This window comes from Rhizobium sp. SL86 (assembly GCF_026672545.1).
GTDB lineage: Bacteria > Pseudomonadota > Alphaproteobacteria > Rhizobiales > Rhizobiaceae > Neorhizobium.
In genome coordinates this window covers 1485001-1541658 of the sequence record NZ_JAPPRJ010000001.1, presented here as the reverse complement: position 1 = coordinate 1541658, position 56658 = coordinate 1485001, and the positions used below count along the sequence as shown (strand labels likewise).

The following is a 56658-nucleotide window of genomic DNA, read 5'->3' as shown; positions in this document are numbered from 1 at the left end:
CCGCTCGGCCCTGCCGATCGAACATGTGTATCCTTTGATCCGCAATCGTCGCCAGCTGATGCCGGTGCTGCAAGCAATCGACGAGAAGCCGGGCATCGTGCTCTATACGATCGTCGATCAGGATCTCGCCAATCATGTCGATGAACGCTGCAAGGAGTTGGGGGTTCCGAGCGTCAATCTGCTGGAACCGGTTTTGGCGACCTTTCAGGCCTATCTCGGTGATCGGTCTCGGCGCCGTGTCGGTGCACAGCACGCACTGAACGCAGACTATTTCCGGCGGATCGATGCGCTGAATTTCGCCATGGATCATGACGATGGGCAGATGGCGGAAAGCTATGATGAGGCCGATGTGGTGATCGTCGGTATCAGTCGGACCTCGAAAACCCCGACCTGCATCTATCTCGCCAATCGGGGTATCAAGGCAGCCAACATTCCGATCGTCCCCGACGTGCCCCTGCCACCGTCATTGTTGTCGGCGACCAAACCGCTGATCGTCGGGTTGATCGCGACCACCGACCGTATCTCGCAGGTCCGGGAGAACCGCGAACTGGGAACGGTCGCGGGTTTTGATCGCAGTCATTATACCGATCGCGCCAATATCAATGAGGAGCTGAAATATGCCCGCGCGCTCTGTGCGCGGCATCAGTGGCCGATCATCGATGTGACGCGGCGGTCGATCGAAGAAACGGCAGCGGCCATCGTTGCCCTGCGGCCTAAGCTGCGATAATGCCGAATCCATGCCGTAACCAGGGAGTGCTCCCCGTGACCCAGCCGCTCGTGCTTGCCTCCTCCAGCCCCTTCCGCCGGTTGCTGATGCAGAATGCCGGGCTGGATTTTGTTGCGCAGGCTGCTTCGATCGACGAACGGGCGATCGAAGCGAAGCTTACCGTACAGAATGCGACGCCGGAGACCGTTGCACTCGAACTGGCGAAAGCGAAGGCGCTGGATGTCAGTGCCCGTTTTCCCGGTGCCTTTGTCATCGGCTCCGACCAGACCATGTCACTTGGCGATCGGGTCTATCACAAGCCGGCTTCGCTTCAGGAGGCGCGTGAGAACCTGTTGTCACTCTCGGGCAAGACACATCATCTGAACAGCGGTGTCGCGATCGTCCGAAACGGCGAGCTTGTCTGGGAGACTGTCGCCAAGGCGGCGATGACGGTGCGGCCGCTCTCCGATGATTTCATCGACCGATATCTGGAACGTGTTGGCGATGCAGTGATGAGCAGCGTCGGCGCCTATCAGCTAGAGGGCGAGGGAATCCGGCTATTTGATTCCATCGACGGCGACTATTTCACCATTCTCGGCCTGCCGATGTTGCCGCTGCTGAAAGCGTTAAGAGAGTTCGGGGCTGTTAATGATTGATTCACGTGAAACACAAAAAAAAGCCTTCGTGATCGGCACGCCGATCCGCCATTCCCGGTCGCCGATGATCCATGGTCATTGGCTGAAGACATTTGGCATAGATGGCTCCTATACGGCGATTGAAGTGCAGGTGGCAGAGCTTGATGCGTTCCTGAGCGCTCTGAAAAGCGCGGGCGAATTTCAGGGCGGCAACGTCACCATCCCACACAAGGAACGTGCCTGCGCGCTTGCGGATGAGCCGGATGAGCTGGCAAAAGAACTGGGCGCTGCCAATACGCTCTGGATGGAAGAGGGTCGGCTGAAGGCCACCAACACAGACGGTTACGGTTTTACCGCCAACCTGGACGAACGCGCCTCCGGCTGGGATCTGACCTCCCGTGCAGTCATTCTGGGTGCAGGCGGGGCAAGCCGCGCCATCATCCAGGCGGTGCGCGATCGCGGTGTGCAGGAAATCCATGTGGTCAACCGTACGCAGGCCAGGGCGCAGGAATTGGCTGACCGGTTCGGCGCGAAGGTGCACGCCCATCCGATCGCGACGCTGAAGGAGGTCATGCAGGGGGCGGGGCTTTTTATCAACACCACCTCGCTCGGCATGGATGGTGAAGGTTCGTTGGATATCGATTTTACCGTGATGGACGCCAAGGCGGTTGTGACGGACATCGTTTACGTTCCCCTTGAGACCCCGACGCTGGCGCAGGCGAGAGCGCAAGGTTTTGCCACGGTCGATGGTCTCGGAATGTTGTTGCACCAGGCGGTCCCGGGTTTCGAAAAATGGTTCGGGAAACGTCCGGACGTCGACGAAGTCGTGCGCGCGCTGGTGATTGCCGATATGGATGCGCACCGATGATCAGGATCGGGCTGACCGGATCGATTGGCATGGGGAAGTCGACAACGGCTGGACTGTTTGCCGCCGAAGGGATTGCCGTGAACGATGCGGATGCTGTCGTCCATGCTCTTTACCAGGGTGAGGCTGTTGCTCCCGTCGAGGCAGCCTTTCCGGGCGTTGCCAAAGATGGAGTGATCGACCGTAGCGAACTCGGGCGCCGTCTGGCCGCAGATCCTGCCGGCTTCAAGCGTCTGGAGGCGATCGTGCACCCGCTGGTGCGGGCGCGCGAAGAGTCGTTTTTGCGTGAGCAGCAGACAGCGGGCGCGGACATGGTCGTTCTTGATATCCCGCTTCTGTTCGAGACCGGGGCTGCCGAACGGGCCGACGTCGTGGTGGTGGTGACCTGCGATGCCGAAATCCAGCGCAAGCGGGTTCTGGCCCGGCCCGGGATGACGGCGGAAAAATTCGAACTGATCCTTTCGCGGCAGGTGCCGGATGCGGAAAAGCGTGCACGCGCCGATTTCCTCATCGATACGGGCGAAGGATTGGACGCGGCCCGTGCTAGGGTGAAGGCCATCATCGCGGAACTGCGAAACGGACAATGGCAGGGAAAAACCGATGCGTGAGATCATCTTCGATACGGAAACAACGGGTCTCGACAACCGGTCCGATCGTGTCATCGAAATCGGTGGCATCGAACTGCTGAACCATTTCCCGACGGGCCGCACCTTTCACGTTTACATCAATCCCGGTGACCGCAAGGTGCATCCGGATGCCTTGGCCGTTCACGGCATCACCGACGAATTCCTCAAGGACAAACCGAGCTTTGCCGAGATCGCCGATGATCTGCAGGCATTCTTCGATGGCGCCAAGTGGATCGCGCACAACGCGACCTTCGACATGGGGTTCATCAATGCCGAGTTTGCCCGTCTGGGCCTGCCGCCGGTGCCGCAGGAACAGGTGGTCGACACGCTCTCGATGGCGCGGCGGAAACACCCGATGGGTCCCAACACGCTCGACGCGCTGTGCCGTCGGTATGGCATCGACAATTCGCACCGCACGAAACACGGCGCTCTGCTCGACTCCGAATTGCTGGCCGAGGTTTATATCGAGATGATCGGCGGCCGCCAGGCGGCGCTGGGTCTCGGCGGTACGGAACGCGTGACGACGGTGGTCGAGGTCGAAGAGGTGGAGATCGTCGCGTTGTCTCGACCGCGTCCGCTGGCGCCGCGCCTGACGCCGGAAGAGGTGGAAGCCCACCAGACCATGGTGAAGAGCATGGGGGACAAGGCCATCTGGAGCCGTTATCACTAGACACGAAAAAGCCCGGTCAAAGCCGGGCTTTTTGATAGTTTGACCTGACGGTGCAGCAATCAGCTGTTCAGTGTCTGGACCTGCGAGCGGGCCTGTTCTTCGGCAACCCGCTGGGCAAACATCTGGCCGAAATCGATCGGATCGATCATCAGCGGCGGGAAACCACCATTGCGCGTGACGTCCGAAATGATCTGGCGTGCGAACGGGAAGAGCAGGCGCGGGCACTCGATGAAGAGCACCGGAAGCATGTGTTCCTGCGGGAAACCGGTGATGCGGAAGACACCGCCATAGACGAGCTCGGTGACGAAGACGACCTTGTCGCCATCCTTGGCTTCTGCGCTCAGCGTCAGGATCACGTCGAAATCCGTCTCGGAGAGCGGATTGGCATTCACGTTGACATTGATGTTGATCGACGGAGCCTTGTCGCGAGCCTGCAGCGAGCGCGGAGCGCCCGGATTTTCGAAGGAGAGGTCCTTCGTGTACTGGGCAAGGATCGTGAGCGACGGAGATTGCGTTTCAGTTTCGTTGGCCATTGGCTGTTCCTCGGCTTCGGGCGTTTCGGCCCTCTAACACTTCGCCGGAAGCCTTACAACCCTCCAGCCCCGCCGCAAGCCCCCCCTAAAGGTGAGCCTCACGGCTCGTCAAGCCGGCGATCGGACCAGGGAGAGGAGGCATCCGGCTTGCGCTCGAAATCCCCTTCATCAAGATCGATCGTCCGGTTGTTGCCGCTGCTTTTCCCTCCGGGATAACCGCCGCCGGAATAATGGGTCCTGACCACGACATTGCGGCCGATCAGGTCCCAGAGCAACTGGCGCACCGGTGGCAGGAAGAGCAGAATGCCGACGATATCGCTGACGAAACCGGGAATGATCAGCAGGATCGCCGCAACCACGATCATCGCGCCGCTGACGATCGCCTTGCCCGGCACACGGCCCTGCCGGCCTTCCTCATTGATTTCACGCAGAAGCGAAAGCCCCTGCATGCGCAACAGCACGACACCAGCGAAACCGGAAAGCACGACGAGCCCAAGCGTCGGCCACAGGCCAAGCCAGTTGCCCACGATCACGAAACCGGCAATTTCGAGAAGCGGCAGGCCGAAAACAAGGAGCGGAAACAGGAAAAGGCGCATGATCTCACGGTAAAGCGTTGATGATGTTCGCGCGAACACTCGCCACGGTATTTGAATGATCGCCAGATATGACTATATGAGGATGAACCTTTCCAATTCCAACGACATCCCGGGTGAAAATGGGCGCGAACGACTTCATCACTCTTTTTTTCCTCGTGGCAGCCGTGTTGATCTTTCTGCAGTTGCGCAGTGTGCTCGGCCGGCGGACGGGGCACGAGAAGCCGCCCGTTGATCCATTCAGCGCTCGCGATGCCGCACGGGCCCCGGCGGCCGACGATGGCAAGGTCGTCACACTGCCGCGCCGGGATCAGGCGGATGATGAAACCCGCTGGAGCGAAGTCGATGCGCTGTCCAAGCCGGGAACGCCGCTGAATGACGGCCTTCGCGAGTTGATCAAGGCCGATCCGACCTTCCGTCCGAAGGAATTCTTGAACGGCGCCCGCATGGCCTACGAGATGATCGTGATGGCCTTTGCCGATGGCGACCGCAAGGCCCTGAAGAACCTCCTGTCGAAGGAGGTCTTCGATGGTTTTGAAGCCGCGATCGCCGATCGCGAATCCCGCGGCGAAGTGGTCAAGTCAAGCTTCGTCGGCATCGACAAGGCCGACATCACCCAGGTGGTGGTGAAGGGGCATGAGGAGCAGGTGACGGTGCGCATCGTCAGCCAGCTGATTTCGGCGACCTATGACAAGGCCGGTACGCTGGTGGATGGTGACGCGGAAACCGTGGCCGAGGTCATCGACATCTGGACCTTCGCCCGCGATATCCGCTCCCGCGACCCGAACTGGAAACTGGTCGCCACCGAATCCGAGCAGTGATCGTGACGGAGGTGTTTTCTCTCCGGCGGACAGAGTTCTCCGAATTGAGGGGGTGGGGGATCGATGATCCCCGCCCCCTCTTTTCCGTCATGCGCCGCTGTCTCGATCATATCCGCCACAACAAACCGTACCGGACCGGTTCGCTGGGGCTGTCGGCCGAAGATCTTCTGCCGCTACTCTCCGCAGCCAGCACCTACAGTCCGCAGGATGCCGCAGACGCGCGTTCCTTCTTCGAAACGGAAACCGTTCCTTTTCTGATCGAACGGTCGAATGCGCAAAAAGGCTTTGTGACGGCTTTCTACGAGCCGGAAGTCGAGGTGTCGGATGAGCCGGACTCCGGCTACCGATATCCCTTCTATCGCCGACCGGCGGATCTCGTTGATCTCGACGATAACAATCGTCCGGCGGAGATGGATGTCTCCTATGCCTTCGGCCGGAACCATGACGGTCAGATCTCGCCTTACTTCGATCGGCGGGCGATCGATGAAGGCTGTCTCGACGGGCAGGGACTTGAGATCGCCTGGGCGAAATCCAAGGTGGATGTCTTCTTTGCCCATGTTCAGGGCGCGGCACGGTTGCGTTATTCGGACGGGCGGCTAGGCCGCATTACCTATGCGGCCAAGGCTGGTCATCCCTTTTCGGCGATCGGCAAGCTGCTGATCGATCGCGGCGAGATCGATCCCGCCCGCATTTCGATGCAGTCGATCCGCGCCTGGCTGGCTGAGAATCCGGCTAAGGTGGATGAAGTGCTGTGGCATAACCGCTCGTACATTTTCTTCCGCGAAGCCGCCGTGGACGATGTTTCGCTGGGGCCGATTGCCGCCGCCAAGGTTCCGCTGGTAGCCGGACGGTCTCTCGCCGTTGATCGTCTCATCCATACCTTCGGATTTCCTTTCTTCATCCATTCGGAGACGCTGACGCATCTGGATGAAGGCCGCCCCTTCGCCCGTCTGATGATGGCGCTCGACACCGGCTCCGCCATTGTCGGGCCGGCACGCGGCGACATCTTTACCGGGTCGGGTGATGCGGCGGGGGAACGGGCCGGCACCGTTCGTAATGCGGCTGATTTCTACATCCTTATCCCCAAGGCCGCAGCGCCGAGGTTTGCCGGATGAAAAAGGAACGCAAGCTCAGTTCCGACGAGCGCATCCTGTGGGGCAAGGTCGCCAAGACGACGAAGCCGATGCCGGGGCGGCTGGAGGAACTGCTGGAGTTCGAGGAAGAGTTCCTGCAGGAACAGGAGGCGGCGCAGTCCGCCTCTTCTCCCGTCTCCAAGCCTATTCCTGTAACCGAAGCCGATCAGAACCCGGAGGCGGCAAAACGCGGCAAGGGCGTTCATCATCCGCTGGAACGGCCGGTCAAACGCAAGATCGCCCGAGGCCGGTTGGCGCTTGAAGCGAGGATTGACCTGCACGGCATGATCCAGAGCGAGGCCCATGGCATATTGCTCGATTTCCTGGTGCGGGCGCATGAACGGGGCCTGCGCCATGTGCTGGTCATTACCGGCAAAGGCAGTTCGCTGGGCAGCGAAGGCGCGTTGAAACGCGCGGTGCCATTGTGGTTCTCCAAACCGGAGTTTCGCTTTCTCATCTCCTCCTATGAACCGGCTGCGCGTCATCATGGCGGGGAGGGGGCCTTGTATGTCCGCCTTAGCCGCCGGGGAGGGGAAGCGTGACGCCCTTCGGTGAAGCACTGCGCGAGCTGCGCCGGCAGAAGGGCGTGAGCCAGCAGGAAATGGCGGTCGCCATCGGTGTGTCGGCGGCCTATCTGTCAGCGCTGGAACATGGACGGCGCGGGCGGCCGAGCTTCGATTTTCTGCAGCGCGTCTGCGGTTATTTCAACATCATTTGGGACGAGGCCGAGGAACTGTTCCGCCTGGCGGAAGGCTCCGACCCGAAGGTGACGGTCGATACGGCGGGTCTTCCGCCCGCCTATACGGCGCTTGCGAATCTTCTGGCACGCAAAATTCGCCATCTGGAACCGGACATGGTAGAGGAACTGACAAAGCTGCTGGAAAAAGCCTCAAACCGTGGCTAGTGGTCCTGTCATCCCCTATTTTCCGTCTCTCACGCTTTGGAATGAGGCACGGAACTCCCTATAGTCCGCAGGAAGGACAACGGTGATTCGCCACGCACCGTGGGCAGTCAAGAACTAGAAAGTCAAAAATGAGCGATACACCCGTCAGCGATAGCGCGAGTGCAGAATATGGCGCCGATTCCATCAAGGTTCTGAAGGGCCTCGATGCCGTACGCAAGCGGCCTGGCATGTATATCGGCGACACGGATGACGGCTCCGGCCTCCATCACATGGTCTACGAAGTGGTTGACAACGCGATCGATGAATCGCTTGCCGGGCATGCCGATCTGGTGACGGTATCGATCAATGCCGATGGTTCGATCACGGTAACGGACAATGGTCGCGGTATCCCGACCGACATCCACACCGGTGAAGGCGTGTCCGCAGCCGAAGTCATCATGACGCAGCTGCATGCCGGCGGAAAGTTCGACCAGAACTCCTACAAGGTCTCCGGCGGTCTGCATGGCGTCGGCGTCTCGGTTGTCAACGCACTCTCTGTCTGGCTGAAACTGAAGATCCGTCGCGCCGGCAAGATCCATGAGATGAGCTTCACCCATGGTGTCGCCGATGCGCCGTTGAAGGTCACGGGTGATTATGAAGGCCGCTCCGGCACGGAAGTCACCTTCCTGCCCAGCACGGAGACCTTCACCAAAACCGAGTTCGACTACGGCACGCTCGAGCACAGGCTGCGCGAACTGGCCTTCCTGAATTCCGGGGTCCGTATTCTCCTGACCGATCGGCGCAAGTCCGACATCCGCCAGGAAGAAATGCTCTATGACGGCGGTCTGGAAGCCTTCGTGCGTTATCTCGACCGCGCCAAGAAGCCGCTGGTCGACAAACCGGTGGCAATCCGTGGCGAAAAGGACGGGATTACCGTCGAAGTGGCGCTCTGGTGGAACGACAGCTACCACGAAAACGTCCTCTGCTTTACCAACAACATTCCCCAGCGCGACGGCGGCACGCATATGGCCGGTTTCCGCGCGGCGTTGACCCGTCAGGTCACCTCTTATGCGGATACGTCCGGTATCCTGAAAAAAGAGAAGGTGTCCCTGCAGGGCGAAGACTGCCGCGAAGGCCTGACCGCCGTTCTCTCCGTCAAGGTGCCGGATCCGAAGTTCTCCTCGCAGACGAAGGACAAGCTCGTGTCCTCCGAGGTGCGCCCGGTTGTCGAAAACCTCGTCAACGAGGCCCTCAGCACCTGGTTCGAGGAACATCCGTCGGAAGCCAAGGTTCTCGTCGGCAAGGTTGTCGAAGCCGCGATTGCCCGCGAAGCGGCCCGCAAGGCGCGTGAACTGACCCGCCGCAAGGGTGCGCTGGATATCGCATCGCTGCCGGGCAAACTTGCCGACTGTTCAGAACGCGATCCGACCAAGTCGGAATTGTTCCTCGTCGAGGGTGACTCCGCTGGTGGCTCGGCCAAGCAGGGTCGTTCGCGTGAAAATCAGGCGATCCTCCCGCTGCGCGGCAAGATCCTGAACGTGGAACGCGCCCGGTTCGACAAGATGCTGTCCAGCCAGGAAATCGGCACGCTGATCACCGCGCTCGGCACGTCGATCGGCAAGGACGAGTTCAACGCCGACAAGCTGCGTTACCACAAGATCATCATCATGACCGATGCTGACGTGGACGGCGCGCATATCCGCACCCTGCTGCTCACCTTCTTCTTCCGCCAGATGCCGGAACTGATCGAGCGCGGCCATCTCTACATCGCCCAGCCGCCGCTCTATAAGGTGACGCGCGGCAAGTCCGTTCAGTATCTGAAGGACGAGAAGGCGCTGGAAGACTATCTGATCGGCCAGGGTCTCGACGAAGCGACGCTGACGCTGGGATCCGGCGAAGTGCGCGCCGGCGCCGATCTGCGCGAAGTCATTGCGGATGCCCTGCGTCTGCGCGCGCTGCTCGATGGTCTTCATTCCCGTTACAGCCGCGCCATCGTCGAACAGGCAGCGATTGCCGGCGCACTCAATCCGGAACTGACCGACAATCCGGAACGGGCTCAGGAAACCGCGAACGAAGTGGCCCAGCGCCTCGACCTGATTGCCGAGGAAACCGAACGCGGCTGGAGCGGCCATGTGACGACGGAAGGCGGCCTGCGTTTCGAGCGCATGGTGCGCGGTGTCAAGGAAGTGGCCGTTCTGGACGTCGCCCTGATCGGTTCCGCAGATGCGCGTTATATCGACCAGATGACCCCCCGCCTGCGCGAAATCTATGCCGTTCCGCCCAAGCTGACCCGCAAGGAAGGCCAGACGGAGATTTCCGGACCGCGTGCGCTTCTCGACGCAATCTTCGCCGCCGGCCGCAAGGGGCTTTCGATGCAGCGCTATAAGGGTCTCGGCGAAATGAATGCCGAACAGCTGTGGGAAACGACGCTGGATCCGAACGTCCGGTCTCTGCTGCAGGTCAAGGTCAATGATGCGACCGATGCGGATGGGCTGTTTGCCCGCCTGATGGGCGACGAAGTCGAACCGCGCCGCGAGTTCATCCAGGACAACGCGTTGAGCGTTGCCAACCTCGATATCTAATCAAGATTTGTTTCACGTGAATCTTTTCTGTGGATTGATTCACGTGAAACATTGCGCCCTCTGTGGGCGCGCATCCCGCAACGCGGACGCGACATTCCAAATTCCCTTTAATCTTCAATGACCGGCGGCAGACAAAATCCTCTGTGGTCAGTGGAACGATTAAGCGCGGTAAGTCTTGTTCCAGCCAACTGTAGCATCATGCCCTTGGCCTGCAGTCCTGTCGCTCAATGTTGCACTGCACTCGTAACCTGTTAGTTTACACCTTCATGCTAGACATTTCGGCAGGTCCAGCCGGTTAGTCCGGAATGTGACGACCTATAGAACCAACAAGAAAGGTGGCCTTGCATGTTTTACCAGCTCTACGAGTTGAACCACGCGGCCATGGCTCCGTATCGCGCGGCGACGGAAGCTCTTCGATTTTTCTACACCAATCCCCTGAACCCGCTGGCGGAGACGACCTTTGGCCGGACGATTGCAGCCGGTCTGGAAGTCTTCGAACGCGCGACGCGCCGTTACGGCAAACCGGAATTCGGCCTGCCGACGACGATCGTCAGTGGCGAAACGGTGAACGTGACAGAGAAGGTGGTCTGGTCGAGACCCTTCTGCGATCTTCTTCATTTCGAGCGTGATCTTCCGAAGGGTGCAGAACTCGGCCCGAAAATCCTCATCGTTGCTCCGATGTCCGGCCATTATGCCACCCTGTTGCGGGGCACGGTCGAAGCGCTGATCCAGGGCGCGGATGTCTACATCACCGACTGGCAGGATGCCCGCACGGTGCCGGTCACCGAAGGTCTGTTCGACCTCGACGACTACATCGATTACGTCATTGCGATGATCCACCATCTCGGCCCCAACACCCATGTGGTCGCCGTCTGCCAGCCCTCGGTTCCGGTACTTGCTGCCGCTGCGGTGATGGAAGACGCCGGCGATCCGCTGGCACCGGCTTCCATGACGCTGATGGGCGGCCCGATCGATACCCGCATCAATCCGACGGCCGTGAACCAGTTGGCGCAGGACCGCCCGCTGAAGTGGTTCAAGGACAATGTCATCATGACGGTGCCGTGGCCGCATGCCGGTTTCATGCGTCCCGTCTATCCGGGGTTCCTGCAGTTGTCGGGCTTCATGTCGATGAACCTTGACCGCCACCTCATCGCCCACAAGGATTTCTTCCAGCATCTGGTCAAGAACGACGGTGAATCGGCCGAGAAACATCGTGATTTCTACGACGAGTACCTGGCGGTCATGGATCTGACGGCGGAATTTTATCTGCAGACGGTCGATACGGTGTTCATCAAGCATTCCCTTCCGAAGGGCGAGATGATGCATCGCGGCCGCCGCGTCGATACGACGAAGATCAAGAATGTCGCGCTGTTGACCATCGAGGGTGAGAACGACGATATTTCCGGCGTCGGCCAGACCAAGGCCGCACAGACGATCTGCACCAACATTCCGGAGGACATGCGCCTGCATTATGTTCAGCCGGATGTCGGCCACTACGGGGTGTTCAATGGCTCGCGTTTCCGCCGCGAAATTGCGCCGCGCATCCTGAAATTTGCCGCCGAACACACCAAGGGTGTTCGCAAGGCGGTCGCACCGCGGGTGATCAAGGGTGGGAAGAGCGCCTGAAAACCAGGCGTATATCACGTTTTCCTTGAATATATTCAGAGCCTTCGCCGATTTGAGCGACGGCTTTCTTGAAGGCATATGGACGGCTTACCACATCGATTGTGAGCGAGGGGCATTCGGGCCTCTCGCCCACAAACGAGGTAACGCTACCGATGAACCAGTCTGCATGGATCCGGCCGGATTGGACTCCGGCAACGATCGCCCTGATGGTCCTGGGTTTCGTGGTGTTCTGGCCGCTCGGCCTCGCCATGCTTGCCTATATTCTGTACGGCGACCGCCTGCGCGATTTCAAGCGCAGCGCCAATGAGCGCGCCGACGGCTTCTTAACCAATTGCCGCCGCTCCAGCCGCTCCTACCGTTCGGGTTTCTCGACCGGCAATGTAGCCTTCGACGATTGGCGCAAGGCTGAACTCGATCGCATCGAGGAACAGCGTCGCAAGCTCGACGAGATGCGCGAGGAATTCGACACCTATCTTCGCGAGCTTCGCCGCGCGAAGGACCAGGAAGAGTTTGACCGCTTCATGCGTGAACGCGGCAATCGCGCTCCGGACACCTCCTATCCCGCCGTCTGATGGCGCGAAGGAGTACCACACAGATGGCCGGCACCTTCGGGTGCCGGTTTTTTGTTGCGCTGCCGTTGCTCGAATCGGATAGAAGAAACCCATGTTTTCCCTGCTCGCAAAGCCGAAACGCCAGCCGAAACCGCTCAAGAAGGAAGAGCGGCTCCTGTCTGTTGGCGACAAGGCTTTGCCGCTGACGATCCGCGAACATGCCAAGGCAACCCGGATCACGCTTCGGATCGAGCCCGGCGGACGGGCACTGCGCCTGACGGTGCCGACGGGCCTGCGGCCGCGAGAGGTCGATGCCTTCCTCGCGCGTCATGACGGCTGGCTGCGCACCAAGCTTTCCAAATTTTCGGCTGAAAACACGCTTCGCCCCGGCGGCATGATTGCGTTGCGCGGCGTGCCGCACCGCATCGTGCATACCGGCACGCTCCGGGGGCTGACGGAAGTCGGCGAGGAGGAGGGCCATCCGGTCATCCGGGTGAGCGGACTTGAGGATCATCTTGGCCGGCGGCTGGAAGCCTTCTTCAAAAAAGAAGCGCGGTATGATCTGGAGCGACTGTCGGCCGTTTATGCGGGGCGCATCGGCAAACCGGTCAAATCCGTCAGCATGAAGGACACCCGCAGCCGCTGGGGCTCCTGTTCCTGGGATGGAAACCTGAGCTTTTCCTGGCGTATCGTCATGGCGCCGCCTTTCGTCATCGATTATCTGGCGGCGCATGAAGTGGCGCATCTGAAGGAAATGAACCACGGCCCGAAATTCTGGGCGCTGTGCGCTGATCTGTGCCCGGAGATGGACAAGGCCCGGCACTGGCTGAAGGCGCACGGCTCGCAATTGCACGCCATCGACTTCAGCTGAGGTGGCGATCGGCATTGCTGGACATCAAAGACCCTCGACTTGGCGCCCGATTCGTGCAACTTCGCCTTCCATGATACCAGACATCAAAATCTGCGGCCTCAAGACGCCGGAAGCGATCGACCTGGCGGTGGAGCGGGGCGCGAGCCATGTCGGCTTCATCTTTTTTGAAAAGAGCCCCCGGCACGTCGATCCGCTGACGGCAGGCGCTCTGGCCGACCGGGTGAGGGGACGCGCAAAGATCGTCGCCGTTACAGTCAATGCGGATAACGAGGAGCTGGAGGAGATCATCTCCTTCCTGAAACCCGATATCCTGCAGTTGCACGGGGCCGAGAACCCGGAACGGGTGCTCAACATCAAGGCTGTCTTCGGCCTGCCGGTGATGAAGGCGTTTTCGGTGCGCGTGAAGGAAGACCTGCGCAAGCTGGAGGCCTATGAGGGTCTCGCCGACCGTTTCCTGCTGGATGCCAAGGCGCCGGAACATTCGGATCTTCCGGGTGGCAACGGCGTTTCCTTCGACTGGAGCATTCTGTCCGCGCTTGACGGAAATGTCGATTACATGCTTTCCGGAGGCCTCAACAAGGACAATGTTCTGGAAGCGTTGTCCGTCACGCAGGCGCGTGGCCTGGACCTGTCTTCCGGCGTGGAAAGTACACCTGGGGTCAAGGACCCCGCAAAGATCAACGCCTTCTTCGACGTGATCGATCAATGGCGTTCCCGTGTATCAGAGGGAGTGAAGTCGTGAACCAGCCGCTCAAACCAAATTCCTTCCGGGCCGGTCCCGACGAAGACGGTCGTTTCGGGATCTATGGCGGCCGTTTCGTCGCAGAAACCCTGATGCCGCTGATCCTCGATCTGGAAGCAGAATGGAACAAGGCGAAGACCGATGCGGAGTTCCAAGCGGAACTCGCTCATCTCGGCACGCATTATATCGGCCGCCCGAGCCCGCTCTATTTCGCCGAACGCCTGACAGCCGAACTTGGCGGCGCGAAGATCTATTTCAAGCGCGACGAGCTGAACCACACCGGCAGCCACAAGATCAACAACTGTATCGGCCAGATCCTGCTTGCCAAACGCATGGGCAAGAAGCGCATCATCGCTGAAACCGGTGCCGGCCAGCATGGCGTGGCGTCTGCCACCGTTGCGGCCCGTTTCGGTTTCCCTTGCGTCGTCTACATGGGTGCGACCGACGTGGAGCGCCAGGCGCCGAACGTCTTCCGCATGAAGCTTCTGGGCGCCGAAGTGAAGCCCGTGACCTCCGGCCATGGCACGCTGAAAGATGCCATGAACGAGGCGCTGCGCGACTGGGTAACCAATGTCGATGACACCTATTACATCATCGGCACGGCCGCAGGCCCGCATCCCTATCCGGAAATGGTGCGCGAATTCCAGTCGGTGATCGGCAAGGAAGCCCGTGAGCAGCTGATGGCCGCCGAAGGGCGTTTGCCGGACATGCTGGTGGCCGCTGTCGGCGGCGGATCGAACGCGATCGGCCTTTTCCATCCTTTCCTGGATGACGAAAGCGTGCGCATCGTCGGTGTTGAAGCCGGTGGCAAGGGCCTGGAAGGCGAAGAACACTGTGCGTCGCTGACGGCCGGTCGTCCGGGCGTGCTGCATGGCAACCGCACCTATCTGCTGCAGGATGGCGACGGCCAGATCAAGGAAGGCCATTCGATTTCGGCCGGCCTCGATTATCCGGGCATCGGGCCGGAGCATTCCTGGCTGAAGGATAGTGGCCGCGTCGAATATGTGCCGATCAAGGATGACGAGGCGCTTGCCGCCTTCCAGCTGCTGACCCGCACCGAAGGCATCATTCCGGCGCTTGAGCCGAGCCATGCGCTGGCCGAAGTCATCAAGCGCGCGCCGACGATGGACAAGGACCAGATCATCCTGATGAACCTCTGTGGCCGCGGCGACAAGGACATCTTCACCGTTGGCAAGATTCTGGGAATGGGCCTCTGATCATGACTGCACGTATGGACAAACGTTTTGCCGATCTCAAGGCGGAAGGCCGCCCGGCGCTGATCACCTATATGATGGGTGGTGACCCGGATTTTCAGACCTCGCTCGGCATCATGAAGGCGCTTCCCGGCGCCGGCGCCGATGTGATCGAGCTCGGTATGCCCTTCTCCGATCCGATGGCCGATGGCCCGGCGATCCAGCTGGCCGGACAACGGGCGCTTGCCAACGGTCAGACGCTGGCGAAGACGCTGGATCTTGCCCGCGAATTCCGCAAGCACGATCAGGACACGCCGATCGTGCTGATGGGCTATTACAACCCGATCTACAATATGGGCGTCGAGACCTTTCTGGACGCCGCGCTCGACGCCGGCATCGACGGGTTGATCGTTGTCGACCTGCCGCCGGAAATGGATGACGAGCTGTGCATTCCGGCCGTCGCCAAGGGCGTCAACTTCATCCGTCTCGCGACACCGACCACCGACGAGAAGCGCCTGCCGACCGTGCTGCGCAACACTTCCGGTTTCGTCTATTACGTCTCGATGAACGGCATCACCGGTTCGGCTCTGCCTGATCCGTCGCTGGTCGGTGCTGCCGTCCAGCGCATCAAGGCGCATACCGAGCTGCCCGTCTGCGTCGGTTTTGGCGTGAAGACCGCCGATCATGCCCGAGCAATTGGAGCCGCCGCCGATGGCGTGGTGGTTGGTTCGGCGATCGTCTCGCAGGTCGCCGGTAGCCTGACCGTTGACGGCAAGGCCACCGATCACACCATTTCCGCCGTCACGACGCTGGTCAGCGGTCTTGCAACCGGCGTTCGTTCGGCTCGCCTTGTTGCTGCCGAATAAAGTTATGACATTGACGACGGTCAATCAGGAGTTTCGTCCATGAACTGGATCACCAACTATGTGCGTCCGAAGATCAATTCGATGCTCGGTCGCCGGGAAGTGCCGGAAAATCTCTGGATCAAGTGCCCGGAAACGGGCGAGATGGTCTTCCACAAGGATCTTGAAGAAAACAAGTGGGTCATTCCCGCCTCCGGCTTCCATATGAAAATGCCGGCAAAGGCGCGTCTCACGGATCTGTTCGACGGTGGGGTCTATGAAAACCTGCCGCAGCCGAAGGTGGCGCAGGACCCGCTGAAGTTCCGCGATTCGAAGAAATACGCCGACCGCCTGAAGGACAGCCGCACGAAGACCGAGCAGGAGGACACGATCCTCGCCGGTCTCGGCCAGGTGAAGGGCGTCAAGCTCGTCGCGGTGGTGCACGAATTCAACTTCATCGGCGGTTCGCTCGGAATGGCGGCCGGCGAGGCGATCGTCAAGGCTGCCGAGCGCGCGCTGGCCGAACGCTGCCCGCTGGTGATTTTCCCGGCCTCCGGTGGCGCCCGCATGCAGGAAGGCATTCTCTCCCTCATGCAGCTGCCGCGCACGACGGTCGCGATCGACATGCTGAAGGAAGCCGGTCTTCCCTACATCGTCGTTCTGACCAACCCGACCACCGGCGGTGTGACGGCCTCCTATGCCATGCTGGGCGATGTCCATATCGCCGAGCCGGGCGCGGAAATCGGTTTTGCCGGCAAGCGTGTGATCGAACAGACCCTGCGCGAAAAGCTGCCGGAAGGGTTCCAGACCTCCGAATACCTGCTCGAACATGGCATGGTCGATATGGTGGTGAAGCGCCACGACATCGCCCAGACCCTGGCAACGCTTCTGAAGATCATGATGAAACAGCCCGCGACTGCGGATCAGCCGCTGGCGCTGACGGCCTGAGCCTGGCACGGGAGCCTCGGGGACTTTGATGAATGAGATTGCCCAGAGCGAGGCAGAACAGGTTATCAACGAGCTGATGAAGCTGCATCCCAAGGGTTATGACATGACCCTTGGGCGCATGCGACGTCTTCTGGAGGTGCTGGGCAACCCGCAGGACCGGCTCCCGCCGATGATCCATGTGGCCGGCACCAATGGCAAGGGATCAGTCTCCGCCTTCAGCCGCGCGCTTCTGGAAGCGGGCGGTCATGCCGTGCATGTCCATACCTCTCCCCATCTCGTCAACTGGCATGAGCGCTACCGGATCGGCCAGCGTGGCGGGCCGGGTGTGCTCGTCGGTGATGCCCTTCTGGCCGATGCGCTTCGCCGGGTGGCAGCGGCCAATGCCGGCCAGCCGATTACCGTGTTCGAGATCCTGACGGCGGCCGGTTTTCTGCTGTTTTCCGAAATTCCGGCGGATGCCGTGATCATCGAGGTCGGCATGGGCGGTCGTCTCGACTGCACCAACGTCGTCGATCGGCCGGCGGTCTCCGTCATCATGCCGATCTCCTTCGATCACCAGGCTTATCTTGGTGACCGGGTGGAACTGATTGCCGCCGAAAAGGCCGGCATCATGAAGAAGGGTCATCCGGTCGTCATCGGCCATCAGGAGTTCGAAGCCGCCGAAGAGGCGCTGATTACGACCGCCGAGCGCCTGGGCTGTCCTCTGTCCGTTTATGGGCAGGATTTTTCCGCCCATGAAGAGTTCGGCCGTATGGTCTATCAGGACGAGTTCGGCCTGGCCGATCTGCCGCTGCCACGGCTTCCCGGACGCCATCAGCTGGCGAATGCGGCAGCCGCCATTCGGGCTGTCAGGGCCGCAGGTTTTGCGGTGACCGAGGCCACGATGGAAAAGGCAATGACCGGCGTCGAATGGCCGGGTCGCCTGCAGCGGCTGACCGAAGGTTCGCTGATCCCGCTCGCGCCGAAGGGGGCCGAGATCTGGGTGGATGGTGGCCACAATCCGGGTGCCGGCGAAGTGATCGCCGAGGCCATGGCAGCGTTCGAGGAAAAGCAGCCAAGGCCGCTTTATCTCGTCACGGGCATGCTGAACACGAAGGACCCGATCGGTTATTTTCGGGCGTTCACCGATATCGCCGAATGTGTCTTCACCGTCCCGATCCGCGGCAGTGATGCCGGGCTGGATCCGGTGGTTCTGGCCAATGCCGCCTATGATGCCGGCCTCGTTGCCGAACCGCACTCGACGGTGGCCGATGCCCTGAAGGAAATCGCTGCCCGCCAGCTGGAAGGCGATGTGCCGCCGCGAATCCTCATCGGCGGCTCGCTCTATCTCGCCGGCAATGTTTTGGCCGACAACGGCACGCCACCGAAATAAGCCGCCAGCCAAAAAGTAAGAACGAAAAAGCCCGGCGAAAACCGGGCTTTTGTCTGTCTGGTCTCGTCCGAAACGCTCAGGCGGCGCCGGAAATCCAGCTGGAGAGGGCGGTCTTCGGCGCGGCGCCAACCTTGATGTCGGCCACTTCGCCGCCCTTGAACATGGCGAGCGTCGGGATGGAGCGCACGCCGAACTTGGCGGCGAGTTCCGGGTTTTCATCGATGTTCAGCTTGGCGATCTTCACCTTGCCGGCCAATTCCGACGAAATTTCTTCAAGGCTCGGCGCGATCATCTTGCACGGGCCGCACCATTCCGCCCAGAAATCCACAACGACGGGTTCGGAAGCGTCCAGAACTTCGGCCTGGAAGTTGGAATTGTCGACTTTCACGGTAGCCATAGGGCTCTCCTTCGATAGGGGTGTTGGCAACAATGTGATGCGCGGGCGCGTCAAATTCAATGCCTGCCTATCTCACTTTGTCAGGAGTTCTTCAAGCGTGCCAGCCAGCAGATTGTGGGGCAGTTCCATGACGCTCGCCGACTCGCTATAGACGAGCGTGCAGGCAATCCGGTGTGCCGGATAAAGCGGCTTCAGGATTTCCGCATAGATCGCCATCTGGGCCCGGTGGGCAAACGGGACTTCTGCGAGCCGCCGCGGCGGAAAGCGGTTCGTCTTGTAGTCAAGGATCACGATGTGACCGTCCTCGGTCACCACCAGCCGGTCCACGCGCCCGGAGACCGCGTAGTCGCGCCCCTTCAACGACAGACGCCCCATGATGGAGACCTCCGCCTGGGCATGCGCGGCAAAAATCTCCTGGAGTTGCGGATGACGCAGCACGCCCATGACCGCCGATAGCAGTGCCTCGCGCTCTCCGGCAGGCCAGAAGGCTGCGGCGCGCTCGAGGTAGCGCCGCGCGGACACCTCCTGCTCGGCCGCAGGCAGGCCTGGCAGGACCTGCAGCATGCGGTGCGTCAACCGGCCCTTCTGCAGCGACAGCCCGGCGGATTCTTGCTGTTCGCCAAAGAGTGGCGAGACGAAAGCCGCATCCCCATCCTCGTCCTCGATGATAATGCCGGCACCGGAGGGGCTTAAAGGGCGGGGTAGCGGTGGGGCAGGCGGCAGCGGCCTGAACAGGGCGGCGGGAAGGCTGTCTCGTGCCTCATGCTTTTCATCCTCGACATGCCGCTCCACCGGCCGAAGCTCCGGTGTGCCGAGGCGCCAGCGATGGCCGGTCCAGCTTCCATCGGGTCCGGCGAACTCTGCCGGCTGGCAGTGCTCCGGATCAGCCGACAGCGCCCGGGCGATCATCGCCTGCCAGCTGTCCTCGTTTTCGCGTTTCCCCCGATAACCGCAGACGATCAGACGGTCGGCTGCGCGGGTCATTCCAACATAAAGCAGGCGCCGATATTCTTCTTCCGCCGATTGTTTCAGCCGATCATCATCGGTCGCGGTCAGGGCATTGGACAGCGTCTTGCCCGGCACCCAGGCGGGGACGTCCGTTTCGCCAATCTTCAGGAAGCGGAATTTGGGCACGTGGCTGGAGATGAAGGCCTTGGAGCCGGAATCGACCAGGAACACCACCGGCGCTTCCAGACCCTTGGAGGCATGCACGGTCATGATGCGCACCTCGTCGCGGCCGCTATCCTGTTCGCGCTTGATCTCTGGGGACTCCAGCTCGAGCGTCGAGATGAAGCTCTGCAGGCCGGGCAGCGCCTTGTCCTCGTGTTCGAGCGCCAGGCTCAGGAACTCGTCAAGAATGTCTCCCGCCTCGCTGCCAAGCCGGGCGAGAAAGCGTTTGCGACCGCCTTCCGCGCCCAGCACTCTGGCGAAAAAGTCATGCACGCCGCAGCGTTCAGCCATGGTTTTGAGGCGAATGAGGTCCTCCCGGACCTTGGCAAAAGCCGGGTCCTGCTGGTCGGCGAGCGCACACAGATGCGCCCATGCGCTGGTCTTCTCCGGTCGAAGGGCGGCCAGGCGGAAGAGATCGTCCTCGGTCAGGTTGAAGAGCGGGCTCTTCAGGGAAGCGGCGAGCGACAGATCGTCATGCGGCTGCAAAAGAAACCGGCCGAGCGCCATCAGGTCCTGCACCGCGATATGGCTTGCCAGTCGGAGCCGGTCGGCCCCGGCGACGGGAATTTCGCCACGTCGTTTGAGCGCACGGGTCAGTGCGTTGACGAAGGCATCGCGCTTGCGCACCAGGACCAGAATGTCGCCGGGGCGGATCAACCGCTCCTTGCCTTTCTCGATGATCGTCTGATGTCCCACCAGTTCGCCAATGTGATGGGCGATCCGACCGGCAAGGATGGCGGATGGCGCCTTGTCCGGAGTCGCATCGAAGGGGGCCGTCCAATCCTCCTCCATCTCGGCAATATCCGGCACGACCGTGTCCCAGAGATCGACGGCCCCGGCATGACCGAGGCGATTGGAGCGATGGATGACCGGATCGCCTGTGGCGCTGAGGCCGCGGGCATTCTCCGGCAGGGAAAACACCTGGTCGACCGCACTCAGCACATCGGCGGTGGAGCGGAAGGAAAGCGGCAGGCGCACGGGATGAAAATTCTGGCCGCTGCGCGCCACCCGTTTGGAGGTCAGATTTCGCTCCTCGGCAAAACGTTCCGGCCGTGCTCCCTGAAAGGAGTAGATCGACTGTTTTTCGTCGCCCACGGCAAAGATCGTTCGCCGGGTCTCGCGGGCGCTGCGGCCGGCAAAAAAGTCCTCAGCCAGCGACTGGATGACGCTCCACTGGATCGGGCTCGTATCCTGCGCTTCGTCCACCAGAATGTGGTCGATGCCCTGGTCGAGCTTGTAATGCACCCAGGCACCCACGCCGTCACGGGTCAGGAGTTCCGCGGTGCGGTTGATCAGGTCCTCAAAATCGAGCAGGCTGCGGCGCCGCTTCAGCTCCTCGTAATCCTCGTTCAGCCGTTCGGCGAGCGTCAGCGCCGCGCGTGTGGCGGCCAGCATGCGGACCAGCTTCAACCGGTCTCGGAGAGCGGCCACATGGTCGCGCGCCGCGATCACCGCATCGGCAAGATCCGGTGCCGCCGTCGCCATGGCCTTGGTGATCAGCGAGGACTCCGCCTTCGGTTTGCCCGCCTGCGTCATGAAGATCTGGTCGAGCAGCCGGGCACGGATCGCCGGGGCCGTCTCTTCAACTGCCTGCCGCAGCGCATAGGCAATCTCGGCGGCCTTGGCGCCACCCTTGGCATCGGCCACCTCCAGATAGGTGGTGAGACGAGAGCCCTGCAGGCCCTTCAGCGGCCAGTAGGCCGCGAGCACCGAGGCTTCTGTCTCGCCTTGCTGCAGGCCGAAGGCCTGGGTCAGAACCAGTTCGACGCCGCCCCGGCCGTCCGCTTCGTCGAAAAATCGGCGGATCGCGGTGCGGTTGGCGACGATATCGGATAGCAGCGCCTCCAGCCCGGTCTCATCGCCAAGATCCAGCACATGGGCAAAGGCGCCCGCCAGCGCGCTGTCCTCTTCGATTGCGGTGGCGGTGAGGAGCGACCGCCGCGCCTCCGCCAGCAGGGCGGAGGCCGAGACATCGTCCAGCACGGAGAAATGCCCCGCCACATTGGCTTCCAGCGGAAACTGGTGCAGCAGCGCCTCGCAGAAGGCGTGGATCGTCTGGATCTTCAGCCCGCCCGGTGTCTCCAGCGCTTTTGCAAACAGGCGTCGCGCATCGGCCAGTTTGAATGAATCCGGCTCATGACCTTCGATGGCGGCGATGCGTTTCGCCAGTTCCTCGTCCGGCAGCACCGCCCATTCGGCGAGCCGCTGAAAGACCCGGTTCGACATTTCCGAGGCCGCGGCCTTTGTATAGGTGAGGCAGAGGATTGCCGACGGTCGGCAGCCGGCCAGTAGCAGCCGGATCACCCGCTGTGTGAGCACATGTGTCTTGCCGGAACCGGCATTGGCGGAGACCCAGGCGGAACTGTCGGGATCGGAGGCGAGCGCCTGTTGTTGCGCCGTCCAGGTCAGCCACTGATGCGGGTCGTTGCCGAGCGATTCGAGGCTCATCTCAGTCATCGGCATCACCATCCTCGGCATCGGCGGTCGACCATTCGGCAACGCGGGCGAGGTGATCATACTCGCCGCCGAAATCGCTCTGCATCACCGGAATGACGCGGGAAGCAAACCCAACGCTGTTGTCGCGCAGGCGTTTGACGAGCGTGGTCAGTTGCGTGATCGAATCCTCGGCCAACTCGATCGCGGATTTCGGCTGGCTGGTGGCCGTCGCGCGGGCGCCCTCGTTGTTGACCTTGTCGCACGTGAAACGTTCGCCGGGGCGCAGGCGGACATAGAGAAGATTGTCGGGCCGCTGGGCGCCAAGCGCCTTGAAGGCGCCGGCCTGCAGGGCGGCCGCCTCCAGTGCCAGTTGTGGGTCCAAGAGCGCGCGGGCCTGGGCGGGCGAGGGGTTCAGCCCCGTCTTGTAGTCGATGATATCGGCATCACCCGACCCCTTGATGTCGATCCGGTCGGCAATGCCAGTCAGCCGGATGCCTGCCTCGGCAAGCTCGAAGCCAGCCGGCAGTTCGGTATAGGTTTTGCGGATATCCGGCGCGCGATCAGCCTCCCAGCGCAGGAAGGCGCGCGCCACCTCGCGAAAACGCGGACGCCAGACCTGATCGATATGCGGCGGCAGGTTTTCCCGGTCGAATTCTTCATCGGTGATCCGGCGCATCACGTCTTCGGCATGCGGGGTGCCCGGTACCGGCGCCACCTTTGTGTAGCGCTCGATGATACGGTGGTAGAGCGTGCCGCGTTCGGCAGCGCCCGGATCCTCGTTGAACGGCTCCAGCGGGTCGAGCTTCAGAATGCGCCGGGCATAGATGGAATAGGGGTCGCGGCGCAGGCGGCCCACTTCGCTGAAGGAATATTTCGCCGGCTGCAGATCGGCGGGTGGTGTCGGCGCCGGCCGTTTTGCCAGGGCCTGTTTTTCACTCAGCGCCGATTCATCCAACTGCTGCGCCCAGTGGCGATAGCATGCTCCGCGGGTCCGCAGGTCGCGGGCCAGCTGTTCGCCGCCAAGCGCTAGCAGGCGCTGCAGCCAGCGGGAGGCAACCGTCGGCGCGCCGCCTTTGCGCAGTGAGCGGGAATAGATCAGCCGGCGTGTGCCGTTCGCCATCTCGAAGTCATGCGCCAGCTGGCCGATCTTGCGTTCCGGCGGCTCCAGCCCGATGTCCGTCTTCATGCTGCGCGACAGGAAGGGATTGTTGACCGACTGGCCGGGCCAGGAACCCTCGTTCAGCCCGCCCAGGATCATCGTGTCCACGCGCTGCAGGCGCGATTCCAGGGTGCCGAAGATGAAGACGCGCGGATGGCTGAGCTGTCGCGGCTTGACTGCTTCGCTGGCGAGAAGCGCCGCCATGATGTCGATCCACTGCGGCCCGTCCGCCTCGATCTGCCCATCGGTTTCGATGATCTCGGAAAGCACCGCGGCCAGCCTCTCGCCGGCCTCTCCTGTCCAGAGCGGGCGCAGGTCGCCGTCGGCATTGGCGGCAACGGCTTCCAGCACCCGGCCCGTTCGGGTCGCCCAGTCCGACAGCGGCAGCCTGGCGGAGATTCGCCGCCCGTCCGGCACGCGGGTGACCAGGACTTCTGCCAGCGGTTCGACCGCTGCCTCGATTTTCTCGGCCAGAACCAGTGCCTGGTCCCGTGCCCCCTCCGGCAGCGACAGGCGCCATTGCGGAGTATGACGGTCCTCGTCCTGCTCCTTCAGACGCCGCTGGAGGAGGGGCAGCAGCGACGCGATGTCCGGTTCTCCCGTGCCGCCGCGCAGTGCCAGAAGCTCCAGCGCCTCCCGCGCCGGGCGGCACTCGTCATTGGCCATGCCGAAGCAGGCGAGCGGATGTTTCAGGAGCGCGGTGATGGCGACGGGATCGCCAGGGCGCAGGATCGATTCCAGCACGAGGGTGAGCAGCGTACCCTGCGGTGTGGCGGACAGCGGCGTGCCGGCGGTATCGTCGGCGGTGATCCCGAAGCGGGCGAGTTCCGCCGTCACGCGATGCGCCAGCGCCCGGTCCGGGGTGATGAGTGCTGCCTGGGACGGCCCGTCCGCGCCCGGTTCCTCCAGCGCAAGCCGGAGCGCAATCGCAATCGCGGTCGCTTCTTCTCGCTCGTTGGCGGCTTCGATCAACGCCACATCGGCAAAGGCAGAGGCGACGGTGCCGGTCGATGTCGATTGTCGCCAGGCATTCCAGCGATCGGTCGCATCGGCAGGTGCGAGAGCCTGCGACAAAAGCTCTGCCCGGCAACGCAGGTCTTCCGATGCATCGCCTAAGATCTGCACCTCGTCGCGCGGCACCTGAAGGCGCTGCAGCAGACGGTAGAGACCGTATTGCGGATGGCTGCGGCTCGTCGGATCGGGTTTTAAGCCGTCCGCGCCCTTGCCCAGCATCACCCACTGGTCGTCCGGCATGGAGAGATCGAGGCCCGGCAGAATGACCGCACCGTTCGGCAGACCAGCGATGGCGGCAATCAGATGGGCCGCTGCCGGAACCGAGCCGGTGGAGCCGGCGACGATCACCGGCCCGTCATGGCTGCGCTCCGCGATACGTTGCGCTTCTGCATTGATCCGCGCGGCCTGATGTTTTGCCGGCGAAGAACGCCGCAGTTCTTCCAGACGCGCCGGCCAGAAGGCGCTTGCAATCTTCAGGAATTCTGCCGTCAGCTGCCACCAGAGCGAATGTTCCGCCGTCTGCAGCCGTTCGAGGTCCGACCAGTCCCGCTCTTCCGTCTCGATCGCATCAATGAGTTCGGCCAGCGACCGTGCAAGCCAGATGGCATCGGCCGGGCTTGCCGGCGCCACCAGCGGCGATTCCTGGTGTACATCCATGATGGCGCGTGGCAGCGCATTGCGCCAGGCGAGGATCAGGCGACCGAGCTCGAGGAGCCGCGCGGTGCCGCTGATCGGCATGGCGAGGTCCATTTCTTTGGGGGCGACGAGATCGAAGAAGCCGTCGTCGTCATCCGTCTCGCCCAGCGGCCGGACGATCGGCAGGATCGCCGAGCGTCCGCCGAGCAGCTCGACGAATTCGGATCGCAGCACGCGCGCTGCGCGCCGCGTCGGCACATAGATCGTCACCTTGGAGAGAGACAGGGGATCATCGGGATCATAACGGAAGGAGGGCAGCACGCGCCCGTCACACAGACCGGCAGCCACCGTACGCAGAAAAGGCACGGCGGCCGGAATGGTGAGGATGCGTTTGTGGCCACGATCCTCCATGGGCATCAGGCCGGTCCGAAACGGCTGGCGAGAAAGGCTTCGGCCTGCTCCAGTTCCTCCGGCGAACCGACGGTCAGCCAGTGGCCGGAGAGTTCGATCCCGTAGAGGCGCTGCCGGGCAATAGCCTTGTCGAAATAAAGGTTGAGGTTGAAGGCGGTTTCCGGCGCATCGGCGAAGAAATCGGTATGCATGACGAAGGCGCCCGAATAAACGACCGGATCCGGGTCATCGGCCTGATAGCGCGTGAGCCTGCCATCGGTGTGCAAACGGAAATCCATCTTGCCGGCATGGCAGACGACGCGTTCCGGACGCGCGCAGAGCATCAGCATGTCCATCCTCGACGGATCGAATTCCGCGATAAGCCGCTGCAGATTCGTGGGGGTGCCTTGCGTCTCGCCGACCCAGAACAGATCGGCATTCATCACCATGACGAGGCCGGGGGGCAGGAGCTTCAGCCCCTTGGCAAGGCCGCCGCCATTGTTCATCAGCTGGGCACGCTCATCGGAGATCAGGATATTCATATCGGTGCGCTCAGCCAGATGGGCTTCCATCTGGTCGGCATGATGATGAACATTGACACACACGGTGCGAATGCCGGCTTCCGATAGTGCATCCAGCACGTAATCGATCATCGGCCGTCCGCCGACCGGCACAAGTGGTTTCGGCATCCGGTCGGTCAAGGGACGAAGGCGCGTGCCAAGCCCTGCGGCCAGCACCATGGCATTCTCGACAAGCATCAGGTTTAAGCCCTGGATTCGCTGAACTCTATGCCTGCTTGTGCCATCCATTGGCGCAAGGGTGCAAGCACCGGGTGAGAAAGAACCTCGCCGAGATAGGTCAGTGTTCTCGGCATATGGCGCAGATAACCGGGTTTGCCGTCCCGTTCCTTCAGCCGCACCCAGAGCCCGACGAGCTTGCAGTTGCGCTGGGCCGCCATGATGGCGTAGGCCATACGGAAGCCGTCTTCATCGAACACGCCCTGTGCTCGGCGGCTGCGGATATATCGCTCCAGCAGGTCCGCGCCGAGGGCGGGTGGAATGGTCACGCGCGCATCCTGGATGAGCGAGGCAACGTCATAGGCCGTCGGCCCGATCATCGCGTCCTGAAAATCGATCAGGCCAATCCGCTGCAGTCCTTCGGCGCCCGGCTGCCAGAGAAGGTTCGGCGAGTGATAGTCGCGCAGGAGCAGATGCCGCTCCGCACCATCGAGCGCGGCAATCAGGCCGCTCCAGATCTCGATGAAGGCACTGCGTTCGTCATCACCGACCGGCTGGCCCCCTCGTTTCCACGGCAGATACCAGTCGAGCAGAAGCCGCGTCTCGATCGTCATCGCGACCGGGTCGAAAGCGGGAATATGGTGGACATGATCGGGAGCGACGAGGATGTCGGAGGCCGGTGCCGTGCCATGCAGATGGGCAAGGCAATCGATGGCGGCACCGTAGCGTTCGGCGATCGGGGCCCCGGTTTCGTCCACAACGCCGTCCTGCCCCAGGTCCTCGATCAGCATCAGGCCCTGGGCATAATCGACCGCCAGGATCTCGGGCGCCAGAAGGCCGATGCTGCGCAGGTGGCGCGCGATGGCCACGAAAGGGTAGGCATCTTCGGCAAGATGCGCCACCTTGGGATAGGGTTTTCCGTCGAGAACCGGCGGACCTTCCGGACGAAGCGGCCAGTCCATCAGGATCCGCCGTCCGCCCTCTGCATCAGTCACGGTCTCATAGGCCCGGAAGGAGGCGTCACCGCTGAGAAAGCGCCGCGCATCCTCTGCATGGCCATGGTCGGACAGGAATTGCCGGATCGCCAGAACGCGGCGGATGCGCGCGGCGGCGTGCGGCGGCGCGGAAATCTCAGCCCGGCGCCCTGCGTCCGAATGGGTCAGCTGAAGGCGTATGCGGTCCTTTGGCAGTTCCGCCTCGGCCATTTCCGGCCATTCCACCAGACAGATCCCCTCCGCCAGCGCCTCGTCAAAACCCAGCTCATCGAGCTCCGAACCATCGGCCAGGCGGTAGAGATCGAAATGCGCGACGGGGATTCGGAGATCGTAGCTCTGCACCAGCGTGAAGGTCGGGCTCGGCACTTCAAGCTCCGGATCATCGGCAATTGCCCGCAGGAAGGCGCGCGCCAGGGTCGATTTGCCGGCGCCGAGATCGCCGGAAAGGGCCAGGCAGTCGCCCGGCTTCAAAGCCAGCGCCAGATCCTCGCCGAAGCGGATCGTATCCGCTTCGTCAGCCAGGTCCAGGACGATCCGATCGTCAGCAGTCATTCGGCGGCGACGGATCGAAAGGAGATGGCGCTCGGGATACGGCAGGTGACGGTCGTGCCTTCACCCGGCCGGCTGTCGATCTTCACGTCGCCCTTGTGCAGGTTGACGAAGCTTTCGACGATCGACAGGCCGAGGCCTGCGCCGCTGCGCTTGCCGCCCTTGCCGCTCGAGAAACGATCGAACACGGTCTCCAGCATGTCCTGGGCAATGCCAGGGCCCTTGTCGGCGACGGAGAAGAAGAAGTCGTTGCCGTTGCGCCAGCTGCTGAGCGTGATGGTGGAGCCTTCCGGCGAGAAATTCGCGGCGTTGGTGATGAGCTTGATGAGGATCTGCTTCAGGCGCTGCTGATCGGCGACGATCGTGCCCATGCCCTTCGGCGCAACGATCTCCAGCATCACCGCGTTTTCGTGCAGCCGATCGGCGATCTGCATCGCGACATCATCGAGCAGATCGTCGATGTCCATGTCGGAATAGTTCAGCTCCATGATGCCGGCATCGACGGTCGCGAGATCCAGGATGTCGTTGACGATCGTCAGCAGCACCGAGGAGGAGGTGGAGATATGGTCGATATATTCCGCCTGCCGTTCGTTGAGTGAACCGATCCCCGGCGTCTTCAGGAGATCCGTGAAGCCGATGATGTTGGTGAGCGGCGAACGCAGTTCGTAGGAGACGTGCTGGACGAAATCGTTCTTCAGCTCGTCGGCCTTGCGCAGGGCCTCGTTCTTTTCCTTCAGCGCCCGCTCGGCGCGCGCACTGTCGGTCATGTTGACGAAGGTCAGCATGGTCTGCGCATTCGGCAGCGGGGTTACGGCATAATCCAGCACGATGCCGGAGAAGAGCTCGAACGTGCCCTGCAGCGACGGGCGTTCGTCGTCGAAATTGGTCAGCATCTGGCCGAACAGACGCCAGCCGTCCGGTTTGTCGTATTCCATCGCACAGGCGGCCTCGATGGCGCGGATATGCGTGCCGGGTTTGGTCTGGTCTTCGGTGAGGCCCCAAAGCGCCCGGAAGGCCGGGTTCGACAGGCGGATGCGCCCGTCCGGCCCGAAAACCGCGACACCTTCGGTCAGATGGTCGATGGTCTCGCCCTGCACCTTCACCAGCGTGTTGTAGCGGGTTTCCAGATCCACCTGTTCGGTGAGGTTTTCGAAGACCCAGGTTGCCCCGCCCTGCGGATGAGCGGTGGCGATCACCTGCAGCGTCTGGCCGTTCGGCAGGTGCCAGCGGTTGGTCTGCGTATCGAGCGCGCGGTAGACGGAGAGCACGCTTTCCTTCCAGTTGCGCCAGTTCAGCTGTTCCGGCAGCTTGTTCTGGCTGCGCAGGCGGTCGAGAAGTTCGTTGTGGTCCGGCCGGCTTTCCAGGAAACCGAGATCGAGATCCCACAGGCGCACGAAGGCCTGATTGTAGAATTGCAGCCGCTGGTCCCGGTCGAAGATCGCAACCGGCGTTGCAAGATGATCCAGCGTCTCCGCATGGCTTTTCAGCGTCCGGTGCAGTTCCGCCTTGATGCTTTCGGCTTCGGAAACGTCGATCGCCATGCCAGCGGAACCGGCCTTGCCCACCACGTCGACCACGTCGAAAACGGTGCGGTTCCCGCCAACGACGGTCGAGACGCGGTCATGGAAGGGCGAATCGACGGTTGCCGTGGCGCGGATCTTTTCGCGTGCGATCGTGCCGAGGAATTCGCGGCTTTCCTGCACGGCCTGCGAAGGACTGGAGGCTTCGACCGCCTCGCCATAGGCATGGTTGACCCAGGCGAGGTTTCCATCGCGGTCACGATGCCAGACCGGCTGTTCCAGCGCATCGAGCAGCGACTGGAACAGGTTGATCGAGGAGACAAGTCTCTCGCGCTCGATCTTCAGTTCAGCCAGTTCGGCGCGCAGATTGTCGAGTGCGATGAACCGCACGAAGGCCTTGCCGCCGGAGACGCGGCCTTGCACTTCCAGGATTTCGTCGCGATTGGTTTCCACCACCATGTCGAAGCTACGGGCCTGCCCGCGCAGAGCTTCGATCGCATGTTCGAGCTCGGCAGCGGAATGGGCACGCATCCATTTGCCGAATGCGAGAAACTGTTTGGCTTCGGCCGGCGCGCCGGTTTCCGGCGGCAGGTGGCCGAGGAATTCGGGCCGCGACGGACCGGCTTCCCAGATGACGATGCGGCGGTTCTTTTCGGCGATCAGCGCCTCATATTTGGAAATCGTCTGCTGGGCATCCGATAGTGCACCCCGCATCTCCTGGCTTTCAGCCTCGAGATGGGTCCGCTGGCGAAACAGCCAGATCGACGAGAACAGTGCGGCCGCAATCGCGCCGATGGCAAGCGATGGAAAGATCACCTCGGAGGAGGTGAAGAGGCGGGCCGCCGGCAGGCGCGCATCCTGTGCCAGCGCAATGCCGGCCATGCCGGAAAGAGCCGTGCCCGTCAGCGCTGCCCTGGCGAGATGATAAACCCGCCCAAGGCCACTCAGTCTTTTTCTTGTCACGTGTTCCGCCATCCATCGTCCACCGAATGCCGGCGCCTCGTTGCCGTCATCGGTCTTGGCCCGCCTGGGGTGAGCCGTAAAAAATGCTGTCATTCGGTCTGTCTCCGTCCAAGTGCCGCATCATCGACAAGACATCCCTGACCGCGCGGCCGACGCCTTCAGCCTGCGCGAATCGAGTCTGAAAACAATATCTGCTTCGGAAATCCAGGCAAAGGGTGGGGCGCAAAAAAGAAAGCCGCGGACTTGTCAAGTCCGCGGCCTCTATATCTTGTGGATTAGTCAGCTCAGATTAGTATCTGTAGTGCTCAGCCTTGAACGGACCCTGCTTGGAGACACCGATATAGGATGCCTGCTCGTCGGAGAGTTCGGTCAGCTTCACGCCGAGCTTTGCCAGGTGCAGGCGCGCGACCTTCTCGTCGAGGTGCTTCGGCAGGATATAGACGCCCGGCTTGTACTCTTCGGTCTTCGTGAAGAGCTCGATCTGGCCAAGCACCTGGTTGGTGAACGAGGCCGACATGACGAAGGACGGGTGGCCCGTCGCATTGCCGAGGTTCAGCAGACGACCTTCCGACAGAAGGATCATGCGGTTGCCCTTCGGGAACTCGATCATGTCCACCTGCGGCTTGATGTTCGTCCACTTCAGGTTCTTGAGGGCCGCGACCTGGATCTCGTTGTCGAAGTGGCCGATGTTGCCGACGATCGCCATATCCTTCATCTCGCGCATGTGGTCGAGACGGATGACGTCCTTGTTGCCGGTCGTGGTGATGAAGATGTCGGCCGTGGAGACCACGTCTTCCAGCTGCACGACTTCGAAACCGTCCATGGCGGCCTGCAGGGCGCAGATCGGATCGACTTCGGTGACCTTTACACGGGCGCCGGCGCCGACGAGCGAAGCGGCAGAACCCTTGCCCACGTCACCGTAACCGCAGACGACGGCAACCTTGCCGGCCATCATCACGTCGGTTGCGCGGCGGATACCGTCGACCAGCGATTCCTTGCAGCCGTACTTGTTGTCGAACTTCGACTTGGTGACGCTGTCGTTGACGTTGATTGCCGGGAAGGGGAGGAGGCCCTTCTTGGCCAGTTCGTACAGGCGGTGAACACCGGTGGTGGTTTCTTCGGTCACGCCCTTGATCGCATCACGCTGCTTGGTGAACCAGCCGGGGGAAGCCTGCAGGCGCTTCTTGATCTGTGCGAACAGGATCTCTTCTTCTTCCGAACCCGGGTTGGAGAGAACATCTTCGCCGGCTTCAGCGCGGGCGCCGAGCAGGATGTACATGGTGGCATCGCCACCATCGTCGAGGATCATGTTGGAGAGGCCGCCATCGGTCCACTGGAAGATGCGGTCGGTATATTCCCAGTATTCGGTCAGCGTTTCGCCCTTGACGGCGAAGACCGGAATGCCGGCGGCGGCAATCGCGGCGGCGGCGTGGTCTTGGGTGGAGAAGATGTTGCAGGAGGCCCAGCGGACGTCGGCGCCCAGAACCTTCAGCGTCTCGATGAGGACGGCGGTCTGGATCGTCATGTGCAACGAGCCGGAGATACGCGCGCCCTTCAACGGCTTCGACGTTCCGAACTCCTCGCGGCAGGCCATCAGGCCCGGCATTTCGGTTTCGGCGATGTTGAGTTCCTTGCGGCCGAAATCGGCAAGCGCGATATCCGCGACAATGTAATCTTTTTCAGTGGTCATGGTGGCTCTCCAGCTCCGCAGGGGGCTACCGCTCATCGGCAAGCGGCGTTCATCCAGCCGCTGCAATCCGCAGCGGCGCTGCCCTGCGATGTAGCAGGGTTCCCGGAAACTAGCAATAAGGATATAAAGAAGTCTTTATATGTTCATTACATCTCTTCGCCAAACCGATCGGCGACAAGATTGGCGAGCGCGTCGAGCGCCGCTTCCGCCTGTTGGCCGCTGGCGGTGACCTCAATGGTGCAGCCGGGGCTGGCGGCGAGCATCATCAGCCCCATGATCGAGGTGCCGCCGACGGTCATGCCGTCCTTTGAGACCTGGATCTGGGCGTCGAACCCCTCCACCGTCTGCACGAACTTGGCGGATGCACGGGCGTGCAGGCCGCGCTTGTTGATGATCAGGAGTTCGCGGGAAAGGTTCGTCATGGATGATCTTATTTGCCGCTCAGAACGCGGCTTGCGACGTTGATATATTTGCGCCCGGCATCGGCCGCTTCGGCCAGAGCCTTCTGCATGTCATTGTCCACGCGTACGCCTGCCAGCTTGATCAACATCGGAAGATTGACGCCGGCAATGACTTCGATCTTGCCGGTATTCATCGCGGATATCGAAAGATTGGACGGCGTGCCACCGAACATGTCGGTGAGGATCACGACGCCATGGCCATCATCAACCCGGTTCACCGCGTCCAGGATATCCTGACGTCGCTGATCCATGTCGTCTTCGGGGCCGATACAGACGGTTTCGATGTTCTTTTGCGGCCCTACCACATGCTCCAGCGCATGTCGGAACTCATCAGCCAGCTTGCCATGCGTGACAAGCACAAGTCCGATCATAGTGAAATCACCCCCAGGTACAACGATACGCTCGGCCTTGTTTCGCATTGCAACAGACCCAACGGCGGTGGGAAGCCATCTTGTCGATGTAGAGTCGAAGTGCAAGCTAAAAATGGTATGTCACGCATCATGAAAAAGGTGGTTCCCCTTTGAATTCCGCGTGAAGCGCGGCAATCGTGGCCAGTGGTGCGATGGAGCGGCCGGACAGGCGGATCAGCGGCAGATCCGCGAGGCCGCCAAGATCGGTTCTCTCGCCGGCCGGCGGCAGGCGCTCGTCCCGCAGAGGATCGATCACCCGGATCGCCAGATGCAGCGCGGCGCGCTCCACGCTCTCCAGGGTCACGATACCGCTGCCACGCAGCTCCAGCAGCCCCGCAATCGATGCCGGCCGTGTGGCGATGGTCTGCCCGTTCTCCATCGAGATGAAGACCTGGTCGTCGGCGACGAGGGCGGCAAAGACACCCTGCGACCGCGCTGCCGCCAGACAGGCGAAAGCGAGTTCGGATTTTCCGGCACCGGGCGGCCCGAGAAAGATCAGGCCTCTTTTCCCGAGTACGATCGCAGTGCCGTGGACGTTGTTCGCCGGTCCCGTCATGTCGGCTGACCCGCGGGCAGTGACAGGATGAACCTGGCGCCTGTCAGCTGACCGGTGGCATCCGTCAGGTTTTCAGCCTTCAGCGTGCCGCCATGCGCTTCGGCAATCTGGCGGCTGATCGACAGGCCGAGACCCGAATTCTGGCCAAAGCTCTCGCCCTCGGGCCTATCGGTGTAGAAGCGTTCGAAGATACGGTCGATGTCTTCGGCCCGGATGCCCGGACCGTTGTCGTCGACCTGGATGATGCAGTTGCCCCTGGCGCGGAACAGATGGACGACGATGCGTCCACCCTTTTCCGGAACGAAGGACCGGGCGTTCTCGATCAGGTTGGTGACGATCTGTCCAAGCCTCAGATCGTGGCCCTGGACCACATAGCTGGTCTTGGTGCCCTGCTTGTGGTCGACAACCAGATCGATATCGACCGGCTTGCGTCCGGTGCGGATCTGGCGGGAAATCTCGACCAGATTGCCGAGCAGAATTTCAAGATCGACCGGTGCCGCATCTGAGCGGGCAAGCTCCGCATCCAGCCGTGATGCGTCGGAGATATCGCTGATCAGGCGGTCCAGGCGACGCACGTCGTGCAGGATGATGTTCGTCAGGCGCTGTTTGGAATCCTCCGTCTTGGCAAGCGGCAGGGTCTCCACCGCACTGCGCAGCGAGGTCAGCGGGTTCTTCAACTCGTGGCTCACATCGGCGGCAAAACTTTCGATCGCATCGATGCGGTCATAAAGCGCATTCGTCATGTCGCGCAGGGCAATCGACAAATTGCCGATTTCATCCTGGCGTGCCGAAAAGTTCGGGATTTCTTCGCGTTGCTTGACACCGCGCCGCACCCGGATGGCAGCAGCCGACAGGCGCCGCAACGGATTGGCAATCGTGGAGGACAAAAGCAGCGACAGGAGAATGTTGACGAGGGTCGCAACGCCGAAGACGCGCATGATGGCAAGCCGCTCGGCATGCACGATGTTGTCGATGTCACCCGCTTGCGTCGACAACAGCAGAACACCCAGCACCGCGCGGAAACGCTGGACGGGGACAGCCACGGACACGATCAGTTCGCCCTTGTCGGTGACACGCACCACCGCGCCTCGAACCCCGGTCAGCGCGTTCATCACTTCCGGATAGATCGAGCCGTCGCCGCCCGGCGCCTCCTTGTAGGCCGGCAGATTGCCGGGCTGCAGGATGCGGTTGATCACGCCGGCAAACCAGCTGCTCCAGGTGGCATTTTCTCCTTCGACCGCCGGCAGATCAAAACGCAGAACCTGGCCCCGCGAATAGAGATGGCGCGAATCGAGGATCAGGTTGGCATCGGCATCGAACAGGCGTGCGCGGGTGCGGGTCGGCGAAATCAGGCGCCGCAGCACCGGTGCCACGCGCTCCGGGTCGATGGGAAAGTCGAGATCCTCGTCATTCGGCACCGGCGTTATGCTTTGCCCCGCCTGCAGCTCGAGAAGTTTCTGCGGATCGATGGTGATCGAGTTCGTATCGACCGACGCGGAGGCGGAGATTGCGCCGGCAATGATTTCGCCCTGCGTCAGCAGGCTTTCGACGCGTGCATCGATCAGGCCCTCGCGGAACTGATTGAGGTAAAGGATGCCGGCGACCAGAACGACGGTGGCTGCGATATTGAAAAAGAGGATGCGGCGCGTGAGACTGGAAAAGACGGCATTGCCGAAGATGCGGCGCACCAGCGTGAACGGATGCGACCAAACCCGTCCCGATGCGCGGGAGGTCTGTGCATCCTCCCCGCCCGAATTCCCGGAATGGATCGTCTGATCGGCCAAGCCTTTCCCTTTCACGGCAACCGCCGGCCGTCACGGCGGTTCATGTGCGGTGAAGCAGCGTTGCGAAGTCTGTCGGAAGCAAATCAGGCTGCTTCGCGGAATCGATAACCTACGCCGTAGAGCGTCTCGATCATATCAAAATCGGTGTCAACCATTTTGAACTTCTTGCGAAGTCGCTTGATATGGCTGTCGATGGTGCGGTCGTCGACATAGACCTGCTCGTCATAGGCCGCATCCATCAGCGCATCGCGGCTCTTCACCACGCCGGGGCGCTGCGCCAGCGAATGCAGGATCAGAAACTCGGTGACGGTCAACGTCACCGGTTCGCCCTTCCAGGTGCAGGTATGGCGCTCCTGGTCCATCACCAGTTGGCCGCGTTCCAGCGTGCGGGCCTGCTGGTCGGCAGCCGCCTTGCTGCCGGGAACCGGCGCCACATCGCTTTTGGCCGAACGGCGCAGGATCGCCTTGACGCGTTCCACCAGCAGGCGCTGGGAAAACGGCTTGGTGATAAAATCGTCCGCGCCCATCTTCAGGCCGAACAACTCGTCGATCTCTTCATCCTTGGAGGTGAGGAAGATCACTGGCAGGTCCGACTTCTGGCGCAGGCGGCGCAGAAGTTCCATGCCGTCCATACGCGGCATCTTGATGTCGAAGATGGCGAGCTGCGGCGGCCGTGCCAGAAGCCCGTCCAGCGCAGACGCACCATCCGTGTAGGTTTCGACCCTGTAGCCTTCAGCCTCCAGTGCGATGGACACCGAGGTGAGAATGTTGCGATCGTCGTCTACCAACGCGATAGTCTGCATACTGTCTGTCTCCGCCATTCTGTACGCATCTCCTGGATTGTGGCCCAGCCGAACTCCCTGTCCGGGTGTGCGTGTCTTGGGGATAAAGGTGGAACAAATTGTGGCAAAGATAAAGGGGAGCCGGTTTCGGGTCGCATAAACGCGGTCCTCAGACCTCCCGTGGACGAGAATTTTATGCCTCTCAAACCGATTTAAATATGTCGAAAAATTTTTAAATCGATTAATAGTTTGATTTTATTGATGTAATTGGATTGAAGCTCTTGCTCTTTTAGATTTCGCTCGTTAGCTTGCGCCATCATCAACGTCAGCTCAAAGGAAAGCGCGACATGGAGGAGTACGGAGTTCACAATCCGTCGAACGGCTTGGCGGCCATCGGTTTGGCTGGTGCCGCGCGTGTCAATTACAACCTGAATGAGAGTGAACTCTACGAGGCTGCCCTTCGTAATGGTGAAGCCGAGCTGACGGTCGATGGCGCGCTGCGGGCCGTGACCGGCCAGCACACCGGTCGTTCGCCGAAGGACAAGTTCGTCGTGCGTGATGCTAGCACCGACGCGAACATCTGGTGGGACAACAACAAGCCGATGTCGCCGGAGCACTTCGCGCTGCTCAAGCAGGACATGCTTGCCCATGCGGCCGGCAAGACGCTGTATGTGCAGGATCTCGTCGGCGGCGCCGACCGTGACTACGCGCTTCCGACCCGCGTGGTGACCGAGCTTGCCTGGCACGCGCTCTTCATCCGCAACCTCTTGATCCGCCCCGACCGCTCGACGCTCGGCGCCTTCCAGCAGAAGCTGACGATCATCAACCTGCCGAGCTTCCGCGCTGATCCTGCCCGCCACGGCTGCCGCACGGAAACGGTGATCGCCTGCGACCTCGCCAACGGTCTGGTCCTCATCGGCGGCACCTCGTATGCCGGCGAGAACAAGAAGTCGGTCTTCACCGTTCTCAACTATCTCCTGCCGGAAAAGGGCGTCATGCCCATGCATTGCTCGGCCAATGTCGGCCCGGATGGTGATGCGGCTGTCTTCTTCGGCCTGTCGGGCACCGGCAAGACCACGCTGTCTGCCGATCCGAACCGCACGCTGATCGGCGACGACGAGCATGGCTGGGGCGAAAACGGCATCTTCAACTTCGAAGGCGGTTGCTACGCCAAGGCGATCCGCCTGTCGGCCGAAGCCGAGCCGGAGATCTACGCTGCGACACGCCGCTTCGGCACCGTGCTCGAAAACGTGGTGATGGACGAAAACCGCGTCCCGAACTTCGACGATGCGTCGCTGACGGAAAACACCCGCAGCGCCTATCCGCTGCATTTCATCCCGAACGCTTCGGCAACCGGCCTTGCGCCGCACCCGAAGACGATCATCATGCTGACCGCCGATGCCTTCGGTGTGATGCCGCCGATCGCCAAGCTAACGCCCGAACAGGCGATGTATCACTTCCTCTCCGGTTACACCGCCAAGGTCGCCGGAACGGAAAAGGGCGTGACCGAGCCGGAAGCGACCTTCTCGACCTGCTTCGGCGCACCCTTCATGCCGCGTCATCCGACAGAATACGGCAACCTGTTGCGCGATCTGATCGCCCATCACGGCGTCGATTGCTGGCTGGTCAACACCGGCTGGACCGGTGGCGCCTATGGTGTCGGTCGTCGCATGCCGATCAAGGCGACGCGGGCGCTGCTGACGGCGGCACTGACCGGTGAACTGAAGAAGGCGGAATTCCGCACGGACACCAATTTTGGCTTCGTGGTGCCGGTCGCCGTGCCGGGTGTTGAGACCGCGATCCTCGATCCGCGCTCGACCTGGGCGGATGGCGCAGCCTACGACGCGCAGGCAACGAAGCTCGTCAACATGTTCATCTCGAACTTCACGAAGTTCGAAAACCATGTCGACAGCAAGGTGCGCGACGCGGCACCGGGCATGCTGGCCGCCGCCGAGTAACGACTCACGTGGAACATCGGGAGCCGCCGAGGTCTTTGGCCTCGGCGGTTTTCTTTTGTCCGCTCTTGTGGAATAGACGGAGATCATGGCCAGCGATCCTCTCGTCATCAACAGCCGAATCACTCTTGCCGGATGGGAACTGACGGAGCAATTCGTGCTGGCCGGCGGTCCGGGCGGTCAGAACGTCAACAAGGTGTCGACGGCGGTCCAGCTGTTCTTCAACCTGATGGGCTCCCCGTCGCTGCCCGATCGCATCAAGGAAAACGCCGCAAAGCTCGCCGGCCGCCGCCTCAGCAAGGACGGCGTTCTGATTATCGAAGCCAATCGCTTCCGCAGCCAGGAGCGCAATCGCGAGGATGCGCGCGAGCGCCTGAAGGAACTGCTGCTCGAGGCCGCCAAACCGCCACCGCCACCGCGCAAGAAAACCAAGCCGACCAAGGGTTCCGTCGAGCGACGCCTGAAGGAAAAGTCAGGCCGTTCCGAGGTGAAGAAAATGCGCGGCCGCCCCGCGGGCGATTAGGATCGAATCATGCTGTCTCTGGCCAAGGGCATCATTCACCACCCGCAAGCGCTCGACCGGGCGGCCCAGGAGCATCTGGTCGAGGTGATCCGCGCTGTCGTGGCGGAGGCGCCGCTTTACGTGCCGGTGATGCCGGGAACCGGTCGGCCTATGTCCGTACGCATGACCAATTGCGGCCCGCTCGGCTGGGTGACGGACAAGGCGAGGGGGTATCGCTACCAGGAAACCCATCCGGTAACGCACAAGCCCTGGCCGGCCATGCCGGACGAACTGCTGGGGCTCTGGCAGCAATATGCCGGTTATGACAAGCCGCCGGAGGCCTGCCTCATCAATTTCTATGCCGATGATGCGAAGATGGGCCTGCACCAGGATCGTGACGAACAGGACCTGCAGGCGCCGGTGCTGTCCGTCTCGCTCGGCAATACGTGCCTCTTCCGCGTCGGCGGTCTGGAGCGGAACGACAGAACCAGTTCCGTGAAGCTCGCCAGCGGCGATATCGTGGTGCTCGGAGGGGAGGGCCGGCTGGCGTTCCATGGCGTTGACCGGATCTATCCCGGCACATCGACGCTTCTGAAGCAGGGCGGGCGGATCAACCTGACTCTGCGTCGGGTCAATCGCTAGCGATTCAACCGCATTGCCGGCGATCCATCGCCTACAGTTTTCGGAGTGCGACCGTTTCGATGAAGTGATTGCTGCCCTTGCGCAGGATGAGATCGGCGCGTGGGCGGGTGGGCAGAATATTCTGCTGCAGGTTCTTCAGGTTGATGTTCTGCCACAGGCCCTCGGCAATCGCCAGTGCGGCTTCTTCCGTGATCGTTGCATAGCGGTTGAAGAAGGAGGAGGGGTCGCGGAAGGCCGTCTGTCTGAGCCGCATGAAGCGCTCGACATACCAGTTGTGGATCTGGTTTTCGTCGGCATCGATATAGATCGAGAAATCGAAGAAGTCGGAGACCATCGGCACGATCTTGCCGTCGGCCGGCAGGGTGCGCGATTGCAGCACATTGATGCCTTCGAAGATCAGGATGTCCGGCCGGTCGATGAGCGAATATTCATCCGCCAGCACGTCATAGGTCAGGTGCGAATATTTCGGCGCCTTGACGTTCGGCTTTCCGGCCTTGATGGCGGAAAGAAACCGCAGCAGCGCCCCGATGTCGTAGCTTTCCGGAAAACCCTTGCGTTCCATCAGGTTGTCGCGCCGAAGGATCGCGTTCGGATAGAGAAACCCGTCGGTGGTCACGAGATCCACCTTCGGGCTGGACGGCCAGCGGGCCAGAAGCTCCTTCAGGATACGCGCGGTCGTGGATTTTCCGACGGCGACCGATCCCGCAATACCGATGACAAAGGGTGTCTTGACCTGATCGGACAGGCTGAGGAAGCGGTTTCGCTGCTGGAAAAGAAGCTGCGAGGCTTCGACATGCGCCGACAACAGGCGCGACAGCGACAGATAGATCCGCCGGACTTCATCGAGATCGATCGGGTCATCCAGCGAGCGCAGCCGCTTCACCTCGTCCGCCGTCAGCGTCAGCGGCGTGTCGGCACGAAACTTCGACCATTCTTCGGATGTGAAGAGAAAGAAGGGGGAATAATTGCCGTTGGCCAAGGGTTCGGGCGGGATGTCGGAGTCGATGGGCTGGCTGGCGATCGTCATGTTGGCTGTCGGCTCGCCTTTTCCGTGATGCCCGACTGGGCTGTGCGGCGTTGAAGTTCGTTCAACACATCCTGCAACGGAACGCCCCCGATCTTCAATACGACGATCAGGTGATACAGCAGATCTGCCGCTTCCGCCGTCAGGTTGTGTCGGTCGTTGGAAATGGCGGCGATCACTGTTTCGACTGCCTCTTCGCCAAGCTTCTTCGCCGCCTTCTCCTGGCCGGCCGCAACGAGCTTGGCGGTCCAGGACTGCGAAGGATCCGCTGTGGCGCGCTCGGCAACAATCGCTTCCAGATCGCTGAGGGAAAAACCGCTCATCATGTGTCTCCTCAGTCGAGCCGCATCGCAATGCCGTGCTCGGCCATGTAGCGTTTGGCCTCGCCGATGGAATAGGTGCCGAAATGGAAGATGGAGGCGGCAAGCACCGCCGTTGCATGGCCTTCCTTCACGCCGGCCACCAGATCGTCGAGAGTGCCGACACCACCGGAGGCGATGACGGGGACACGAACCGCATCGGCAATCGCCCGCGTCAGTTCGATATCGTAGCCGATCTTGGTGCCATCACGGTCCATCGAGGTGACCAGCAGTTCGCCGGCCCCTCGCTCCACCATGCGCACGGCAAAGTCCACCGCGTCGATGCCGGTCGCGTTGCGCCCGCCATGGGTATAGATCTCCCAGGCGCTGGCATTGTCCTGGCCCGACCCTTGCGTGCGCCGACGTTTGGCGTCGATCGAGACGACGATGCACTGGTTGCCGAACTTGTCGGCGGCTTCCGCGACGAAATCCGGATTGTTCACTGCCGCCGAATTGATCGACACCTTGTCGGCGCCGGCGAGAAGCAGCTTGCGGATGTCCGCGACGGCCCGCACACCGCCGCCAACCGTCAGCGGCATGAAGCAATGTTCGGCCGTCTGGGCCACGACGTCGAAAATGGTGTCACGATTGTCGGAGGAGGCGGTGATGTCGAGAAAGCAGAGCTCGTCCGCGCCCGCCGCATCATAGGCCTTTGCCGCCTCGACCGGATCTCCCGCGTCGATCAGATCGACGAAGTTGACACCCTTGACGACACGGCCGTCCTTGACGTCCAGGCAGGGGATGACACGGGCTTTGAGGGTCATACACGGCCTCCCTTGGCAGCGCGAATGAGTGAAAGCGCTTCCGCCGGGTCGATGCGACCGTCGTAAAGCGCGCGGCCGGAGATGGCGCCTTCGAGCCTTGCCGCGTCCGGTTCCAGCATGCGGCGGATGTCATCGAGCGAGGCAAGGCCGCCGGAGGCGATGACGGGGATGGAGACGGCGCTCGCGAGCTCCAGTGTCGAGGACCAGTTGATGCCGGCGAGAATGCCGTCGCGGTCGATGTCGGTATAGATGATCGCGGCCACGCCGGCGCCCTCGAACTTCTTGGCGAGCTCGATCACGCCGAGTTCGGAGGCCTCCGCCCAGCCTTCCACCGCCACCTTGCCACCCTTGGCATCGATGCCGACGGCAATCTGGCCGGGGAATTTCTGGCAGGCCTCGATGACCAGCGCCGGATTACGCACGGCAACCGTGCCGAGGATGACACGCGCAAGCCCGCGCGACAGCCAGGCTTCGATATGGTCAAGGGTGCGGATGCCGCCGCCGAGCTGGACGGGATTGGTCGTTGCCTTCAGGATGGCGTCCACCGCAAAGCCGTTTCGGCTTTCGCCGGCAAAGGCGCCGTCCAGATCCACCACATGCAGCCACTCGAAACCCTGGTCCTGAAAGGCTTTTGCCTGGGCGGCAGGGTCGGGGTTGTAGATCGTCGCCTGATCCATGTCGCCGAGCTTCAGGCGAACACACTGGCCGTCCTTGAGGTCAATCGCGGGAAAAAGGATCATGTCAGGGATTCCAGCGCAGGAAATTGGAGATCAGGGCAAGGCCGAGCGTCTGGCTCTTTTCCGGGTGAAACTGGGCACCGGCGGTATTACCGTGCGCGACGAAGGCGGTGACCGCGCCGCCGTATTCGGTGGTCGCCACGACATCATCCGGGTTTTCGGCGGCCAGATGATAGGAATGGACGAAATAGGCATGCAGACCGTCGGGACCGGTGGGAATACCGTCGAAGAGCGCATGCGGACGGTTCAGCGTCAGCGTGTTCCAGCCGATCTGCGGGATCTTGAGGTTCGGGTCGGAGGGCGTCATCTCAACGACGTCGCCCTTGATCCAGCCGAAGCCCTCAGTCAGGTCCTTTTCCAGCCCACGGGAGGCCATCAGCTGCATGCCGACACAGATGCCGAGGAAAGGCCGGCCCTTGGCCTGCACGACGTCCAAAAGTGCCTCTTCCATGCCGGGAACGGCGGAAAGGCCGCGGCGGCAATCGGCATAGGCACCGACGCCCGGCAGGACGATGCGGTCGGCTTTGGCCACCACATCGGGATCGTCGGTCAGGATGATCTCGGCCTCGAGAGCGGCCTCGCGGGCCGCCCGTTCAAAAGCCTTGGTTGCGGAACGGAGATTGCCCGATCCGTAGTCGATGATTGCAACGCGCATCAGCGTCCTCCACCAATGTCAAAAAGCCCAAGCGCCGGACCCTGTCGAGAGGTCGTCTGGGCGGGCGGGGAGAGGTTTTTCCAGTCGGTCACCGGAACGGCAGGCTTCGGTGTCCCGGTCGGAAGGTTCGAGAAATACATCATTTCGGCGGTCGAAAGATCCGGTGCCGCGACCACATCGACCATGGTCCAGCCCTTGGCCATGAGATTGCGCACCACGATCTGCCGTCCCTCCAGGCCGATCAGAAGCCCAAGTGCAAGCTCCGAAAACGTGCCGGCCCAGAAGAAGCCCGGCTGGTCACTGAGCCAGGCGGCCGCCAGTTGCACTGCCAGAACGGCAAGGCCGATCAGCCAGCAGCGGTGAAACAACAGCCAGAGCCCCGGCACGATGAAGCCGAGCCAGGAAAACCTGTCCGCCACGAACCGTGTCGAAGCATGATCGCGATCCGGCCCCCCCGGGGGTGTCAGAACGATAAAGCTGGTCAAGGCTCCTCCTGACGGCGTCAGACCAGCGTGCCCTTGGTGGAGGGAACGCGGCCCGCCTGGCGCGGATCGATCTCGGTGGCCGTTCTCAGCACGCGGGCAACCGCCTTGAAACAGGTTTCCGCGATGTGGTGATTGTTGGCGCCGTAATGGTTCATCACATGCAGCGTGATCCCGGCATTCTGGGCGAGTGCCTGGAAAAATTCCCGCACAAGCTCCGTATCGAAGGTGCCGATCTTCGGTGCGCTGAAGGTCACGTTCCAGACGAGGAAGGGTCGGCCTGACAGATCCACGGCGGCCTTCGTCATGGTCTCGTCCATGGCCAGATCCAGCGAGGCGTAGCGGGTAATGCCGCGACGGTCGCCCAGCGCCTTGGAAATCGCCTGGCCGATCGCAATCCCGGTATCTTCCACCGAGTGATGGTCGTCGATATGCAGGTCTCCCTTGCAGTCGATCTCCATGTCGATCAGCGAATGTCGCGACAGCTGTTCCAGCATATGGTCGAAAAAACCGATACCCGTCTCGATCTTCGAGGATCCGGTTCCGTCCAGATTGACGGTGACGGAAATCGAAGTCTCGTTCGTCTTGCGCGAAACGGAAGCGCGGCGCTCGCTCATCTTGTCCACCGGATTGCTGAAGCCTTGATATAATCTGCGCTGCTTATCAGCCACGCCGCTGCGGTGCAAACGATTCCGCGAGATCAACCGGTTGCCGCCAAAGGTCGACGAGGATTTGCAATCGTCAAAGCACCACTTACATGTGCCCCAACAGCCGGAATGGACCGGCACGAAAGAGGCCCCGCATATGGGCCGACAGGTGTGAGTATGACGACAATCATTACCGTACGGAAAGGCGGAAAGGTCATCATGGCCGGTGACGGTCAGGTGAGCCTTGGCCAGACCGTGATGAAAGGCAATGCGCGCAAGGTGCGCCGGATCGGCAAGGGCGAGGTGATCGCCGGTTTCGCCGGGGCGACCGCGGATGCCTTCACCCTTCTCGATCGACTGGAAAAGAAGCTCGAGCAGTATCCCGGCCAGCTGATGCGCGCCGCCGTCGAACTTGCCAAGGACTGGCGGACCGACAAGTATCTGCGCAATCTCGAAGCCATGATGCTGGTGGCCGACAAGACCGTGACGCTGGCCGTCACCGGCAATGGCGATGTGCTGGAACCGGAACATGGCACGATCGCCATTGGTTCGGGTGGCAATTTCGCCTATGCGGCGGCGCGCGCGCTGATGGATTCGGACAAGTCTGCCGAAGAGATCGCACGGCGTGCCCTCGATATCGCCGCCGACATCTGCGTCTACACCAACCACAATCTCGTGGTCGAAACGCTCGACGCCGAATAATCAACGTCCAAGCAACGGGTCCTGCCGCCGGGCTTGATGAGCCGACCGCAGTCGACGCCGAAGAGGTTTACACATGACGACTTTTTCCCCCCGCGAGATCGTCTCGGAACTGGACCGCTATATCATCGGCCAGCATGACGCCAAACGCGCCGTTGCGATCGCGCTTCGCAACCGCTGGCGCCGCCAACAGCTCGACGAAAGCCTGCGCGACGAGGTGATGCCGAAGAATATCCTGATGATCGGCCCGACCGGTGTCGGCAAGACGGAGATTTCCCGCCGCCTCGCCAAGCTCGCCGGTGCTCCGTTCATCAAGGTGGAAGCCACCAAGTTCACCGAGGTCGGTTATGTCGGCCGCGACGTTGAACAGATCATCCGCGATCTGGTCGAGATCGGCATCGGCCTGGTGCGTGAAAAGAAGCGCGCCGAAGTGCAGGCCAAGGCGCATCAGAGCGCGGAAGAACGCGTTCTGGATGCACTGGTTGGGGCGACGGCCTCGCCTGCCACACGTGAAACATTCCGCAAGAAACTGCGCAATGGCGAGCTGGACGACAAGGAGATCGATGTCGAGGTGGCCGACAGCGGTTCCGGCATGCCCGGTTTCGAAATCCCCGGGATGCCCGGCGCCAATATCGGCGTGCTGAACCTCTCGGAAATGTTCGGCAAGGCCATGGGCGGCCGCACGAAGAAGATCCGCACCACCGTTGCCAAATCCTACGGAGAACTGATCCGCGACGAGTCTGACAAGCTGATCGACAACGAGGTCATCCAGCGCGAGGCGGTGCGCTCCGTCGAAAACGACGGCATCGTTTTCCTCGATGAAATCGACAAGATCGCCGCCCGTGACGGTGGCCTTGGTGCCGGCGTTTCCCGCGAAGGGGTACAACGCGATCTTCTGCCGCTGGTGGAGGGAACGACGGTGTCGACCAAATACGGGCCGGTGAAGACGGACCACATTCTCTTCATCGCCTCCGGCGCCTTCCATGTGGCAAAACCGTCCGATCTTCTCCCGGAATTGCAGGGCCGCCTGCCGATCCGCGTCGAGCTGAAGCCGCTATCGAAGGAGGATTTCCGTCGCATTCTGACGGAAACCGAGGCGAGCCTGATCCGCCAGTACAGGGCGCTGATGGAGACCGAGCAGCTGTCGCTCGATTTCACCGAAGATGCGATCGATGCGCTCGCCGATGTTGCCGTGCATCTGAACTCCTCGGTCGAGAATATCGGCGCGCGGCGTCTGCAGACGGTGATGGAACGGGTGCTGGACGATATCTCGTTCCATGCCCCCGACCGCCCCGGAACGACGGTGATGATCGACGCGGACTATGTCCGCAAACATGTGGGCGACATCGCAGCCGACACCGACCTGTCCCGCTATATCCTCTAAAGCGTGGCGGCAGGGCAACGCAGCATCCTCTCCAGCATCGGCTTGACGGGAAAGTGACGGGGGCGGGCTCGACTCCGCCCCCTGCTTTTCAGTAAGGGATCATGCAACAAAAGCGTGACGCTTCATCGGGGTGATTCGCAGGCGGTTCGTACTCCCTTTTGAAGATCAACGACCGAACAGCCATCTGCAGGGATGCTGCATTTTGCAAAGACTCGTATTGGCATTGGTGATGGTGCTCTGCTGGGCGCTGCCTGACGTTCAGGCAAGCGGGCTTACCCTTGTGCCGTCAGGCAACCGCAACGCCGAGCAGCCCAAGGTGCCGGGCGCTTCCCTCCGAAGGACACGGGCGGGCAAGACCACCTTCGACGAGAAATACGAGAAGATCCGCGATCTTTTGGCGAGCGATACCTCGCTGATTGCGAAGATCAAGCAGACGGCTCGCCAGTACGATATCGACCCGATCCACATGATCGGCGCGATCGTGGGTGAGCACACCTATAATGTCGATGCCTATGACCGGCTGCAGTCCTATTACGTGAAAGCCGCTGCCTATGCCGGCGACAACTTCCGTTTCGGTTACAAGGGCCAGTCCATCGCCGATTTCGTCGGCAAGCCGGAATTCGAGAAGTGCGCCGCGTTTACCGATTCCTACAAACTGTGGTCATGCCGTGAAGATGTCTGGGAACGGGTGTTCCGCGGCAACCGCGTCGATGGCGTTTCCTATCCGGACAACCGGTTCAGCGCCGTCTTCTTCCAGCCCTTTTATGCCGGACAGACATTCGGCCTCGGCCAGATCAACCCGCTGACGGCCCTGATGCAGTCCGATCTGGTGGCGCGCCGTTCGGGATATCCAAAACTCGACGCGACAGACGCCAACGATGTCTATCGGGCCATCATGGATCCGGACAAGTCGCTTGCTTATATGGCCGCGACCATTCGCCGCTCGATCGACGATTATGCCGATATCGCCGGCATGGACATCTCCCGGAACCCGGGAATCACCGCCACGCTTTATAACATCGGCAATTCCGCCAAGCGAGCCGCGGCGCTGGCCGCCCGCAATCGCGGTGGCGGGTTCTCCTGGCCCGAGGAGAATTATTACGGCTGGCTGGTCAACGAGAAGCTGGATGAATTGAAATCGCTTCTGTGAGTGCCGATATCTGCGGTTGGTGATCCTCAAGGACAGGAAGCAACCGATGGACATGCGCCCGGAGCCCTTCGAACCGCCGGCACCCGTTCCACGCACCTATGCTCCGAGCAAGCTCGAGATCATTCGAACCGTTCTGCGCAATCCGCTGGAACTGTGGGGCGCGCCTTCCTACACACTGCCCTGGATCGAAACGAAGTTCTTTTCCGAACGAACGGTCATCATCAACCACCCCGGCCTGATCCGGCGTGTTCTGGTGGACAATGCCCCCAATTACCGAATGGCGGAAGTCCGGCAACTGATCCTGCGGCCGATTCTGCGCGATGGCCTTCTGACCGCCGAGGGGCCTGTCTGGAAGCGGTCGCGAAAGGCTGTCGCACCGGTCTTCACGCCGCGACACGCAAAGGGTTTTGCGGGCAGAATGCTGGCGAAATCCGAGGAATATGTTGAAAAATATGCTGATGTCGGCCGTTCGGGCAGGGTCGAGGACGTCTCGATCGACATGGCGGAGCTGACCTTCGCCATCCTGATCGACACGCTTTTTTCCGGAGATGTGGTCACCGACAGCGAGCGCTTTTCCGATGACGTCGAGGCGCTGCTGCATCGGATGGGCCGTGTTGACCCCATGGACCTGCTGCGGGCGCCGCCCTGGGTTCCGCGTCTGCGGCGGATCGGCGGACCGAAGGTCATGGACCATTTTCGCGGCATCGTTCGACAGACCATGGAGAAACGGAAGGCAAAGATGGCCGAGGATCGCGCCTCGACGCCGGATGACCTGCTGACCCTTCTTCTCGATCTGGATGGCCCCGATGGTCTGACCCTGGATGAGATCGAGGACAACATCCTCACCTTCATCGGTGCTGGTCATGAGACGACCGCTCGCGCCATGACCTGGACGCTCTATTGTGTGGCGAAGTCCCCGCACATCCGCGAGGCCATGGAACGGGAGATCGCGACCGTGCTCGCCACCGGTGCCGAACCGGTCGAGTGGCTGGACCGGATGCCCTATGTGCGGGCCGCCTTCGAGGAGGCCATGCGGCTTTACCCACCGGCCCCGTCGCTCAACCGCGAAGCCATCGAAGATGATGAGTGGACCAGTCCGGAGGGCAACACGGTGCATATTGCTGCCGGCACGACGGCTTTGGTCATGCCCTGGACCCTGCACCGGCATGTGCTTTATTGGGAAAAGCCGCGCGCTTTCATGCCGGAACGTTTCCTGCCGGAAAACCGCGGCAAGATCGACCGGTTCCAGTATCTCCCGTTCGGAGCCGGCCCGCGTGTCTGTATCGGCGCGACCTTTGCCATGCAGGAGGCGGTGATTGCTCTTGCCGTCCTGATGTCCCGCTTCCGTTTCGATGCGCTACCGGGCGTCAATCCCTGGCCGATTCAGCGCCTGACGACCCAACCGCGGGACGGTTTGCCCATGCGGGTCACGCCGCGCGACAGACACTGAACGGCAGGTCGTGAGACTGTCACAGAATCGTCTCTCGTCAGTCTTCCACCATTGCCGCATTGACTAAGGCCCACGGGCGCGCAAAAACCTGTGCAACACTGGTCAATATGGAGGAAGCGGATGAGCCGCATCGAACGCAATGGTCTGGCAATCGACGAGGCGCTGCTGACGTTTCTGGTGGAGGAAGCGCTGCCCGGCAGTGGCATCGATCCGGATCATTTCTTCGCCGAGCTTTCGACGCTCATTCATGATCTTGCTCCGAAGAATCGTGCGCTGCTTGCCAAGCGAGACCGTTTTCAGGAAAAGCTGGACGAATGGTACCGCAAGAACGGTGCCCCGTCGGATCTGGCCGCTTACGAGGCTTTCCTGCGCGAGATCGGTTATCTCCTGCCGGAAGGACCGGATTTCCAGGTGACGACGGACAATGTCGATCCTGAAATCGCCGAAATTGCCGGGCCGCAGCTGGTCGTGCCTGTCATGAATGCCCGGTATGCGCTGAATGCCGCCAATGCGCGCTGGGGTTCGCTCTATGATGCGCTGTACGGGACCGATGCGATTGCCGAAACCGATGGCGCGGAAAAGGGTGCCGGCTACAATCCTGTCCGCGGTGCCAAGGTGATTGCCTGGGCCCGGACCTTTCTCGATCAGTCGGCGCCGATCGACGGCGCACGCTGGAGCGACGTGACGGGTTTTGCCGTGGTTGATGGCGCGCTGGTGATCAAGGCCGGCGAGGCCTCGCTGTCACTTTCCGATCCATCCCAGTTTGCCGGCTATCAGGGAGAGGCGTCCGCACCGACCCGTCTGCTGTTCGTCAAGAACCGCCTGCATGTCGAGATCCGCATCGATGCCTCGACCGCGATCGGCAAGGATGATCCGGCGCATATTTCCGATGTCTGGCTCGAATCGGCGATCACCACCATCATGGACTGCGAGGATTCGGTTGCGGCCGTCGATGCCGACGACAAGGTTGTCGTTTATCGCAACTGGCTCGGCCTGATGCAGGGCGATCTGAAGGAGACAGTCAGCAAGGGCGGCAAGACCTTTACCCGCGCGCTGAACCCGGATGTCACCTACACCGCGCCCGATGGGTCGAACCTCACCGTGCATGCCCGCTCGCTGATGCTGGTGCGCAATGTCGGCCACCTGATGACGAACCCGGCGATCCTCGACCGGGATGGCCGCGAAGTGCCGGAAGGCATCCTGGATGCGATGGTGACGGCGCTGATTGCGCTGCGCGACGTCGGGCCGAACGGCCGTCGCCAGAATTCCCGCACGGGCTCCATGTATGTGGTGAAGCCCAAGATGCATGGGCCGGAAGAGGTGGCCTTTGCCTGCGAGATCTTCGATCGCGTGGAAAAGGCGCTTCACATGCCGGTCAACACGATCAAGATGGGCATCATGGATGAGGAGCGCCGCACGACGGTGAACCTCAAGGAATGTATCCGCGCGGCGCGCGAGCGCGTCGTCTTCATCAATACCGGCTTCCTCGACCGTACCGGCGACGAGATCCACACCTCGATGGAAGCGGGCCCGATGATCCGCAAGGGCGACATGAAGCAGGCCGCCTGGATCGCAGCCTACGAGAACTGGAACGTCGATATCGGCTTGATCTGTGGCCTCTCCGGCCATGCGCAGATCGGCAAGGGCATGTGGGCCATGCCGGATCTGATGGCGGCAATGCTGGAGCAGAAGATCGCCCATCCGAAGGCTGGCGCCAACACCGCCTGGGTGCCGTCGCCGACGGCAGCGACGCTGCATGCCACGCATTATCACAAGATCAATGTTGCCGAGGTTCAGGACGGACTGAAGTCGCGCGCGCGCGCCAAACTCGCCGATATCCTTTCGGTGCCGGTGGCCGAGCGCCCGAACTGGACGCCGGAAGAGGTGCAGCGCGAGCTGGACAACAATGCACAGGGCATTCTGGGCTACGTCGTGCGCTGGATCGATCAGGGTGTCGGCTGCTCCAAGGTGCCGGACATCAACAATGTCGGCCTGATGGAAGACCGTGCGACGTTGCGCATCTCCGCGCAGCATATGGCGAACTGGCTGCATCATGGCCTGGTGACCGAGGCGCAGGTGATCGAAACCATGAAACGTATGGCCGCCATCGTCGACCAGCAGAATGTTGGCGACCCTCTTTATCAGCCGATGGCCGGCCGCTTCGATGATTCGGTGGCCTTCCAGGCAGCGCTCGATCTTGTCCTGAAGGGTCGTGAACAACCGAACGGCTACACAGAACCGGTGCTGCATCGCCGTCGGCTTGAGGCCAAGGCAAAGGCTGCGGCCTGATCTGTTGCGATGCCAGGACGGCGGTCGCGTCCTGGCACATCCTCTCGTCTGATCCCGGAAACGAAAAACGGCGCGAAACCCGCGCCGTTTTTACTGATGGAGTGCTGTCGGCGATCCTTACTGGATCACGACAACCTTGGTCTCGCGGCCCGGACGGACGCGACTGTAGAGATCGATCACGTCCTGGTTCATCAGGCGGATGCAGCCCGACGAGGCTGCCGTGCCGATGGATGCCCATTCCGGTGTACCGTGCAGACGGAACAGGGTGTCCTGGCCCTTCTCGTTGAAGAGATACATGGCGCGCGCGCCAAGCGGATTGCTGAGGCCGGGGCCCATGCCGTCTTCGACGTAACGGGCGATGTCCGGCTTGCGCACGGCCATTTCCTTCGGCGGGTGCCAGGTCGGCCACTCCTGCTTCCAGGCGACATAAGCCTCGCCGGACCAGGCGAATCCCTGTTTGCCGACGCCGATCCCGTACCGGACGGCCCTGCCGTTCGGCAGGATGTAATAAAGGAAGCGCTCCCGCGTATTGACGATGATCGTGCCGGGACGCTCATCGGTCTTGAAGTCGACGATCTGGCGGTGGAACTTCTTGTCCAGCCGGCTGACGGGGATGGCCGGCAGGCTGTAACCTGCATCGGTCACCGGTCCGTAGGCATCGCTGAAGATCTCGGTGGTCTGCGTGCGGACGGCGACGTCCTTCGGCTTGTCCTTGGTTTCAGACGTCGTGGAGCAACCGGCCAGGGCGAGGGATGCCAACAGGCCGGACGCAAGCATGCTTGTGCGGATGCGCATGGAATTCTCTTGCAACAGGGGTGGAAGCAAAGACGGGTGAAACCATCTTTTGAAGCAAGGTTTATTTTCGTTTAGACGAGCTTGGCAAGGCACGTTTCAGTCAGCTTTCTTCGCGACTGCACAAATGAAGCGTCCATTGTCTTTTTGCAACATTCCGGGAGAAGGGAGAGACCCGCGGTGACGATCGTCAATATCGGCTCGAACAACCCACTGGTGGATGGTCGGCAATCGGCTCGCGCGATGATGGTGCGTCGTGGTGTGCAGCTTCTGCTGGACGAGATGCGCCACGCCGTTCTGCCGGAACTGACGCTGGGCAATGGCCGTCGTGCGGACCTCATCAGCCTATCGGCCAAGGGCGAGATCTGGATCATCGAGATCAAGACGTCTGTCGAAGACTTCCGAGTCGACCGGAAATGGCCGGAGTATCGCGATTATTCCGACCGGCTGTATTTCGCGACGCACAAGGATGTGCCGCTGGAGATCTTTCCCGAAGACTGCGGTCTCATCCTGTCCGATGGCTACGGCGCGCATCTGTTGCGCGAGGCGCCGGAACATCGTCTATCGGCAGCCGCGCGCAAATCGCTTACGCTCAGTTTTGCAAGAACCGCCGGGCAGCGCCTGCTGGCCGCCGAACGGGCGACCGGCCAGAGTTTCGAAGAAGCGTGAGCGCTTACTTCGGCGCGCGTTTGGCGAGAATCCGCTGCAGCGTGCGTCGGTGCATGTTGAGGCGGCGCGCGGTTTCCGAGACGTTGCGCTCGCACATCTCATAAACGCGCTGAATGTGCTCCCAGCGCACACGGTCCGCCGACATCGGATTTTCCGGCACGTCGGCCTTCTCGCCCGGCCGCTGGGTGAGCGCCGCATAGATATCGTCCGCATCCGCGGGTTTCGACAGGTAATCCACGGCCCCGAGCTTCACTGCGGTGACGGCGGTGGCAATGTTGCCGTAACCGGTCAGCACGATCACGCGGGTATCTTCGCGGCCCTTGCGGATCGCCTCGATCACGTCCAGCCCGTTTCCGTCGCCGAGCCGGAGATCCACCACGGCATATTTCGGCGGACGGGCACGGGATTTGGCAATGCCTTCCGCCACGGACTCGGCCACGTCCACGGCAAAACCGCGGCTCTCCATGGCGCGTGCCAGGCGCCGCAGAAAGGGACCGTCATCATCCACGATCAGGAGCGAGGGATCGGCGCCGAGAGTGGTATCCGGATCCTTGGGCTCGCTGTGCTCGATCTTGTCTGCCATCATTGTCTTTCTCCACAGGTGCCATCACCTCGTCTCTACGAAGCGGAGGGCCACTCGGCTCAGCGGCCGAGCGTTTCAGTCCTTTATTTCCATCACCGACCTGGGCCACACGATCCGCACCCGCGCGCCGCTTTCGTCCGGACCGCGATTTTCGAAACTCAGGCTTGCGCCAGACCGTTCCAGCAGGGTCTTGGCAATGAACAATCCCAATCCGAGACCGCCAGCCCGATCCATCTCCCGGTTCCGGGTCGACATATAGGGTTCTCCGATATGGGATAAAACGTCCGGTGCAAAGCCGTCGCCATCATCCTCGATGGTGATGGCGACCTTGTCTGCGTCATGTTCCACCGTCAGCGTGACGGTCTTGCGGGCAAAGTCCACCGCATTTTCGATCAGATTGCCAAGCCCGTAGAGAATGCCCGCATTGCGGTTGCCGACCGGTTCTCCGGCCCGGTCGCTTTTCTCCACCAGCTTGAATGTGATGTCGAACTGCCTGTGCGGTGCCGTCACCTCCTCGATCAGGGAGGAGAGGGGCAAGCGACGCATGTGTTCCTCGTTTTCCGCCGAAAGCGAGGTCAGCCGCCGCAAAATGTCGCGGCAGCGTTCGCTCTGGCTGCGCAGCAGCGCCACATCCTCCCGAAACCGGTCATCGCCCGAAAGTTCCCGCTCCATCTCCTTGGCCACGACGCTGATCGTCGCAAGCGGTGTGCCGAGTTCATGCGCGGCGGCAGCCGCCAGCCCATCGAGCTGCGACAGGTGCTTTTCCCGCTCCAGAACCAGTTCGGTGGCCGCAAGCGCATCGGCCAGCAGCGTCGCCTCCATGGAAACGCGATAGGCATAGAAGGCGGCAAAGGCCATCATCGAGACGATGGCACACCAGATGCCGAGCTGCATGACGGGATAGATGATCAGCACCTCGTCCGGATGCCATGGCAGGGGATAGGGTGACACCGTCAGCGAGGTCGTGCAGGCAATCGCGAATGCCAGCAGCAGCAGTGATTGGCGGAGCGGTAACGAGGCGAAGGAGATGATGACCGGCACGCAGAGAAGCGGGGCAAAGGGATTGGCAAGCCCACCCGTGATGAACAGCAGACCGCTCATCTGCAGGAGGTCGAAGCCGAGCAGGGTCAGCGCCGCCAGCGGCTTCAGGCGATGGGTTGCGGGAAAACGCAGCGACAGTGAGAGATTGACGAGCGCCAGCGCGGCAATCAGGAGCGCCGTCTCAAGGATCGGCAACGAAAACTGAAACAGGCCGGCGACCACCAGAACGGTAACCGTTTGTCCCGCAACGGCGAGCCACCGGAGCCTGACCAGCGTCTGCAAGCGCATGGTGCGGCTCGCCCGACCGAACTGGGCATGCCGGAGGGAGGTTACTTCCACGGACGTGTCCTTCATCATGTTCCTCTGGGTTTTGCCCGATGGGTCGGCGCGGCATTGGCTGGATCGTCCGGCCAGGGATGTTTGGGATAACGCCCGCGCATGTCGGCGCGCACATCTCTCCAGGACCCTGCCCAGAAACCCGGCAGGTCCCGTGTCGTCTGGATCGGCCGGTGCGCCGGAGAGGTGAGTTCCAGAAGAAGCGGCAGTCTGCCGCCGGCAATCGCCGGATGTACCTTCAGCCCGAACAGTTCCTGAACGCGGATTGCCAGCACCGGTTCATCCCCATCATAACGGATGGGATGACGCTGGCCGGTCGGCGCCTCGAAATGGGTGGGCGCCAGCCGGTTGAGATCCTGGCGCAGCGCAAAGGGGATCAGCGAGCGCAAACCTTCCGACACGCTGCCGGCATCGATGGCATCGAGACTGGTGCGTCCCTCCTGGAACGGGATGAACCAGTCCTCCAGGCGGTCGAGCAGGGCCTGGTCGGACACGTCCGGCCACGGATCGCCGACACTGCGGTATAAAAAGCCGATCCGGTCGCGCAACTGGTCGCCATCCTTCGAAAAGGGCAGGGCATCGACCCCAAGCTCGCGCACACCGTCCGCCAGGCCACGGGCGGCGGCGGCGCCTGTCGGCCGTGGCAACGGCGATTCCTCGAGCACAAGAGCCCCAAGCCGCACGACACGCCGGGCCCGTACCTGCCGGCTCGCGCGGTCGAAATAGCTTTCGTCGCCGCGTGTGATCGATTGACCAAGTTCCGCCTCGACCGCGGCGCGCCCGGTTTCTGCCGCAGCCAGAATGCGCGCGCGCGCCGCCTGGCCAGTCAGGTCGGCGATCACCAGCATCTTGGCGCCGGCAAGACGTTCTGTCTCCGGCAGTTCGGCACCCCGTCCATTGGCCATCACGAACCGGCCGCGCGCACCACGCTGAAGGGCGACACGATCCGGATAGGCATGCATCAGAAGATCGGCGGCCGAAACGGGCTCGGCGGCGGCGGCGGTTTTTGGAAGCGAATCGGCCAGGCGCGCGGCAAGCCGTCTCGCCTGTTCGGCCCGGTCGCCCCGCTCCTGCCGGAAAGCACGGAGCCGATGGTCCAGGTCCACATCCGGGCCACCCAGCCCCTGCTCGGTTAGCAGAACCGCCAGCTGGCAGGCGGAAAGCCCTTGTCCGCGCTCGCCGCCCGCCAGCGCCATGGCCGCCAGCCGGGGCGGCAGCGCCATCCGGCGCATCTGCCGGCCGCGCTCCGTCAACCGGTCGTCGGAATCGAGCGCACCCATCATCCGCAGCAGCTGGCGGGCCTCGGCCAATGCCGGTGCCGGCGGCTGATCGAGAAAGGCCAGTGCCGAGGGATCACGCACGCCCCAATGGGCGAGATCGAGCGCCAGCGATGAAAGATCGCTCGCCAGAATCTGCGGCGGTGTGAAAGCCGGAAGTGCGGCCGTCTGCCCGCTGTGCCACAGCCGGATGGCGATCCCTGGTTCGGTTCGCCCGGCGCGGCCGGCCCGCTGATCCGCAGAGGCGCGCGACACCCGCACGGTCTCCAGCCGCGTGATGCCGGTCGATGGTTCGAAGACCGGCAGGCGCTGCAGGCCGCTGTCGATGACGATGCGCACACCATCGATGGTGATCGAGGTTTCGGCAATGGAGGTCGCCAGCACCACCTTGCGCTGTCCGGCAAGCGTCGGCTTGATCGCAAGATCCTGCTCCTTCTGGGAGAGGTTGCCATAAAGGGGGGCGATCACAGTCTCCGGCGGCAGCCGGCCCGTCAGCCGTTCCGCCGTACGCAGGATTTCCGCCTGGCCCGGCAGGAAGGCGAGGATCGAGCCTTCTTCATCGGCATGGGCCCGCATGATGGCACGCGTGACACTGTCTTCGATACGTTCGTTCTGTTCCCGGTCCTGATGGCGGATCTCGACCGGAAAGGCGCGGCCTTCACTGGTCAGTGTCGGCGCCTCGCCCAGCAGCCGGCTGATGCGGTCCACATCGAGCGTTGCCGACATCACCAAGAGCCGCAGATCCTCCCGCAGCCCGCCTTGCGAATCGACCGCGAGCGCCAGGCCGAAATCGGCATCCAGCGAACGTTCGTGAAATTCGTCGAACAATACGGCGGAGATGCCGGTGAGTTCCGGATCGTCCAGGATCATCCGGGCGAACACACCCTCCGTCACCACCTCGATCCGGGTGGCCGCGGAGATCCGGTTGTCGAGGCGCATGCGATAACCGACCGTCTCTCCGACCGCCTCTCCGAGCAGCGAGGCCATGCGGTGCGCCGCGGCACGAGCGGCAAGGCGTCTCGGTTCCAGAAGAATGATCCTGCCCGTGCACCAGGGCTGATCGAGCAGGACCAAAGGCACCAGCGTCGTCTTGCCGGCGCCCGGCGGCGCAGACAGCACGGCCCGGTTGCCGGAGAGAAACGCGGCGGCAAGCGCCGGCAGAACCTCGGTGACCGGAAGAGAGGGCAGGGGCAGTCGCATTCTGGACATCAGGTCTTCTTGCCGTCGCGGACGGTTTCATAGGCGAGGATGGCACCGGCGAGGTCCTCGAGGGCTGCACCGACGGATTTGAACAGGGTGATCTCGTCGTCCGACTGGCGGCCTGCATGGCGGCCTGTTGCAAGATCGAAGAGGTCGGCGCGGATGTCCTGCGGCTGAAGC

Annotated in this window: 53 protein-coding genes (2 of these 53 cut by a window edge); 27 read left to right on the top strand and 26 right to left on the bottom strand. The window is 62.0% G+C overall.

What is annotated here, in order from left to right:
• The 5 genes in view from OU993_RS07745 to dnaQ are tightly spaced (at most 35 nt apart) and all read left to right on the top strand, a layout consistent with a single transcriptional unit that may run on beyond the window.
• On the top strand, window positions 1–727 hold the 3' portion of the coding sequence (locus tag OU993_RS07745) for a pyruvate, water dikinase regulatory protein (RefSeq protein WP_268157569.1). It extends 95 nt beyond the left edge of the window; only the last 727 of its 822 coding nucleotides appear in the window; its start codon lies beyond the left edge, outside the window; it ends in the stop codon at window positions 725–727.
• Window positions 728–762: 35 nt separating this feature from the next.
• Window positions 763–1362, top strand: coding sequence for a Maf-like protein (locus tag OU993_RS07740; protein ID WP_268155919.1), 600 nt, complete (start codon window positions 763–765; stop codon window positions 1360–1362).
• Complete coding sequence (locus tag OU993_RS07735) at window positions 1355–2209, top strand: shikimate dehydrogenase (RefSeq protein ID WP_268155918.1); 855 nt, start codon at window positions 1355–1357, stop codon at window positions 2207–2209. Before OU993_RS07740 ends, OU993_RS07735 begins: the two co-directional genes overlap by 8 nt.
• Window positions 2206–2814 (top strand): dephospho-CoA kinase, encoded by a 609-nt coding sequence (gene coaE, locus OU993_RS07730; RefSeq protein ID WP_268155917.1) that lies wholly within the window; start codon window positions 2206–2208, stop codon window positions 2812–2814. Before OU993_RS07735 ends, coaE begins: the two co-directional genes overlap by 4 nt.
• Window positions 2807–3502: a DNA polymerase III subunit epsilon gene (gene dnaQ, locus OU993_RS07725; protein WP_268155915.1), complete on the top strand. Its 696-nt coding sequence runs from the start codon at window positions 2807–2809 to the stop codon at window positions 3500–3502. Before coaE ends, dnaQ begins: the two co-directional genes overlap by 8 nt.
• Window positions 3503–3561: 59 nt before the next feature.
• On the opposite strand, the gene secB is transcribed toward dnaQ, so the two are convergent.
• Complete coding sequence (secB, locus tag OU993_RS07720; protein WP_268155913.1) at window positions 3562–4035, bottom strand: protein-export chaperone SecB; 474 nt, start codon at window positions 4033–4035, stop codon at window positions 3562–3564.
• Between the two features lie 98 nt (window positions 4036–4133).
• On the bottom strand, window positions 4134–4631 hold the full coding sequence (locus tag OU993_RS07715) for an FxsA family protein (RefSeq protein ID WP_268155911.1): 498 nt from the start codon (window positions 4629–4631) through the stop codon (window positions 4134–4136).
• 119 nt (window positions 4632–4750) lie between these two features.
• Here OU993_RS07715 and OU993_RS07710 point away from each other — a divergent pair, with 119 nt between their 5' ends.
• The 13 genes from OU993_RS07710 (at window position 4751) to OU993_RS07650 (ending at window position 18192) form a co-directional block, all read left to right on the top strand.
• Complete coding sequence (locus tag OU993_RS07710) at window positions 4751–5449, top strand: Tim44/TimA family putative adaptor protein (protein WP_268155909.1); 699 nt, start codon at window positions 4751–4753, stop codon at window positions 5447–5449.
• A 2-nt stretch (window positions 5450–5451) separates the two neighbouring features.
• Window positions 5452–6564: a murein transglycosylase A gene (gene mltA, locus OU993_RS07705; protein ID WP_268155907.1), complete on the top strand. Its 1113-nt coding sequence runs from the start codon at window positions 5452–5454 to the stop codon at window positions 6562–6564.
• Complete coding sequence (locus OU993_RS07700) at window positions 6561–7124, top strand: Smr/MutS family protein (protein WP_268155905.1); 564 nt, start codon at window positions 6561–6563, stop codon at window positions 7122–7124. Before mltA ends, OU993_RS07700 begins: the two co-directional genes overlap by 4 nt.
• Complete coding sequence (locus OU993_RS07695) at window positions 7121–7486, top strand: helix-turn-helix domain-containing protein (RefSeq protein WP_268155904.1); 366 nt, start codon at window positions 7121–7123, stop codon at window positions 7484–7486. The genes OU993_RS07700 and OU993_RS07695 overlap by 4 nt, the downstream gene beginning before the upstream one ends.
• A 128-nt stretch (window positions 7487–7614) precedes the next feature.
• A complete protein-coding gene (gene gyrB / locus OU993_RS07690; RefSeq protein ID WP_268155902.1) occupies window positions 7615–10047 on the top strand; it encodes a DNA topoisomerase (ATP-hydrolyzing) subunit B in 2433 nt (810 codons plus the stop codon).
• 345 nt (window positions 10048–10392) lie between these two features.
• Window positions 10393–11673, top strand: a complete 1281-nt coding sequence (locus tag OU993_RS07685; protein WP_268155900.1) for a polyhydroxyalkanoate depolymerase — start codon at window positions 10393–10395, stop codon at window positions 11671–11673.
• 152 nt (window positions 11674–11825) lie between these two features.
• Window positions 11826–12245 carry a DUF2852 domain-containing protein gene (locus tag OU993_RS07680; RefSeq protein ID WP_268155898.1) on the top strand — a complete coding sequence of 140 codons (420 nt, stop codon included), beginning with the start codon at window positions 11826–11828 and terminating at the stop codon, window positions 12243–12245.
• A gap of 91 nt (window positions 12246–12336) precedes the next feature.
• On the top strand, window positions 12337–13095 hold the full coding sequence (locus tag OU993_RS07675) for a M48 family metallopeptidase (protein ID WP_268155896.1): 759 nt from the start codon (window positions 12337–12339) through the stop codon (window positions 13093–13095).
• A gap of 70 nt (window positions 13096–13165) precedes the next feature.
• A complete protein-coding gene (locus OU993_RS07670; protein ID WP_268155894.1) occupies window positions 13166–13837 on the top strand; it encodes a phosphoribosylanthranilate isomerase in 672 nt (223 codons plus the stop codon).
• Window positions 13834–15054, top strand: a complete 1221-nt coding sequence (trpB, locus tag OU993_RS07665; RefSeq protein ID WP_268155892.1) for a tryptophan synthase subunit beta — start codon at window positions 13834–13836, stop codon at window positions 15052–15054. The genes OU993_RS07670 and trpB overlap by 4 nt, the downstream gene beginning before the upstream one ends.
• Window positions 15055–15056: 2 nt before the next feature.
• The gene (trpA, locus tag OU993_RS07660; protein ID WP_268155890.1) at window positions 15057–15896 is read left to right on the top strand and encodes a tryptophan synthase subunit alpha; all 840 of its coding nucleotides are present in this window, start codon (window positions 15057–15059) and stop codon (window positions 15894–15896) included.
• 39 nt (window positions 15897–15935) lie between these two features.
• Window positions 15936–16820: an acetyl-CoA carboxylase, carboxyltransferase subunit beta gene (gene accD, locus OU993_RS07655; protein ID WP_268155888.1), complete on the top strand. Its 885-nt coding sequence runs from the start codon at window positions 15936–15938 to the stop codon at window positions 16818–16820.
• Window positions 16821–16848: 28 nt separating this feature from the next.
• Complete coding sequence (locus OU993_RS07650; protein ID WP_268155886.1) at window positions 16849–18192, top strand: bifunctional folylpolyglutamate synthase/dihydrofolate synthase; 1344 nt, start codon at window positions 16849–16851, stop codon at window positions 18190–18192.
• Between the two features lie 76 nt (window positions 18193–18268).
• Here the strand turns inward: OU993_RS07650 and trxA are convergent, their stop codons facing one another.
• The 12 genes from trxA to OU993_RS07590 form a co-directional block, all read right to left on the bottom strand.
• Window positions 18269–18589 carry a thioredoxin gene (gene trxA / locus OU993_RS07645; RefSeq protein ID WP_268155884.1) on the bottom strand — a complete coding sequence of 107 codons (321 nt, stop codon included), beginning with the start codon at window positions 18587–18589 and terminating at the stop codon, window positions 18269–18271.
• 72 nt (window positions 18590–18661) lie between these two features.
• Window positions 18662–22216, bottom strand: coding sequence for a double-strand break repair helicase AddA (addA, locus tag OU993_RS07640; RefSeq protein WP_268155882.1), 3555 nt, complete (start codon window positions 22214–22216; stop codon window positions 18662–18664).
• A complete protein-coding gene (gene addB / locus OU993_RS07635; RefSeq protein WP_268157567.1) occupies window positions 22209–25415 on the bottom strand; it encodes a double-strand break repair protein AddB in 3207 nt (1068 codons plus the stop codon). The genes addA and addB overlap by 8 nt, the downstream gene beginning before the upstream one ends.
• A 5-nt stretch (window positions 25416–25420) precedes the next feature.
• A complete protein-coding gene (locus tag OU993_RS07630) occupies window positions 25421–26152 on the bottom strand; it encodes a nucleotidyltransferase family protein (protein WP_268155880.1) in 732 nt (243 codons plus the stop codon).
• Between the two features lie 5 nt (window positions 26153–26157).
• Entirely contained in the window at window positions 26158–27678 is a 1521-nt protein-coding gene (gene tsaE, locus OU993_RS07625; protein WP_268155878.1) for a tRNA (adenosine(37)-N6)-threonylcarbamoyltransferase complex ATPase subunit type 1 TsaE, read from the bottom strand.
• Window positions 27675–30251: an ATP-binding protein gene (locus OU993_RS07620; protein WP_268155876.1), complete on the bottom strand. Its 2577-nt coding sequence runs from the start codon at window positions 30249–30251 to the stop codon at window positions 27675–27677. Before OU993_RS07620 ends, tsaE begins: the two co-directional genes overlap by 4 nt.
• Window positions 30252–30447: 196 nt before the next feature.
• Window positions 30448–31848, bottom strand: a complete 1401-nt coding sequence (gene ahcY / locus OU993_RS07615; protein ID WP_268155875.1) for an adenosylhomocysteinase — start codon at window positions 31846–31848, stop codon at window positions 30448–30450.
• 146 nt (window positions 31849–31994) lie between these two features.
• Window positions 31995–32270: an HPr family phosphocarrier protein gene (locus OU993_RS07610; RefSeq protein ID WP_268155873.1), complete on the bottom strand. Its 276-nt coding sequence runs from the start codon at window positions 32268–32270 to the stop codon at window positions 31995–31997.
• Window positions 32271–32278: 8 nt separating this feature from the next.
• On the bottom strand, window positions 32279–32680 hold the full coding sequence (locus tag OU993_RS07605) for a PTS sugar transporter subunit IIA (RefSeq protein WP_268155871.1): 402 nt from the start codon (window positions 32678–32680) through the stop codon (window positions 32279–32281).
• A 127-nt stretch (window positions 32681–32807) separates the two neighbouring features.
• Window positions 32808–33275: an HPr kinase/phosphorylase gene (locus OU993_RS07600; protein WP_268155869.1), complete on the bottom strand. Its 468-nt coding sequence runs from the start codon at window positions 33273–33275 to the stop codon at window positions 32808–32810.
• On the bottom strand, window positions 33272–35059 hold the full coding sequence (locus OU993_RS07595; protein ID WP_442792885.1) for a stimulus-sensing domain-containing protein: 1788 nt from the start codon (window positions 35057–35059) through the stop codon (window positions 33272–33274). Before OU993_RS07595 ends, OU993_RS07600 begins: the two co-directional genes overlap by 4 nt.
• 83 nt (window positions 35060–35142) lie before the next feature.
• Window positions 35143–35862, bottom strand: coding sequence for a response regulator transcription factor (locus OU993_RS07590; RefSeq protein WP_206531622.1), 720 nt, complete (start codon window positions 35860–35862; stop codon window positions 35143–35145).
• Between the two features lie 326 nt (window positions 35863–36188).
• On the opposite strand from OU993_RS07590, the gene OU993_RS07585 reads away from it, so the two are divergent.
• The 3 genes from OU993_RS07585 to OU993_RS07575 all read left to right on the top strand — a co-directional run bounded on the left by OU993_RS07585 (window position 36189) and on the right by OU993_RS07575 (window position 38940).
• The gene (locus OU993_RS07585) at window positions 36189–37799 is read left to right on the top strand and encodes a phosphoenolpyruvate carboxykinase (protein ID WP_268155867.1); all 1611 of its coding nucleotides are present in this window, start codon (window positions 36189–36191) and stop codon (window positions 37797–37799) included.
• An 85-nt stretch (window positions 37800–37884) separates the two neighbouring features.
• The gene (arfB, locus tag OU993_RS07580) at window positions 37885–38319 is read left to right on the top strand and encodes an alternative ribosome rescue aminoacyl-tRNA hydrolase ArfB (protein WP_165217268.1); all 435 of its coding nucleotides are present in this window, start codon (window positions 37885–37887) and stop codon (window positions 38317–38319) included.
• Between the two features lie 9 nt (window positions 38320–38328).
• Window positions 38329–38940 (top strand): alpha-ketoglutarate-dependent dioxygenase AlkB family protein, encoded by a 612-nt coding sequence (locus OU993_RS07575; RefSeq protein WP_268155862.1) that lies wholly within the window; start codon window positions 38329–38331, stop codon window positions 38938–38940.
• A gap of 31 nt (window positions 38941–38971) precedes the next feature.
• On the opposite strand, the gene coaA is transcribed toward OU993_RS07575, so the two are convergent.
• Genes coaA through hisB form a run of 7 tightly spaced genes read right to left on the bottom strand, consistent with a single transcriptional unit; the run spans window position 38972 to window position 43578 of the window.
• Complete coding sequence (coaA, locus tag OU993_RS07570) at window positions 38972–39967, bottom strand: type I pantothenate kinase (RefSeq protein ID WP_268155860.1); 996 nt, start codon at window positions 39965–39967, stop codon at window positions 38972–38974.
• The gene (locus OU993_RS07565) at window positions 39964–40287 is read right to left on the bottom strand and encodes a phosphoribosyl-ATP diphosphatase (protein WP_268155858.1); all 324 of its coding nucleotides are present in this window, start codon (window positions 40285–40287) and stop codon (window positions 39964–39966) included. Before OU993_RS07565 ends, coaA begins: the two co-directional genes overlap by 4 nt.
• 11 nt (window positions 40288–40298) lie before the next feature.
• Window positions 40299–41087 carry an imidazole glycerol phosphate synthase subunit HisF gene (gene hisF, locus OU993_RS07560; protein ID WP_268155856.1) on the bottom strand — a complete coding sequence of 263 codons (789 nt, stop codon included), beginning with the start codon at window positions 41085–41087 and terminating at the stop codon, window positions 40299–40301.
• Window positions 41084–41827 (bottom strand): 1-(5-phosphoribosyl)-5-[(5-phosphoribosylamino)methylideneamino]imidazole-4-carboxamide isomerase, encoded by a 744-nt coding sequence (gene hisA / locus OU993_RS07555; RefSeq protein ID WP_268155854.1) that lies wholly within the window; start codon window positions 41825–41827, stop codon window positions 41084–41086. Before hisA ends, hisF begins: the two co-directional genes overlap by 4 nt.
• Before the next feature lies 1 nt (window position 41828).
• Window positions 41829–42479 carry an imidazole glycerol phosphate synthase subunit HisH gene (gene hisH, locus OU993_RS07550; protein ID WP_268155852.1) on the bottom strand — a complete coding sequence of 217 codons (651 nt, stop codon included), beginning with the start codon at window positions 42477–42479 and terminating at the stop codon, window positions 41829–41831.
• Window positions 42479–42964, bottom strand: coding sequence for a DUF2628 domain-containing protein (locus OU993_RS07545; protein WP_268155850.1), 486 nt, complete (start codon window positions 42962–42964; stop codon window positions 42479–42481). The genes hisH and OU993_RS07545 overlap by 1 nt, the downstream gene beginning before the upstream one ends.
• A 17-nt stretch (window positions 42965–42981) precedes the next feature.
• Entirely contained in the window at window positions 42982–43578 is a 597-nt protein-coding gene (hisB, locus tag OU993_RS07540; RefSeq protein WP_268155848.1) for an imidazoleglycerol-phosphate dehydratase HisB, read from the bottom strand.
• Window positions 43579–43785: 207 nt separating this feature from the next.
• On the opposite strand from hisB, the gene hslV reads away from it, so the two are divergent.
• The 5 genes from hslV (at window position 43786) to OU993_RS07515 (ending at window position 50580) form a co-directional block, all read left to right on the top strand.
• Complete coding sequence (hslV, locus tag OU993_RS07535; RefSeq protein WP_268155846.1) at window positions 43786–44310, top strand: ATP-dependent protease subunit HslV; 525 nt, start codon at window positions 43786–43788, stop codon at window positions 44308–44310.
• 73 nt (window positions 44311–44383) lie between these two features.
• On the top strand, window positions 44384–45691 hold the full coding sequence (gene hslU / locus OU993_RS07530; protein WP_268155844.1) for an ATP-dependent protease ATPase subunit HslU: 1308 nt from the start codon (window positions 44384–44386) through the stop codon (window positions 45689–45691).
• Between the two features lie 229 nt (window positions 45692–45920).
• A complete protein-coding gene (locus OU993_RS07525) occupies window positions 45921–46841 on the top strand; it encodes a DUF1402 family protein (RefSeq protein ID WP_442792938.1) in 921 nt (306 codons plus the stop codon).
• Between the two features lie 46 nt (window positions 46842–46887).
• Window positions 46888–48291, top strand: coding sequence for a cytochrome P450 (locus OU993_RS07520; RefSeq protein WP_268155839.1), 1404 nt, complete (start codon window positions 46888–46890; stop codon window positions 48289–48291).
• A gap of 120 nt (window positions 48292–48411) precedes the next feature.
• A complete protein-coding gene (locus OU993_RS07515) occupies window positions 48412–50580 on the top strand; it encodes a malate synthase G (protein ID WP_268155837.1) in 2169 nt (722 codons plus the stop codon).
• 117 nt (window positions 50581–50697) lie between these two features.
• On the opposite strand, the gene OU993_RS07510 is transcribed toward OU993_RS07515, so the two are convergent.
• On the bottom strand, window positions 50698–51375 hold the full coding sequence (locus tag OU993_RS07510) for a L,D-transpeptidase (RefSeq protein ID WP_268155835.1): 678 nt from the start codon (window positions 51373–51375) through the stop codon (window positions 50698–50700).
• A gap of 177 nt (window positions 51376–51552) precedes the next feature.
• Here OU993_RS07510 and OU993_RS07505 point away from each other — a divergent pair, with 177 nt between their 5' ends.
• Entirely contained in the window at window positions 51553–52041 is a 489-nt protein-coding gene (locus tag OU993_RS07505; RefSeq protein ID WP_268155833.1) for an MmcB family DNA repair protein, read from the top strand.
• 4 nt (window positions 52042–52045) lie between these two features.
• Here OU993_RS07505 and OU993_RS07500 read toward each other — a convergent pair whose 3' ends face one another.
• The 4 genes from OU993_RS07500 to OU993_RS07485 all read right to left on the bottom strand — a co-directional run.
• Window positions 52046–52624 (bottom strand): ActR/PrrA/RegA family redox response regulator transcription factor, encoded by a 579-nt coding sequence (locus OU993_RS07500; RefSeq protein WP_268157564.1) that lies wholly within the window; start codon window positions 52622–52624, stop codon window positions 52046–52048.
• Between the two features lie 75 nt (window positions 52625–52699).
• Window positions 52700–54022: an ActS/PrrB/RegB family redox-sensitive histidine kinase gene (locus tag OU993_RS07495; protein ID WP_442792884.1), complete on the bottom strand. Its 1323-nt coding sequence runs from the start codon at window positions 54020–54022 to the stop codon at window positions 52700–52702.
• Window positions 54019–56478, bottom strand: coding sequence for an ATP-dependent helicase HrpB (hrpB, locus tag OU993_RS07490; protein ID WP_268157562.1), 2460 nt, complete (start codon window positions 56476–56478; stop codon window positions 54019–54021). The genes OU993_RS07495 and hrpB overlap by 4 nt, the downstream gene beginning before the upstream one ends.
• Before the next feature lie 8 nt (window positions 56479–56486).
• Window positions 56487–56658: the 3' end of an ornithine cyclodeaminase family protein gene (locus OU993_RS07485; RefSeq protein WP_268155831.1), read on the bottom strand. Its footprint extends 782 nt past the window's final position; only the last 172 of its 954 coding nucleotides appear in the window; its start codon lies beyond the right edge, outside the window; its stop codon occupies window positions 56487–56489.

Excerpts from the sequence above, each read along its gene's own strand:
- gyrB (WP_268155902.1), top strand. The coding sequence starts at position 7,615 with ATGAGCGATACACCCGTCAGCGATAGCGCGAGTGCAGAATATGGCGCC.
- OU993_RS07520 (WP_268155839.1), top strand. The coding sequence starts at position 46,888 with ATGGACATGCGCCCGGAGCCCTTCGAACCGCCGGCACCCGTTCCACGC.
- hslU (WP_268155844.1), top strand. The coding sequence starts at position 44,384 with ATGACGACTTTTTCCCCCCGCGAGATCGTCTCGGAACTGGACCGCTAT.
- OU993_RS07650 (WP_268155886.1), top strand. The coding sequence starts at position 16,849 with ATGAATGAGATTGCCCAGAGCGAGGCAGAACAGGTTATCAACGAGCTG.
- coaE (WP_268155917.1), top strand. The coding sequence starts at position 2,206 with ATGATCAGGATCGGGCTGACCGGATCGATTGGCATGGGGAAGTCGACA.
- hisF (WP_268155856.1), bottom strand. The coding sequence starts at position 41,087 with ATGACCCTCAAAGCCCGTGTCATCCCCTGCCTGGACGTCAAGGACGGC.
- OU993_RS07630 (WP_268155880.1), bottom strand. The coding sequence starts at position 26,152 with ATGCTTGTCGAGAATGCCATGGTGCTGGCCGCAGGGCTTGGCACGCGC.
- dnaQ (WP_268155915.1), top strand. The coding sequence starts at position 2,807 with ATGCGTGAGATCATCTTCGATACGGAAACAACGGGTCTCGACAACCGG.
- OU993_RS07525 (WP_442792938.1), top strand. The coding sequence starts at position 45,921 with ATGGTGCTCTGCTGGGCGCTGCCTGACGTTCAGGCAAGCGGGCTTACC.
- OU993_RS07680 (WP_268155898.1), top strand. The coding sequence starts at position 11,826 with ATGAACCAGTCTGCATGGATCCGGCCGGATTGGACTCCGGCAACGATC.
- OU993_RS07495 (WP_442792884.1), bottom strand. The coding sequence starts at position 54,022 with ATGATGAAGGACACGTCCGTGGAAGTAACCTCCCTCCGGCATGCCCAG.
- addB (WP_268157567.1), bottom strand. The coding sequence starts at position 25,415 with ATGGAGGATCGTGGCCACAAACGCATCCTCACCATTCCGGCCGCCGTG.
- hisA (WP_268155854.1), bottom strand. The coding sequence starts at position 41,827 with ATGATCCTTTTTCCCGCGATTGACCTCAAGGACGGCCAGTGTGTTCGC.
- OU993_RS07515 (WP_268155837.1), top strand. The coding sequence starts at position 48,412 with ATGAGCCGCATCGAACGCAATGGTCTGGCAATCGACGAGGCGCTGCTG.
- OU993_RS07575 (WP_268155862.1), top strand. The coding sequence starts at position 38,329 with ATGCTGTCTCTGGCCAAGGGCATCATTCACCACCCGCAAGCGCTCGAC.
- OU993_RS07610 (WP_268155873.1), bottom strand. The coding sequence starts at position 32,270 with ATGACGAACCTTTCCCGCGAACTCCTGATCATCAACAAGCGCGGCCTG.
- OU993_RS07685 (WP_268155900.1), top strand. The coding sequence starts at position 10,393 with ATGTTTTACCAGCTCTACGAGTTGAACCACGCGGCCATGGCTCCGTAT.
- OU993_RS07510 (WP_268155835.1), bottom strand. The coding sequence starts at position 51,375 with ATGCGCATCCGCACAAGCATGCTTGCGTCCGGCCTGTTGGCATCCCTC.
- OU993_RS07565 (WP_268155858.1), bottom strand. The coding sequence starts at position 40,287 with ATGAGCGGTTTTTCCCTCAGCGATCTGGAAGCGATTGTTGCCGAGCGC.
- OU993_RS07735 (WP_268155918.1), top strand. The coding sequence starts at position 1,355 with ATGATTGATTCACGTGAAACACAAAAAAAAGCCTTCGTGATCGGCACG.
- hisB (WP_268155848.1), bottom strand. The coding sequence starts at position 43,578 with ATGAGCGAGCGCCGCGCTTCCGTTTCGCGCAAGACGAACGAGACTTCG.
- coaA (WP_268155860.1), bottom strand. The coding sequence starts at position 39,967 with ATGACGATCGCCAGCCAGCCCATCGACTCCGACATCCCGCCCGAACCC.
- OU993_RS07500 (WP_268157564.1), bottom strand. The coding sequence starts at position 52,624 with ATGGCAGACAAGATCGAGCACAGCGAGCCCAAGGATCCGGATACCACT.
- OU993_RS07585 (WP_268155867.1), top strand. The coding sequence starts at position 36,189 with ATGGAGGAGTACGGAGTTCACAATCCGTCGAACGGCTTGGCGGCCATC.
- OU993_RS07715 (WP_268155911.1), bottom strand. The coding sequence starts at position 4,631 with ATGCGCCTTTTCCTGTTTCCGCTCCTTGTTTTCGGCCTGCCGCTTCTC.
- hslV (WP_268155846.1), top strand. The coding sequence starts at position 43,786 with ATGACGACAATCATTACCGTACGGAAAGGCGGAAAGGTCATCATGGCC.
- OU993_RS07620 (WP_268155876.1), bottom strand. The coding sequence starts at position 30,251 with ATGACAGCATTTTTTACGGCTCACCCCAGGCGGGCCAAGACCGATGAC.
- trxA (WP_268155884.1), bottom strand. The coding sequence starts at position 18,589 with ATGGCTACCGTGAAAGTCGACAATTCCAACTTCCAGGCCGAAGTTCTG.
- arfB (WP_165217268.1), top strand. The coding sequence starts at position 37,885 with ATGGCCAGCGATCCTCTCGTCATCAACAGCCGAATCACTCTTGCCGGA.
- addA (WP_268155882.1), bottom strand. The coding sequence starts at position 22,216 with ATGACTGAGATGAGCCTCGAATCGCTCGGCAACGACCCGCATCAGTGG.
- OU993_RS07700 (WP_268155905.1), top strand. The coding sequence starts at position 6,561 with ATGAAAAAGGAACGCAAGCTCAGTTCCGACGAGCGCATCCTGTGGGGC.
- accD (WP_268155888.1), top strand. The coding sequence starts at position 15,936 with ATGAACTGGATCACCAACTATGTGCGTCCGAAGATCAATTCGATGCTC.
- tsaE (WP_268155878.1), bottom strand. The coding sequence starts at position 27,678 with ATGACTGCTGACGATCGGATCGTCCTGGACCTGGCTGACGAAGCGGAT.
- trpA (WP_268155890.1), top strand. The coding sequence starts at position 15,057 with ATGACTGCACGTATGGACAAACGTTTTGCCGATCTCAAGGCGGAAGGC.
- hrpB (WP_268157562.1), bottom strand. The coding sequence starts at position 56,478 with ATGCGACTGCCCCTGCCCTCTCTTCCGGTCACCGAGGTTCTGCCGGCG.
- OU993_RS07600 (WP_268155869.1), bottom strand. The coding sequence starts at position 33,275 with ATGACGGGACCGGCGAACAACGTCCACGGCACTGCGATCGTACTCGGG.
- OU993_RS07590 (WP_206531622.1), bottom strand. The coding sequence starts at position 35,862 with ATGCAGACTATCGCGTTGGTAGACGACGATCGCAACATTCTCACCTCG.
- OU993_RS07670 (WP_268155894.1), top strand. The coding sequence starts at position 13,166 with ATGATACCAGACATCAAAATCTGCGGCCTCAAGACGCCGGAAGCGATC.
- ahcY (WP_268155875.1), bottom strand. The coding sequence starts at position 31,848 with ATGACCACTGAAAAAGATTACATTGTCGCGGATATCGCGCTTGCCGAT.
- secB (WP_268155913.1), bottom strand. The coding sequence starts at position 4,035 with ATGGCCAACGAAACTGAAACGCAATCTCCGTCGCTCACGATCCTTGCC.
- hisH (WP_268155852.1), bottom strand. The coding sequence starts at position 42,479 with ATGCGCGTTGCAATCATCGACTACGGATCGGGCAATCTCCGTTCCGCA.
- OU993_RS07710 (WP_268155909.1), top strand. The coding sequence starts at position 4,751 with ATGGGCGCGAACGACTTCATCACTCTTTTTTTCCTCGTGGCAGCCGTG.
- OU993_RS07605 (WP_268155871.1), bottom strand. The coding sequence starts at position 32,680 with ATGATCGGACTTGTGCTTGTCACGCATGGCAAGCTGGCTGATGAGTTC.
- OU993_RS07675 (WP_268155896.1), top strand. The coding sequence starts at position 12,337 with ATGTTTTCCCTGCTCGCAAAGCCGAAACGCCAGCCGAAACCGCTCAAG.